This window comes from Bradyrhizobium sp. 6(2017) (genome assembly GCF_011058295.2).
Taxonomy (GTDB): Bacteria; Pseudomonadota; Alphaproteobacteria; order Rhizobiales; family Xanthobacteraceae; genus Bradyrhizobium; species Bradyrhizobium septentrionale.
In genome coordinates, this window is the sequence record NZ_CP049289.2 from 1,193,074 (window position 1) to 1,248,863 (window position 55,790).

Annotated in this window: 53 protein-coding genes, 1 tRNA gene, 1 pseudogene and 1 riboswitch (2 of these 56 only partly in view); of the genes and pseudogenes, 33 read left to right on the plus strand and 22 right to left on the minus strand. The window is 65.1% G+C overall.

All coding sequences use genetic code 11. The features are described from left to right. The 3 genes from G6P99_RS05600 to G6P99_RS05610 form a co-directional block, all read left to right on the plus strand. Window positions 1–67, plus strand: the end of a protein-coding gene (locus G6P99_RS05600; protein WP_029079850.1) for a UBP-type zinc finger domain-containing protein. The gene continues 242 nt to the left of window position 1, outside the view; 67 of the gene's 309 nt are visible here — the last part of the coding sequence; its start codon lies off the left edge, out of view; its stop codon occupies window positions 65–67. Between the two features lie 176 nt (window positions 68–243). Continuing rightward, on the plus strand, window positions 244–744 hold the full coding sequence (locus tag G6P99_RS05605) for a hypothetical protein (protein ID WP_035976524.1): 501 nt from the start codon (window positions 244–246) through the stop codon (window positions 742–744). 143 nt (window positions 745–887) lie between these two features. After that, window positions 888–1,712, plus strand: coding sequence for an alpha/beta fold hydrolase (locus G6P99_RS05610; RefSeq protein WP_029079848.1), 825 nt, complete (start codon window positions 888–890; stop codon window positions 1,710–1,712). 378 nt (window positions 1,713–2,090) lie between these two features. Here G6P99_RS05610 and G6P99_RS05615 read toward each other — a convergent pair whose 3' ends face one another. After that, a complete protein-coding gene (locus G6P99_RS05615) occupies window positions 2,091–2,741 on the minus strand; it encodes a TetR family transcriptional regulator (RefSeq protein WP_029079847.1) in 651 nt (216 codons plus the stop codon). A 114-nt stretch (window positions 2,742–2,855) separates the two neighbouring features. Between G6P99_RS05615 and G6P99_RS05620 the strand changes: the two genes are divergently transcribed. The 9 genes from G6P99_RS05620 (at window position 2,856) to G6P99_RS05660 (ending at window position 9,230) form a co-directional block, all read left to right on the plus strand. After that, window positions 2,856–3,794 carry an SDR family oxidoreductase gene (locus tag G6P99_RS05620; protein WP_029079846.1) on the plus strand — a complete coding sequence of 313 codons (939 nt, stop codon included), beginning with the start codon at window positions 2,856–2,858 and terminating at the stop codon, window positions 3,792–3,794. 40 nt (window positions 3,795–3,834) lie between these two features. Beyond that, on the plus strand, window positions 3,835–4,494 hold the full coding sequence (locus tag G6P99_RS05625) for an epimerase (RefSeq protein ID WP_029079845.1): 660 nt from the start codon (window positions 3,835–3,837) through the stop codon (window positions 4,492–4,494). 86 nt (window positions 4,495–4,580) lie between these two features. Then, window positions 4,581–5,009 carry a DUF2948 family protein gene (locus tag G6P99_RS05630; protein ID WP_029079844.1) on the plus strand — a complete coding sequence of 143 codons (429 nt, stop codon included), beginning with the start codon at window positions 4,581–4,583 and terminating at the stop codon, window positions 5,007–5,009. Window positions 5,010–5,233: 224 nt separating this feature from the next. Then, entirely contained in the window at window positions 5,234–6,529 is a 1,296-nt protein-coding gene (gene hisD / locus G6P99_RS05635; RefSeq protein ID WP_029079843.1) for a histidinol dehydrogenase, read from the plus strand. Then, window positions 6,526–7,032 (plus strand): UPF0262 family protein, encoded by a 507-nt coding sequence (locus G6P99_RS05640; RefSeq protein WP_029079842.1) that lies wholly within the window; start codon window positions 6,526–6,528, stop codon window positions 7,030–7,032. The genes hisD and G6P99_RS05640 overlap by 4 nt, the downstream gene beginning before the upstream one ends. A 96-nt stretch (window positions 7,033–7,128) precedes the next feature. Further along, complete coding sequence (locus G6P99_RS05645; protein ID WP_029079841.1) at window positions 7,129–7,593, plus strand: low molecular weight phosphatase family protein; 465 nt, start codon at window positions 7,129–7,131, stop codon at window positions 7,591–7,593. 385 nt (window positions 7,594–7,978) lie between these two features. Then, complete coding sequence (locus G6P99_RS05650; protein ID WP_029079820.1) at window positions 7,979–8,608, plus strand: Maf-like protein; 630 nt, start codon at window positions 7,979–7,981, stop codon at window positions 8,606–8,608. Window positions 8,609–8,832: 224 nt separating this feature from the next. Continuing rightward, window positions 8,833–9,015 (plus strand): DNA gyrase inhibitor YacG, encoded by a 183-nt coding sequence (gene yacG, locus G6P99_RS05655; protein ID WP_029079819.1) that lies wholly within the window; start codon window positions 8,833–8,835, stop codon window positions 9,013–9,015. A 139-nt stretch (window positions 9,016–9,154) separates the two neighbouring features. Beyond that, a tRNA-Phe gene (locus G6P99_RS05660) sits at window positions 9,155–9,230 on the plus strand. A 22-nt stretch (window positions 9,231–9,252) separates the two neighbouring features. Here the strand turns inward: G6P99_RS05660 and G6P99_RS05665 are convergent. The 3 genes from G6P99_RS05665 to G6P99_RS05675 form a co-directional block, all read right to left on the minus strand. Beyond that, the gene (locus G6P99_RS05665) at window positions 9,253–9,663 is read right to left on the minus strand and encodes a hypothetical protein (protein WP_029079818.1); all 411 of its coding nucleotides are present in this window, start codon (window positions 9,661–9,663) and stop codon (window positions 9,253–9,255) included. Window positions 9,664–9,792: 129 nt separating this feature from the next. Next, complete coding sequence (locus G6P99_RS05670) at window positions 9,793–10,950, minus strand: caspase family protein (protein WP_165127514.1); 1,158 nt, start codon at window positions 10,948–10,950, stop codon at window positions 9,793–9,795. A 74-nt stretch (window positions 10,951–11,024) separates the two neighbouring features. Then, window positions 11,025–12,257, minus strand: a complete 1,233-nt coding sequence (locus G6P99_RS05675; protein WP_029079817.1) for a hypothetical protein — start codon at window positions 12,255–12,257, stop codon at window positions 11,025–11,027. A 198-nt stretch (window positions 12,258–12,455) separates the two neighbouring features. On the opposite strand from G6P99_RS05675, the gene glf reads away from it, so the two are divergent. The 4 genes from glf to G6P99_RS05695 all read left to right on the plus strand — a co-directional run bounded on the left by glf (window position 12,456) and on the right by G6P99_RS05695 (window position 16,830). Beyond that, window positions 12,456–13,664 carry a UDP-galactopyranose mutase gene (glf, locus tag G6P99_RS05680; protein WP_029079816.1) on the plus strand — a complete coding sequence of 403 codons (1,209 nt, stop codon included), beginning with the start codon at window positions 12,456–12,458 and terminating at the stop codon, window positions 13,662–13,664. Between the two features lie 66 nt (window positions 13,665–13,730). Next, entirely contained in the window at window positions 13,731–14,999 is a 1,269-nt protein-coding gene (locus tag G6P99_RS05685) for a serine hydrolase domain-containing protein (protein ID WP_165127516.1), read from the plus strand. 562 nt (window positions 15,000–15,561) lie between these two features. Next, window positions 15,562–15,945: a hypothetical protein gene (locus tag G6P99_RS05690; protein WP_029079814.1), complete on the plus strand. Its 384-nt coding sequence runs from the start codon at window positions 15,562–15,564 to the stop codon at window positions 15,943–15,945. 207 nt (window positions 15,946–16,152) lie between these two features. Further along, the gene (locus tag G6P99_RS05695) at window positions 16,153–16,830 is read left to right on the plus strand and encodes a Crp/Fnr family transcriptional regulator (RefSeq protein ID WP_165127518.1); all 678 of its coding nucleotides are present in this window, start codon (window positions 16,153–16,155) and stop codon (window positions 16,828–16,830) included. A gap of 147 nt (window positions 16,831–16,977) precedes the next feature. Here the strand turns inward: G6P99_RS05695 and G6P99_RS05700 are convergent, their stop codons facing one another. Next, window positions 16,978–17,265, minus strand: a complete 288-nt coding sequence (locus G6P99_RS05700; RefSeq protein ID WP_029079812.1) for a hypothetical protein — start codon at window positions 17,263–17,265, stop codon at window positions 16,978–16,980. A gap of 459 nt (window positions 17,266–17,724) precedes the next feature. Between G6P99_RS05700 and G6P99_RS05705 the strand changes: the two genes are divergently transcribed. Next, window positions 17,725–19,026 (plus strand): PQQ-dependent sugar dehydrogenase, encoded by a 1,302-nt coding sequence (locus G6P99_RS05705; RefSeq protein ID WP_029079811.1) that lies wholly within the window; start codon window positions 17,725–17,727, stop codon window positions 19,024–19,026. An 11-nt stretch (window positions 19,027–19,037) separates the two neighbouring features. Here the strand turns inward: G6P99_RS05705 and G6P99_RS05710 are convergent, their stop codons facing one another. Both G6P99_RS05710 and G6P99_RS05715 read right to left on the minus strand, forming a co-directional pair. Continuing rightward, window positions 19,038–20,447 carry a cytochrome-c peroxidase gene (locus G6P99_RS05710; RefSeq protein ID WP_205751476.1) on the minus strand — a complete coding sequence of 470 codons (1,410 nt, stop codon included), beginning with the start codon at window positions 20,445–20,447 and terminating at the stop codon, window positions 19,038–19,040. Window positions 20,448–20,702: 255 nt separating this feature from the next. Then, window positions 20,703–21,152, minus strand: coding sequence for a tautomerase family protein (locus G6P99_RS05715; RefSeq protein WP_029079810.1), 450 nt, complete (start codon window positions 21,150–21,152; stop codon window positions 20,703–20,705). A gap of 312 nt (window positions 21,153–21,464) precedes the next feature. On the opposite strand from G6P99_RS05715, the gene G6P99_RS05720 reads away from it, so the two are divergent. Continuing rightward, the gene (locus tag G6P99_RS05720; protein WP_165125720.1) at window positions 21,465–22,628 is read left to right on the plus strand and encodes an IS4 family transposase; all 1,164 of its coding nucleotides are present in this window, start codon (window positions 21,465–21,467) and stop codon (window positions 22,626–22,628) included. A gap of 66 nt (window positions 22,629–22,694) precedes the next feature. On the opposite strand, the gene G6P99_RS05725 is transcribed toward G6P99_RS05720, so the two are convergent. From G6P99_RS05725 to G6P99_RS05740, 4 genes are read right to left on the minus strand one after another with little or no spacing between them, the layout of a single operon-like run. Further along, window positions 22,695–23,465: an SDR family oxidoreductase gene (locus tag G6P99_RS05725; protein ID WP_029079809.1), complete on the minus strand. Its 771-nt coding sequence runs from the start codon at window positions 23,463–23,465 to the stop codon at window positions 22,695–22,697. Between the two features lie 31 nt (window positions 23,466–23,496). Next, window positions 23,497–24,351: an alpha/beta fold hydrolase gene (locus G6P99_RS05730; protein ID WP_029079808.1), complete on the minus strand. Its 855-nt coding sequence runs from the start codon at window positions 24,349–24,351 to the stop codon at window positions 23,497–23,499. A gap of 36 nt (window positions 24,352–24,387) precedes the next feature. Next, window positions 24,388–24,987, minus strand: coding sequence for a TMEM175 family protein (locus G6P99_RS05735; protein WP_029079807.1), 600 nt, complete (start codon window positions 24,985–24,987; stop codon window positions 24,388–24,390). A gap of 31 nt (window positions 24,988–25,018) precedes the next feature. After that, a complete protein-coding gene (locus G6P99_RS05740; protein WP_029079806.1) occupies window positions 25,019–25,714 on the minus strand; it encodes an alpha/beta fold hydrolase in 696 nt (231 codons plus the stop codon). Window positions 25,715–25,877: 163 nt separating this feature from the next. On the opposite strand from G6P99_RS05740, the gene G6P99_RS05745 reads away from it, so the two are divergent. The 3 genes from G6P99_RS05745 to G6P99_RS05755 all read left to right on the plus strand — a co-directional run bounded on the left by G6P99_RS05745 (window position 25,878) and on the right by G6P99_RS05755 (window position 27,742). Continuing rightward, complete coding sequence (locus G6P99_RS05745) at window positions 25,878–26,492, plus strand: CGNR zinc finger domain-containing protein (protein ID WP_035976523.1); 615 nt, start codon at window positions 25,878–25,880, stop codon at window positions 26,490–26,492. Window positions 26,493–26,521: 29 nt separating this feature from the next. Next, window positions 26,522–27,205, plus strand: a complete 684-nt coding sequence (locus G6P99_RS05750; RefSeq protein ID WP_035976522.1) for a haloacid dehalogenase type II — start codon at window positions 26,522–26,524, stop codon at window positions 27,203–27,205. Between the two features lie 177 nt (window positions 27,206–27,382). Continuing rightward, window positions 27,383–27,742, plus strand: a complete 360-nt coding sequence (locus G6P99_RS05755) for a hypothetical protein (protein WP_029079803.1) — start codon at window positions 27,383–27,385, stop codon at window positions 27,740–27,742. A gap of 851 nt (window positions 27,743–28,593) precedes the next feature. Here the strand turns inward: G6P99_RS05755 and G6P99_RS05760 are convergent. After that, on the minus strand, window positions 28,594–30,087 hold the full coding sequence (locus G6P99_RS05760) for a GGDEF domain-containing protein (protein WP_029079802.1): 1,494 nt from the start codon (window positions 30,085–30,087) through the stop codon (window positions 28,594–28,596). 122 nt (window positions 30,088–30,209) lie between these two features. Between G6P99_RS05760 and G6P99_RS05765 the strand changes: the two genes are divergently transcribed. Beyond that, window positions 30,210–30,488: a DUF7662 domain-containing protein gene (locus G6P99_RS05765; RefSeq protein WP_165129260.1), complete on the plus strand. Its 279-nt coding sequence runs from the start codon at window positions 30,210–30,212 to the stop codon at window positions 30,486–30,488. A gap of 113 nt (window positions 30,489–30,601) precedes the next feature. Here the strand turns inward: G6P99_RS05765 and G6P99_RS05770 are convergent, their stop codons facing one another. The 3 genes from G6P99_RS05770 to metG form a co-directional block, all read right to left on the minus strand. Continuing rightward, window positions 30,602–33,478 (minus strand): EAL domain-containing protein, encoded by a 2,877-nt coding sequence (locus G6P99_RS05770; protein WP_029079800.1) that lies wholly within the window; start codon window positions 33,476–33,478, stop codon window positions 30,602–30,604. Window positions 33,479–33,598: 120 nt separating this feature from the next. Further along, window positions 33,599–34,597, minus strand: coding sequence for an NAD(P)H-quinone oxidoreductase (locus G6P99_RS05775; RefSeq protein WP_029079799.1), 999 nt, complete (start codon window positions 34,595–34,597; stop codon window positions 33,599–33,601). Between the two features lie 69 nt (window positions 34,598–34,666). Beyond that, the gene (metG, locus tag G6P99_RS05780; protein ID WP_165127520.1) at window positions 34,667–36,346 is read right to left on the minus strand and encodes a methionine--tRNA ligase; all 1,680 of its coding nucleotides are present in this window, start codon (window positions 36,344–36,346) and stop codon (window positions 34,667–34,669) included. 271 nt (window positions 36,347–36,617) lie between these two features. On the opposite strand from metG, the gene G6P99_RS05785 reads away from it, so the two are divergent. Beyond that, window positions 36,618–36,809: a DUF1192 domain-containing protein gene (locus G6P99_RS05785; protein ID WP_029079797.1), complete on the plus strand. Its 192-nt coding sequence runs from the start codon at window positions 36,618–36,620 to the stop codon at window positions 36,807–36,809. Window positions 36,810–37,328: 519 nt separating this feature from the next. After that, window positions 37,329–37,841, plus strand: coding sequence for a DUF1465 family protein (locus tag G6P99_RS05790; protein ID WP_165127522.1), 513 nt, complete (start codon window positions 37,329–37,331; stop codon window positions 37,839–37,841). Window positions 37,842–37,898: 57 nt separating this feature from the next. On the opposite strand, the gene plsY is transcribed toward G6P99_RS05790, so the two are convergent. Beyond that, window positions 37,899–38,558 carry a glycerol-3-phosphate 1-O-acyltransferase PlsY gene (gene plsY, locus G6P99_RS05795; protein WP_029079795.1) on the minus strand — a complete coding sequence of 220 codons (660 nt, stop codon included), beginning with the start codon at window positions 38,556–38,558 and terminating at the stop codon, window positions 37,899–37,901. A 19-nt stretch (window positions 38,559–38,577) separates the two neighbouring features. After that, window positions 38,578–40,084 (minus strand): annotated as a pseudogene (locus G6P99_RS47440) (PLP-dependent aminotransferase family protein). Between the two features lie 86 nt (window positions 40,085–40,170). On the opposite strand from G6P99_RS47440, the gene G6P99_RS05810 reads away from it, so the two are divergent. Then, window positions 40,171–40,797 carry an FMN-binding negative transcriptional regulator gene (locus tag G6P99_RS05810; RefSeq protein ID WP_029079794.1) on the plus strand — a complete coding sequence of 209 codons (627 nt, stop codon included), beginning with the start codon at window positions 40,171–40,173 and terminating at the stop codon, window positions 40,795–40,797. Between the two features lie 13 nt (window positions 40,798–40,810). Continuing rightward, window positions 40,811–41,428: a LysE family translocator gene (locus tag G6P99_RS05815; RefSeq protein WP_029079793.1), complete on the plus strand. Its 618-nt coding sequence runs from the start codon at window positions 40,811–40,813 to the stop codon at window positions 41,426–41,428. Window positions 41,429–41,436: 8 nt separating this feature from the next. On the opposite strand, the gene G6P99_RS05820 is transcribed toward G6P99_RS05815, so the two are convergent. Together G6P99_RS05820 and G6P99_RS05825 are read right to left on the minus strand one after the other, a co-directional pair. Continuing rightward, a complete protein-coding gene (locus tag G6P99_RS05820; protein WP_029079792.1) occupies window positions 41,437–41,757 on the minus strand; it encodes a DoxX family protein in 321 nt (106 codons plus the stop codon). 1 nt (window position 41,758) lies between these two features. Continuing rightward, on the minus strand, window positions 41,759–42,139 hold the full coding sequence (locus G6P99_RS05825) for a DUF4267 domain-containing protein (RefSeq protein WP_029079791.1): 381 nt from the start codon (window positions 42,137–42,139) through the stop codon (window positions 41,759–41,761). Between the two features lie 127 nt (window positions 42,140–42,266). Between G6P99_RS05825 and G6P99_RS05830 the strand changes: the two genes are divergently transcribed. After that, the gene (locus tag G6P99_RS05830) at window positions 42,267–42,887 is read left to right on the plus strand and encodes a TetR/AcrR family transcriptional regulator (RefSeq protein WP_029079790.1); all 621 of its coding nucleotides are present in this window, start codon (window positions 42,267–42,269) and stop codon (window positions 42,885–42,887) included. Between the two features lie 327 nt (window positions 42,888–43,214). Here G6P99_RS05830 and rpmE read toward each other — a convergent pair whose 3' ends face one another. Then, on the minus strand, window positions 43,215–43,442 hold the full coding sequence (gene rpmE, locus G6P99_RS05835) for a 50S ribosomal protein L31 (protein ID WP_016845230.1): 228 nt from the start codon (window positions 43,440–43,442) through the stop codon (window positions 43,215–43,217). Window positions 43,443–43,639: 197 nt separating this feature from the next. On the opposite strand from rpmE, the gene G6P99_RS05840 reads away from it, so the two are divergent. From G6P99_RS05840 to G6P99_RS05865, 6 genes are all read left to right on the plus strand, one after another. Then, a complete protein-coding gene (locus tag G6P99_RS05840) occupies window positions 43,640–45,496 on the plus strand; it encodes an ABC transporter transmembrane domain-containing protein (protein WP_029079789.1) in 1,857 nt (618 codons plus the stop codon). A gap of 137 nt (window positions 45,497–45,633) precedes the next feature. Beyond that, entirely contained in the window at window positions 45,634–46,029 is a 396-nt protein-coding gene (locus tag G6P99_RS05845; protein ID WP_245284595.1) for a hypothetical protein, read from the plus strand. 209 nt (window positions 46,030–46,238) lie between these two features. Next, window positions 46,239–47,729, plus strand: coding sequence for an amidohydrolase family protein (locus G6P99_RS05850; protein WP_165127524.1), 1,491 nt, complete (start codon window positions 46,239–46,241; stop codon window positions 47,727–47,729). A 1-nt stretch (window position 47,730) separates the two neighbouring features. After that, window positions 47,731–48,660, plus strand: a complete 930-nt coding sequence (locus tag G6P99_RS05855) for a CobW family GTP-binding protein (RefSeq protein WP_029079786.1) — start codon at window positions 47,731–47,733, stop codon at window positions 48,658–48,660. A gap of 243 nt (window positions 48,661–48,903) precedes the next feature. Beyond that, window positions 48,904–49,099: riboswitch (cobalamin riboswitch) on the plus strand. A 106-nt stretch (window positions 49,100–49,205) separates the two neighbouring features. Continuing rightward, window positions 49,206–51,485, plus strand: a complete 2,280-nt coding sequence (locus tag G6P99_RS05860; RefSeq protein ID WP_165127526.1) for a TonB-dependent receptor — start codon at window positions 49,206–49,208, stop codon at window positions 51,483–51,485. 2 nt (window positions 51,486–51,487) lie between these two features. Further along, a complete protein-coding gene (locus tag G6P99_RS05865) occupies window positions 51,488–52,981 on the plus strand; it encodes a peptidase (RefSeq protein WP_029079784.1) in 1,494 nt (497 codons plus the stop codon). A gap of 9 nt (window positions 52,982–52,990) precedes the next feature. Here G6P99_RS05865 and G6P99_RS05870 read toward each other — a convergent pair whose 3' ends face one another. Together G6P99_RS05870 and gspD are read right to left on the minus strand one after the other, a co-directional pair. Continuing rightward, complete coding sequence (locus G6P99_RS05870) at window positions 52,991–53,464, minus strand: tetratricopeptide repeat protein (protein ID WP_029079783.1); 474 nt, start codon at window positions 53,462–53,464, stop codon at window positions 52,991–52,993. Between the two features lie 76 nt (window positions 53,465–53,540). Continuing rightward, window positions 53,541–55,790, minus strand: partial view of a type II secretion system secretin GspD gene (gene gspD, locus G6P99_RS05875; protein WP_165127528.1) — the 3' portion only. It continues 135 nt past the right edge of the window; the window shows 2,250 of its 2,385 coding nt (coding positions 136–2,385); the start codon falls outside the window, past its right edge; it ends in the stop codon at window positions 53,541–53,543.

A 55,790-nucleotide genomic window follows, 5' to 3' on the forward strand; every position in this document is an offset into this window, starting at 1 on the left:
CGAGGTGCTGTTCGATCTGTCGAAGCGCAAGACGCCGCATAACGGGCCGATCCCGCGCTATGATTGATTCAATGTCTCACCAGGCGCACGTGCCGCGTGGTGCGACATCGGTTGCGAACATTTTCGGCAACAGGCGGCGTCGGCGAATTGTCATGAGATGCCGGTCATCCTGCCATCGAACCGTGTAGCAATTTTCGAGGATGCATCGTAACGTGGCGCGGGTCTCAACGGGGAGTGCGCCATATGACGACGTTGGTGCTTGTGCACGTCATTATCAGCCTGATTGCAATCGTCGCCGGTGTGATCGTGATGTTCGGCCTGCTCGGCTCGCGGGCGATGCCCGGGCTGACCGCGATCTTCCTCGTGCTCACGATCCTGACCAATGCCACCGGGTTTTTGATCCCGCCGCTGGTGACCGAGAAGCTGCTGCCGTCCCACATCATCGGCGGGCTTTCGCTGGTGCTGCTCGCGATCGCCTGCATCGCGCTGTATGCGATGCAGCTCAGAGGCGCCTGGCGGCCGATCTATGTCGTGACCGCGATGGTCTCGCTCTATCTCAACGTCTTCGTGCTGGTGATCCAGAGCTTCCTCAAGGTGCCGGCGCTGCAGGCGCTGGCGCCGGCCGTGCCGCCGAACCCGCCGTCCGGGCCGGTATTTGCGGTGGTGCAGGGCATCGTGCTGGTGTTCTTCGCCGTGGTGATCATCGGCGCCTGGCGCCGGTTCAGGCCGGTCACGTTCGCCTGATCCGGGGCGGATGACATCGTCGCAAAGTGACGTACAGCATAGAAGATGATGTGCGATGGCGCGTCCGCGACGTGCCGTCGTCCGAGGTCCGTTCACCCCTGGCGCGTCCGGACCAAAGGATCAGCAACAAGAGGAGCAATCAAATGCCCACCATCACCACCAAAGACGGCGTCGACATCTTCTACAAGGATTGGGGTTCAGGCCAGCCGATCGTGTTCAGCCATGGCTGGCCCCTGTCGTCGGACGATTGGGACGCGCAGATGCTGTTCTTCGTGGGTCACGGCTTTCGCGTCGTTGCCCATGACCGCCGCGGCCACGGCCGCTCCGCCCAGGTCGGCGACGGCCATGACATGGACCACTATGCCGACGACCTCGCTTCCGTCACCGCGCATCTCGATTTGAAGAACGCCGTCCATGTCGGCCATTCCACCGGCGGCGGCGAGGTCGTGCACTACATCGCGCGCCACGGCGAGAGCCGGGTGGCGAAGGCGGCGATCCTGAGCGCGGTGCCGCCCTTGATGCTGCAGACGGCAGCTAATCCCGGCGGCCTGCCCAAGTCGGTGTTCGACGGCCTGCAGGCGCAACTTGCGGCCAACCGCTCGCAGTTCTACCGCGATCTGCCGGCCGGGCCGTTCTATGGCTACAACCGGCCCGGCGCGAAGCCGTCGGAGGCCGTGATCCAGAACTGGTGGCGGCAGGGCATGATGGGCGGCGCCAAGGCGCATTACGACGGCATCGTCGCGTTCTCGCAGACCGACTTCACCGAGGACTTGAAGAAGATCAACGTACCGGTGCTGGTGATGCATGGCGACGACGACCAGATCGTGCCCTACGCCGATTCCGGCCCGCTCTCGGCCAAGCTTCTGAAGAACGGCACGTTGAAGACCTACAAGGGCTTTCCGCACGGCATGCCGACCACGGAAGCCGAGACCATCAACAAGGATCTGCTGGCGTTCATTAGGGGGTGAGGCTGAGGGCCGCGCGTGCTGGCGAGCGTCGCAATTGGACGTTCTCAACGGCACTGACGTGAGGAAGCCACCAGCGGCAGGGTTCCCTCCCCCCTTGCGGGGGAGGGTTAGGGAGAGGGGTCCACACGACGCGCTCTCTCAATTGCCGTTCGACTAGTCGCAAGCAAGATTGGGATGGCGGTCGCTTCGTCGATCATCTCGCCCGGGGCCGCCCCGCTCCCCAACCCTCCCCCGTCGCAAGTCGGGCCTGCCCGACTTGCGCAAATAAATGATGCGCAACCGGGGTAAACCCCGGTTGCGTGGGGGAGGGAGCCTGATCAGTGTGCTCACCTTACGTTTTCGCGAGCTCCACAAAGAACGTGAGAGCGGCGAGAAACATCACTCGAAAATCGCGCGGATCGCGGCGAAGATGCGCTTGGCGAGCAGTTCCGGCTTCTCGCGGGCGCCGTCGGCGGCCCAGAGATCGCCGCCGACGCGCATCGCGCCGGTGGTGATCATTGCGACCAGCCGGGCCTTCATCCGGTCGGCCTTGTTGCCGGCGCGCTTGAGCAAGGCGTCGGCGAGCTCGCGCTCGAGCTTCTCGTACTTCACCTGATCGCGGGCCTGCAGCGCCGGATTGTCGCGCTTGAGCCGTGCCAGTGCGACCGCCTCGCGCGGATCGAGCTGCCGCACCATCTCGGCGATCGCGTTCTCCGCGGCCTGCAGCATCGACTCTGCGGCCGGGCGCGCCGCGACCGCTGCGATCAGCGCCGTGCTGCCGTCCTCCTGCCAGGCGAACACGACGTCTTCCTTCGATGCGAAATAGTGAAAGAAGGTGCGGCGCGAGATATCAGCTGCGGCGACGATGTCGTCGAGCGTGGTCGCCTCGAAGCCGCGCTCAAGAAACAGCGCCATCGCCGCCCGGGTCAGCCGTTCCCTTGTTTCCCGCCGCTTGCGCGCGCGCAGGCCGGACGTCACCGTGGGCGGCGCCGAATTCCCGTTGGACTGCCGCGGCTTGGCGGATTTGCGCGCGGGCGCAGAGCGTTTCAAATTTTTCACCTCTTGCAAAAATGCACTTAGTGCACATTTCATCGGAGTGCGGCTGGAACCCGCAAGACCGACAACAACCGTCAGCACCGATTCGTGTCGCAAGGAGATATAAGCATGACCGGCTGGAGCACTGCAGACATTCCGCGGCAGCGCGGCAGGACGGCCGTGATAACAGGCGCAACCGGCGGGCTCGGCTACGAGACCGCGCTCGCGCTGGCGCGTGCCGGCGCCAATGTCGTGCTGACCGGCCGCAACGGCGCCAAGGGGCAGGACGCGCTGGCGCGGATCCGCGCGCAGCTCCCCGATGCCGCGGTCACCTATGAAACGCTCGACCTCGCGAGCCTCGCATCGGTCGCCGATTTCGCCGCGCGCTTTGCCGCCAGCCACGATGCGCTCGATCTGTTGATCAACAATGCCGCCGTGATGGCTCTGCCGAAACGGCAGGTCACGTCAGACGGCTTCGGGATGCAGTTCGGCACCAACTATCTCGGCCACTACGCGCTGACCGCGCATCTGTTGCCGCAGCTTCGCCGCGGCCAAAACACCCGCGTCGTCAATCTGTCGAGTCTCGCCCATCGCAGCGGCGCGATCAGTTTCGCCGATCTGCAGTCGCAGCGCGCCTATGTGCCGTGGCGTGCCTACTGCCAGTCGAAGCTGGCGATGCTGATGTTTGCGCTCGAGCTGCAGCGTCGCAGCGCGCGCAATGGCTGGGGGATCATGAGCAATGCCGCGCATCCCGGCTATGCGCGCACCGAACTGATCCCGAACGGACCCGGCACCGACAGCCTGTCGTGGCGGCTCGGCAGATATCTGCAGCCCTTGATGAGCCATTCGGCGGCCGCGGGCGCGCTGCCGACGCTGTTCGCGGCGACCTCGCCGGCGGCCGAGCCCGGCGGCTATTACGGGCCCGACTGGTTCTATGAATTGAAGGGACCGCCGGTGCCAGCGCGGATCATGCCGCACGCCAGGGACACCGTGGTGGCGGAGCAGCTCTGGGATGTCTCAGCAATGCTGACCGGTGTATCGTTCGATCAGGTCGCCACCGCCGCCTGAGCGTGATCGGGCGGCAACGCGGCATCGAGGGGCAATCGAGATGAAAATCATCCTGTTCGGCGCGACCGGCATGGTCGGGCAGGGCGTGCTGCGCGAGTGCCTGCTTGATGGCGGCGTCGAGCGGGTGCTCGCGGTCGGGCGCAGCCCGACCGGGCAGCGCGATGCCAAGCTCGTCGAGTTGACCTGCGACAATTTCACCGATTACAGCGCGATCGAGCCGCAGCTTGCGGGCTATGACGCCTGCTTCTTCTGCCTCGGCGTCTCCTCGATCGGCATGGACGAGGCGCGCTACCGCCACCTCACCTACGACATCACGCTGGCTGCGGCGACGACGCTGGCGCGGCTCAATTCCGGCATGGTGTTCACCTATGTCACCGGACGCGGCACCGATTCCACCGAGCAGGGCTCGCTGATGTGGGCGCGGGTCAAAGGCAAGACCGAGAACGACCTGCTGAAACTACCGTTCAAGGCCGCCTACATGTTCCGCCCCGCCGGCATCCAGCCGCTGCACGGCGTGCGCTCCAAGACGCCCTGGGTGCAGGCGATCTATCTCGCGACCTCGCCGCTGCTGTCGGCTCTGGTCCGGCTCGCCCCCGCCTACATGACGACGTCGGAACAGCTCGGCCGCGCCATGCTCAAGGTCGCCCGCGACGGCTACCCCTGGCCGGTGCTTGAGAGTGAGGACATCAACAGCCTCTGAGGCGTGCCGAAGGCCCGGGTTCCCTTGAGCGGGATTCCTTGGGCCACGTGGGTACCCTCGGGGTCTCAAGGCGTTATAACTACCGCATGTCCCCACCTGCTCCCCTGAAACTGATCGCCCTCGATGCCGATGACCTCGCGGTGATCTCCGCCCATGTGCAGGACGCCCGCGTCCTGCCCGCCGACATCGTCTGGCGCCAGGACGAGAAACGCCTGGTGGTCGGCCTGAACCGGCTCGACTGGGAGCAGACCCTGTCCGGCGGCGCCTGCTCGCGCCGGCTGATCGCCGCGCTCAGGTTCGACCGGGTGCTGGCATGCAAGTCGCGCAATATCGACCTGGAGGCCCCGGAGGCTAGCCTGGAACTGCTCGGGATCGAATTCCATGCCTCCGACCCGCCGGGCGGCAGCGCGCTCCTGATGTTCGGGCAAGGCGCGGCGCTGCGGCTCGATGTCGAGTGCCTGGAGTGCGAATTGACCGATCTCGGCACGGATGATCTCGGGGTGGCGGCGGGGTAAATATGCCGTCGTCCCGGCGAAGGCCGGGACCCATAACCACAAATGCCATTTGTTATGGGACGCTGGGGGTCCCACCCTGCTCCAGCAGCAGGCTTCTGGGGTAATGGGTCCCGGCCTTCGCCGGGACGACGGACGACGGTGGGATTGCGTGTCTGCCAAGGGTTGACGGCCATTATCCGCCGCGCCATTGAGCAGGGACCCAGAGTCCTCTTCAGAAAGCCGCCATGCCCGTTCGCCTGGACCGACAGAGCGCCGATTTCGACCAGCGTTTCCGCGACTTCCTGGCGGCGAAGCGCGAGGTGTCGGCTGACGTCGAGCGCGCCACCCGCGCCATCGTCGACGACGTGGCGGCCCGCGGCGATACGGCGCTGCTCGAGGCGACCAAAAAATTCGACCGGCTCGACATCGACGCTGCCGGCCTGCGCATCACCGCCGCTGAAATCGACGCCGCGGTCGCCGCGTGCGACCCCACGACGGTCGAGGCGCTGAAATTCGCGCGCGACCGGATCGAGACCTTCCATCGCCGTCAGCTGCCGAAGGACGAGCGCTTTACCGATGCCGCGGGCGTCGAGCTCGGCTGGCGCTGGAGCGCGGTTGATGCGGTCGGGCTCTACGTGCCTGGCGGCACCGCCGCCTATCCGTCCTCGGTGCTGATGAACGCGGTGCCGGCCAAGGTCGCCGGCGTGCCGCGGGTGGTGATGGTGGTGCCGGCGCCGGACGGCAAGCTCAACCCGCTGGTGCTGGCGGCAGCAGGTCTCGGCGGCGTCTCGGAGATCTACCGCGTCGGCGGCGCCCAGGCGGTGGCCGCGCTCGCCTATGGCACCGCGACGATCGCGCCGGTCGCCAAGATCGTCGGCCCCGGCAACGCCTATGTCGCCGCCGCCAAGCGGCTGGTGTTCGGCAAGGTCGGCATCGACATGATCGCCGGGCCCTCCGAGGTGCTTGTGATCGCCGACGCGACCTCCAACGCCGACTGGATCGCGGCCGATCTGCTGGCGCAGGCCGAGCATGATGTCAGCGCGCAGTCGATCCTGATCACCGACAGTGCCCGGCTCGCCGCCGATGTCGAGCGCGCGGTCGAGGCACAGTTGGCGACGCTGCCGCGTGCGGCGATCGCGCGCGCCTCGTGGGACGATTTCGGTGCGATCATCATGGTCGCAGAGCTCGACGACGCGGTGGAACTCGCCAACGCGATCGCGGCCGAGCATCTGGAGATCATGACCGCGGATGCCGAGGGCCTGTCGAAGCAGGTTCGCAACGCCGGGGCGATCTTCCTCGGGGCCCATACGCCGGAGGCGATCGGCGATTATGTCGGCGGCTCCAACCACGTGCTGCCGACCGCGCGCTCGGCGCGGTTCTCCTCCGGCCTCGGGGTGCTTGACTTCATGAAGCGAACCTCGATCCTGCGGTGCGGGCCGGATCAGCTTCGTGCGCTCGGGCCCGCCGCGATGACGCTCGGCCAGGCCGAGGGTCTTGATGCCCATTCACGTTCCGTCGGATTGCGCCTCAACCTCTCATGAACAAGCCACCAGACGACGAGGATTCCAACAATCGCATCGTCGCGGTGACGCTCGACGAGGAATCGATCGGCCGTTCCGGGCCCGACATCGAGCATGAGCGCGCGATCGCGATCTACGACCTGGTCGAGCAGAATCTGTTTGCACCGGAAGGCGGCGCCGGGCCGGGGCCCTACACCCTGCACATCGCGATCACCGGCAACCGGCTGATGTTCGACATCCGCAAGGAGGACGGCGCGCCGGTGGTCGCGCATCTCTTGTCGCTGACGCCGTTCCGCCGCGTCGTGAAGGACTACTTCATGATCTGCGACAGCTATTATCAGGCAATCCGGACCGCTACGCCGGACAAGATCGAGGCGATCGACATGGGCCGCCGCGGCATCCATGACGAAGGCTCGCGCACGCTGCAGGAGCGGCTCAAGGGCAAGGTGCGCGTCGATTTCGAGACCGCGCGGCGGCTGTTCACACTGATCACTGTGCTGCACTGGAAGGGTGAAGGCGCATGATCCCGAAAAGTGGGTACCGGTTTTCGGATCAGATCATGCGCAAAAACATGAGGCGCATGATGTCGGTGTCGGCCCCTCGACCGAAAGCCTGATCGCATGGCAGCGCCGCGCGCGCGCAACCCGCAGGCCGTGCTGTTCGCATGCGGCCTCAACAGCGTGCGCTCGCCGATGGCCGAAAGCCTGCTGCAGCAGATGTTTCCGCAAGGCCTCTATGTCCGCTCGGCCGGCGTGCGCAAGGGCGAGCTCGATCCGTTCGCGATCGCCGTGATGGCGGAGCTCGGCCAGGACATCTCCACCCACAAGCCGCAAACCTTCGAGGAGCTCGAGGACTGGGAAGGCCTGAACTTCGACCTGATCATCACGCTGGCGCCGGAGGCCCACCACAGGGCGCTCGACCTCACCCGCACGCTCGCCGCCGATGTCGAGTACTGGCCGACGGTGGACCCGACCGGCACCGAGGGGACGCGCGAGCAGAAGCTCGCCGCCTATCGCGAGGTCTGCGATGGCCTGTTGCTGCGCATCCGCCGCCGTTTTGCCAAGGCCGGCGCCGCGAACGAATGATTGCCCGATAGTCGCGAGCCGCCCCGCACACCCGGTTCGCCTCTCCCCTTGTGGGAGAGGCCGGATTGCATCGACAGATGCAATCCGGGTGAGGGGTTTCGGTCTCTCGTGGGACTTCCGCTCGCCGACAGACCTGAACCCCTCACCCGGAATTCAAGCTGTCGCTTGAATTCCGACCTCTCCCACAAGGGGAGAGGTGAAGAGTCCTGCGTGGTTCCGATTCGCAGAATGCCCCTTGTCGCCAGACTGACAAACAGCTGTGCTTATGGGGCCTTGTCGCCCACGGGGAAGCGCGATTCGCAGGCCGGTTCCAAGGTTGTGCATCCATGCCCCATCCGATAGGTTCCGCCCGCGTCCGTCCCCCCGATTCAGCCCCAAAACCCGCATGCTAGGCCGTCCCAAATTCGTTCTTGCTTCCGGTTCGCCGCGGCGGCTGGCCCTGCTCAACCAGGCCGGTATCGAGCCCGATGCGTTGCGTCCGGCCGATGTCGACGAGACCCCGCGGCGGGGCGAGCTGCCGCGCGCCTGCGCCAATCGGCTGGCGCGTGCGAAAGCGGACGCGGCGCTGAAATCGGTGCAGCTCGACGACGATCTGCGCGGCTCCTTCATCATTGCCGCCGATACCGTGGTCGCGGTTGGCCGCCGCATCTTGCCGAAGGCCAATCTGGTCGACGAGGCCGCGCAGTGCCTGCGGCTGTTGTCGGGCCGCAACCACCGCGTCTACACCGCGATCTGCGTGGTGACGCCGCGCGAGGCGTTCCGCCAGCGCCTGGTCGAGACGCGCGTGCGCTTCAAGCGGCTCAGCGACGACGATATCCAGGCCTATATCGGCTCCGGCGAATGGCGCGGCAAGGCCGGCGGCTATGCCGTGCAGGGCATCGCCGGCTCCTTCGTGGTCAAGCTGGTCGGCTCCTACAGCAATGTGGTCGGCCTGCCGCTCTACGAGACCGTGACCCTGCTCGGCGGCGAGGGCTTTCCGATCCGCCACGGCTGGCTCAACGCCGTCGCGGTGTGAGATCTGACGAGTCTCTCTTCCGGCGCCGCATTAGCACTGCACCTCTCCCCCTGTGGGAGAGGTCAAATCGCATCGCGAGATGCGATTTGGGTGAGGGGTCTGTCTCCGCGGATCGAAACCCCTCATCCGGCGCTGCGCGCCACCTTCTCCCACAAGGGGAAAGGAAGAGGAACCCGGCGCTCGCGGCGGCTTTGCAACTCCAGTTGATGTAGTCTGTCCCAGCCATGACCGATCAAGCCCGAACACCCCCGGCCACCGCGCGCGCCTGCCCGATCTGCAGCAAGCCCGCCCAGCAGGCTTTTCTCCCGTTCTGTTCCCCGCGCTGCCGCGACGTCGACCTCAACCGCTGGCTGACCGGCCGCTATGTCGTCCCCGGCCGCGAGGACGACGTAGAGGACCCGGAATAGCCAAGATTTCCCAACAAGTTGGGGAAACAACGCCGGGCGGGCCTGCCACGCCGAAGCCTTTGGCAAAGGCGGGTGGACACGGCGCCCCGACCTCTCTATAAACCGCCCGCTCGCTGCGGCCTTTCGGCCCCGCGAGTATGCCCAGGTAGCTCAGTTGGTAGAGCATGCGACTGAAAATCGCAGTGTCGGTGGTTCGATCCCGCCCCTGGGCACCATTCCCTTCAGCGCCACATTTGATCAGCTGATGCGCGCGGTTTGCCGCGACCGCAGGTAACCGCCGAGGGCGCCGAGTGCGGGGCTTAGAGGCAGGTAGAGCAAATGCAGCCAAAGGTGGCCGGTGCCGTTGACCAGCGCATAGATGCCGAAGCCGACGCAGAGGATCGACGAGAGCGCTTCATCGTGCTTTGCAATACGCGCGGAAACGTAGCCGCCAAGGATCGAACAAAGTCCACCAAGTATGCTCGACGCTGCAAGAAAGCCATTGCTTGTCTTGAGGGCCTCTACGGCAGACGCGGCGCCTTGATCGGTCGGTGACCCCGTCTTTGCAGAGGCCAGTAGGTAGATCACGACAGGTAGCATCACAACATTCGAGGCGACGATGTCGACGACGTTGCCGATTGCAACGCCCTTGAAAGATATCCGCGTCATGTATGTTCTTCGAACAACCTCTGCTTGGATGATCGGATGTTGTGTCTAAATCCGTGTGCGTTGCCATTCCCTTAATCTGTTGGTCGCCGGTGTGGGGTAGTCGCCCTACCCCCTCACAGTAGCGCCGCCTCACCCCCCACTCCGCTTCCAGTAGCCCGTGCCGAGCTTGCCGGTGATCACGGCGGTGGTGTCGTGGATCTCGTAGGAGCCGCCGTCGCTGTAATTCTTCAGCCCCCGCAGCGCGTGCAGCGTCCAGCGGCCGTTGGCGAAGCTGACGGTGCCTTCATGCGGGCGCGCGGAGCGGGCGGGCTCGGCGTGGAATTTGTAAGCACCGTCGGCCATGATCTGCCAGATCCAGCGCGACTGGCCGCGGCCGCTTGCCACCATGATCTCCCAGGTGCCGACCAGCGCCGGATCGATCGCGCCGGCTGCCGTCGCGGGCGCCGTTGATAATGCCGCGGCGGCCGGCGCCGCGTTCGCCTGTTTCGCTGCCGCGCTCTCGGCCGGTGGCGCGCCCGCCAGATAGATCGCCTTGCGCGACAGCGAGCCGTAGACGAAGGGCTGCTGCTCGTTGCGCGTCGCCTCCATCACGTCGTCGCGGACGTTGCGGAACATGAAGGTGACCTCGACGCCCGGCGCCTCGATGTTGCGCAGCAGCGCCGCAGCGAACGGGCTGTTGCGTCCGTCGCCGTCGAGCGCGGTGGTGCCGTCGCGCGCGGCATAGGCGACCAGCACGTTGCCGACCGGCTCGATGCGGCCGAGCCCGCTGCCCGCTGTGGCGCGCGTCGCGAGCGAGCGGCTCATCTTCGCCGCGAACGGATTGTTGCGGCAGGCGTCGAGGATGACGAGGCCGAGGCTTGTGGTGTTTGCGACCTGCAGCATCACGCTCTGCAGGCTGATCGCTTCATTGGCGGCGTCGGTATCGCGCTTCAGCTCGGCATCGACAGGGATCAGCCAGTTGTCGCCGTTGATCTCCATGCCGTGGCCGGCGAAGTACACCGCCGCCATGTCGGCGCCGGCAGCCGCGCGACCGAGCGCGATCAGGCCGCGCCGCATCTCGTCGAAGCGGCCATTGGTGATCAGGGTGACAGCGAAGCCGAGGCGCTTCAACGCCGCCGCGACATCGCCGGCGTCACTTGGCGGATTGGACAGCGCCGGCACGCTTGTATAGGCGCCGTTGCCGATCACCAGCGCCACCCGCTTGCCGTCGGCCCGAGCCGGCGCTGACGCGAGGCCCGCCAGCACGGCGGTGACGGCCAGTCCCGAAACAAACGCGCGGCGGTTCATGCTGGACCCGATCGGAGGTGACGGGTCCATGGTAACGCAGGGCGTGCGAGCCAGCCACGGAAATGGCTGTGCGATCAGGCCGCCTGCTTCGGCGTCCAGACGCCGGCCGGCACCGGCTCGGCGGGTAGCAGATTGGCGCCGGCGGCGCCCGCGATCGACCGCGTGATCTCGTGGATCTCCTGCACCGACCGCTGCATCGAGAAGCGCGGATAGAGCTCGCGCATGGTGGTGGCGGTCGCCGCCTGCGCCGCGGCAGGATCTGCCAGCACCGCCTCGACGGCGGCGGCGACGCTTGCCGTGTCCTGGCCGAAGGTGAAGCCGGCGAGATGCGGCATCTCCGCGGCCGAGAAGCGGTTGGCATCGAACACCGGGACGGTGCCGGCACCGAGCGCGAAGAACACCCGGTCATGCACCGACAGGTCGATATTGGGATTGAGCGAGACCGCGGCGAGATAGCTGCCGAGGCCTTCGCGCATCGCATCGAAGGTCATCGCGCCGAGCACGCGGGCCGGACGTCCGGCGACGTCGAGATCGCTCCAGCCGCCGCCGATGAAATCGACCGGATAGTCGGCAAGCACGGCGCCCACCTCGCGGGTGCGCACCCCTCTCGTGTAATTGTCGAGCCGGGTCAGGATCACGTTGAACAGGTCGCCGCCCGGCTTCAGATAGACGAGGTGCTGCTCGGCCACGTCGACGATGATTTTCGGAAACGCGCCGCAGGTCTTGCCGCGCGCCGCGGCGATCGCATCGAACAGCAGGCCGAACAGTTTTGGCGGCATCGTCTTGCGCCAGCCGCGTTCGAGCGCCAGCGGATTCCAGCCCGACTTGGCGAAGATCAGCCGGCCGTTGCGCTGCTCGGGCGGCAGGCCGCCGAAGAAGCCGGGATCGGGGATGCCCATATGGGTCGCGAACACAGCGCCATTGGCGCCCAGATGATCGCGGTTGAAGGCGGCGTGGTCCGGAAATACGTAGCCGTGCGCGGTATAACGGCTCTCGAGCCCGTGCCGCTTGGCAAAATAGCAGGGGTGGTCGCAGAACCAGGTGAAGACCGGGATCTGCGCGACGTCCCAGAACAGCTTGCCGTCCTTGGTGTGGATGTCGAGCCCGATGCCGGAGAAGCCGAGCGCCATCGTCTCCGTCCGCCGCGGCAGCAGGGCGTTGAGCCGGGCCGAGAAATCCGGCGCCAGCAGGTCGAGCATCATGACCTCGTGCCCGAGCCGGTCGAGCTCGGCCGCGGCCATCGCGAGGATGCCGCGCAGTGAATCATAGGTCGTGTTGCTGGAATAGAGAACGCAGATCACGGACATGAGGCCCCCGCGTATGATGTTGTTGCTGCGCCCGGACCTGTCGATCGCCTCGCCTGCTCCTCGTTGAACGGCCGAGCCGTCCGTTCCGGGCTCGGAATTATCCTGGCGCCGCGATTTATTTCGCCGGAATGGCCGTGCCGCAGCGTTGAAGCTCCGTCGGGGCGCCTTTGCGGTTCGACGGGCAGGGCCGGGGATCACATGCAGCTTGATGGCTTCGATGTCGTCGTGGTGGGCGCGGGCTTCTTCGGCGCCGTGATCGCCGAGCAGGTGGCGAACAGGCTCGGCCGCTCCGTCTGCGTGCTCGACCGCCGTCCGCATATCGGCGGCAATGCCTATTCGGAGCTCGATCCGGACAGCGGCATCGAGGTGCACCGCTACGGCACCCATATCTTCCACACCAATTCGGAGGCCGTTTGGCGCTATCTGCAGCGCTTCACCGAGTTCACCGACTATCGCCACCGCGTCTTCACGGTGGCGAACGGCCGCGTCTATTCGATGCCGATCAACCTTGCGACCGTTTGCGCCGCGTTCGGCCGGATCATGACGCCCGGCGAGGCGCGCGCCGCGATCACGGCGGAGGCTGCAGCGCACGGCGCCTCCGGGATCGGTAATCTCGAGGACAAGGCGATCGCCTCGGTCGGCCGCACGCTCTACGACCTCCTGATCCGCGGCTATACGCAGAAGCAGTGGCAGACCGATCCGCGCGAGCTCTCGGCCGACATCATCGGCCGGCTACCGGTCCGCTTCACCTTCGATGACCGCTACTTTGCCGACCGTTATGAGGGCATGCCGGTGGACGGCTACACCGCAATCTTCCGCAGGATGCTCGATCATCCCAAGGTCGCGGTCCGGCTCGGTGTCGACTATTTCGACGTCGCCGACCGCATCAACCCACGGCAGCTCGTGATCTATACCGGCCCGATCGACCGCTTCTTCGGCTATGCCTGCGGCCATCTCGGCTGGCGCACCGTCGACTTCGCGCACGAGGTCCACGACGTCGCCGATTTCCAGGGCGCTGCCGTCATCAACTATGCCGACGCCGAGGTGCCGTTCACCCGCATCCACGAGTTCAGGCATCTGCATCCGGAGCGCGCGCATGCGCAAGCCAGGACGACGATCTACCGCGAATATTCCCGCTTCGCCGGCCGCGACGACGAGCCTTATTACCCGATCAACACCGCGGCCGATCGAGCGATGCTCGCCTCCTACCACGCCATGACGGCGTCGCATCCGAATGTCATCTTCGGCGGCCGGCTCGGCTCCTACAAATATCTCGACATGCACCAGGCGATCGGCGCCGCGCTGAAGACGTTCGAGCACGAGGTCGAGCCGCGCCTCGGCAGCGAAGGCATGCAACTCGGCGACGCGGCCGCGCGTCGCCACGCCTTGTCGCCCTTGCCGGCGTAATCTAAGCCCTCTGGGTGCGGGCAGCGAACGTCATAACAATCGCCCGCAGTCCCCGGTGAGGAAACAATGAGAAAAACCGCTATCGCCGCGGCTGTCGCCGCCACTGGTCTTGCTTTCAACATCGCTCACGCCGCGCCGCTGCCCGAGATAAAGCCCGACCAGGCCGGGTTCTCGAAAGCGGGGCTGGCACGGCTCGACGATTTCTTCGCGCGCGAGATCGCGGCCAAGCGGGTGCCCGGCGCCGTGGTGGCGATCGCGCGCGACGGCAAGCTCGTGCACTACAAGGCCTATGGTCAGCTTGATCCGGTCAAGGGCACGCCGATGCCGATCGATGCGGTGTTCGCGCTGGCATCGATGACCAAGCCGATGGCGGCGGTCGCCGGCCTGACGCTGATGGAGCAGGGCCGGCTGCCGCTGCAGGCGAAGGTCGCCGAGTACTATCCGGCATTTGCCGACATGAAGGTCGGTGTGCCCCAGGAGGACGGCTCGCTGAAGATGGAGCCGCAGGCCCGGCCGATCCTCATCCATGATCTCTATCGCCATACCTCGGGCCTGATGTATGGCGGCCGCCCCGACAGTTCGAGCGCGCTGGCGCGGCTCTATCCCGAAGGTACGGCGCCGGCGGTCGAGGGCGGCACGGCGGCCTTTATCGATCGCATCACTAAGCTGCCTCTGGTGCATCAGCCCGGCACCGAGTTCGAATACGGCTTCTCGATCGACGTGCTCGGCGCCGTGGTCGAGAAGGTCTCGGGCGAGCGGCTCGGCGATTATCTCAAGGCCAATGTGTGGACACCGCTCGGCATGAAGGATGTGACGTTCCACCTGACCGACGCCCAGCGTGCGCGGCTGGCGCGGCCGTTTGCCAACGACCCGCTGACCGGCAAGCCGCAATCGATCAGGGTGCTCGACGCGCCGATCAAGTTCGACTGCGGCGGCGCCTGCTCGTTCGCCACCGTCGGCGACTATCTCCGCTTCGGACAGATGCTGCTCAACGGCGGCGAGCTCGACGGCCAGCGCATCCTCAGCCCCAGGACGGTGCATCACATGACGTCGAACCATCTCGGGCCCGAGATCAAGAACAACGTCGCCGCTGTGGAGCCGCATCGCGGCGGCTTCGGCTTCGGGCTGTCGGTCGCGGTGCGGACCAGCGAGGGCCTGTCGTCGGTGCCGGGCAATCCCGGCGAGTTTACCTGGAACGGCGCCAACGGCACGCAGTTCTTCTGCGATCCGAAGGAGCACCTCGTCGTGGTGGTGGGAACCGCAGCGCCCGGTGAGCTGCGCAAATATTATCGCGAGAACGTGCAGGACATCGTCTACGGCGCGATGGTGAAGTAAGAACCGTCACCGCAGTGTGAGATCTCTTTCAGCAGGCATCAAGGCCCATCGCTCTGACTGAGCGATGGGCCTTGATTGGCAGTTCTGATTGAATCCCAGGCGGTTTTTTGGTTTGACGTGTTTTCTTCACGCGAACCGCGCACCTCTGCGCTCGAAACCGCCGTAGGAAGGCTCTCTCGCTTTGCCGGGACGCCGGTGTCATTCCGTCGTTTGATCGGAACGGGCGACCTCAAGCGAAAAGCCCAGCCGCGAGGGCCGGGCTGATCGGTAACATATTTCAAGTCGTGCAATGTGTGGAATAGATCGGCGATGGCTCTCCCTGTCTGTCCAAAAAGGAACATGGAACCGACTATTTGGGTACACCGCTCGTACCCAACTGCGCGGGAGAGGAATCGCGACAGCGACCGCGCAGTTCAGGAGCATCGCGGCACAAACAACCGGTACACCAGGTCATCCCCGAAGGTCCGCCCGCGCCCGAATGAGCAATTTGGTACAGACACCGATCAATCGACGTGTCTTGGTCTCACGAACTGTCCCAAACCTCTAGGTCAGGATGAAGATCATGGAAATCTCCAAGGAAACAAAAGCTGCCATGCGGCCCGCGCTATGGGGCGCTGCAGGCGGAGCAATTGCTCTGGCGATCGTGGGGTTCAGCTGGGGTGGCTGGGTGACGGGCGGGTCGGCGGAGACCCTCGCGAGCAACCGTGCTGCGACGGCCGTGGTCGCAGCTCTCACACCCATCTGCGTTGACAGGTTCCGACAAGCTGCCGATGCCTCGGCGAACCTGGCCGAAATGAAGAAGGCGACTTATTCATTCGACCAGAGCAGGTTTGTCGAAAAAGGCGGTTGGGCCACGATGCCGGGAAGCACTGAGCCAAATTCGGCAGTCGCAAGGGCCTGTGCCGAATCGCTCGGCAGCGGCAAGGCCGCGGAGCGCCGCGGCTAATCAGGCAACCCGCGACAGGGTGAAATCCGCGCAAAGACGCGCAACTTCTCGACATGCCCGCATCTCGCGCAGTGGCTCTTGCAACGGTGGTCAAGCGCGTCGTTTTGACGCCAATTTCCCGCTGCGCGCGCCTTTCAACGGATGAACATCCCGCAGAATCTTGGTAGCATGACAGCATGCTAACGCCCGGCGAACGAGAGTGCCGTTTTGGTTAAGCCCGCGAAGGACTTGTTTGATCCCAAAACCTTCCTGGCCAAGGTTGGGGCCGGAAAATCGATTTCTAGCTTTGGCAAAGGCCAGAACGTGTTCGCGCAGGGAGATGTCGCGGATGCGGTATTCTACATTCAAGAAGGAAAGGTCAAACTCACAGTCGTTTCTGACCAAGGTAAGGAAGCCGTGGTCGGGATCCTGGAGCCGGGACAATTCTTTGGTGAGGGCTGCCTCAACGGTCATCCATTGCGGATTGCCACGACCACGGCAATGGAGGACTGCGTCATCACGCGAATATCGAAGACGGCGATGATTTCAACGCTCGAAGCCAAGCCGATGTTCTCTCAGTTGTTCATGACCTATCTGCTCGCGCGCAATAGCCGAATGGAAGAAGACCTGATCGACCAACTTTTCAATTCCAGCGAGAAGCGCTTGGCGCGCCTGCTGCTCCTGCTGGCAAATTTCGGCAAGGAAACCAGCGCGCAGCCCATTGACGTCGAAATCCGCCAGGAAACGCTGGCCGAAATGATCGGTGCGACCCGTTCAAGGGTTAGCTTCTTCATGAACAAGTTCCGCAAGCTCGGCTTCATCAGCTACAACGGAAAGATCGAAGTTCACAGCTCGCTTCTGAACGCTGTTCTGCGCGACAAGCCTGAGATAGACCGGAAAGACTGACCGCCGCGCGGCCTTGAGCCGCGCCTGCAGCACGCAGTTCTTCCGCGCTGGAGGCGGAGACGCCCGTGCATGTCCAGGCGGCCGAGTGAGGAACAGCAAAAAGGCCCATCGCTCAGGTCGAGCGATGGGCCTTCAATTTTGCGTGGACTACCACTGCCGGTAGACGCCGGTCAGCGTGCCGTTGTTGTTCCCTTCAGGACCAACGTCGCCCTGAGTCGAACTCGGCGCCGGATGGTTGCTGCCGTTCATCGCGCCGTACCGGCCCGGTTGCGCCGGTTGGTACATCACATGCGGTTGAACGGTCTCGTAGCGCGGACCGCCGTAGTATCTCGCATCGGGGTTCCCATACGGATAATGGCCCTGCGCGAACGCACCTGCTGTCGTTGCAATCAGGGACGCCACGGCCAGGGTCAGTATCTTGGTCTTCCGTTGCATTCATACACTCCATGCTGGTGTCCCGACCAACGACCGGCATGGAGCAGCGTTCCTGATCTGCCATGCACCCCATGAAGGTGAAGCTGCACGAGGGTGGGATCAGGTTTTGGTGAGGGGGCTTGGACCCTGAAGGACCGGTACGCACGTCTCTGCTTAGCAGTATGCATCCCGCGCTGGTCCGCTATGCCCTTCCGGCTATAACGGTCCGCAGACGAGCCGCGGACGCGCGGCTCCGAAAGAATCGGGCGTTTTCGTAAAAGGAAGCCCGCCGACCGGGCGGGCAAGGTCTCAGGGAGGAAAACGCTCTGACAAGGGAGCGTGCAGCGAGATTGCTCGATTCGAGGGCGGCTGCGAAGATCGTACAACTACTGTCATCAGGGCAGGCATTATGCCAATGCTCTTGCCGGTCGCGGCCGGCCGGTAGGGCACACTAACAAGGCGCAAGTACAGGGGAAGTTCATGAGCACGTCTGGAGTTTTTGCCCGCGTCGTCGCGGCGATCGGTGCGGGCGCCGTGGCGTGGCGGCGGATGCAGGGCGCCGAGCCCGCGCCCGCCTGGGGCAGCGCGCCGCAGATTCCGACGGCAAAGTCGCAGGGCGCGATCCCGACGCTGAAGATGCCGACGGCACGTGGCTGGGACAAGGGCCAGCTCCCGACCGCTGCGCCCGGGCTCAAGGTTAACGCCTTTGCAGCCGGGCTCGATCATCCGCGCTGGATCAACGTGCTGCCCAATGGCGATGTGCTGATCGCCGAGGCGACGCAGATCGCCGGCACGCCGCGCAGCGTGTTCCACTATGCGATGCAGGCGACGATGCGCCGCGCCGCCGCGCTCGGCGTCAGCGCCAACCGCATCACGGTGCTGCGCGACCGTGACGGCGATGGTGTCGCCGAAAGCAGCAGTGCCTTCATGGAGGGATTGCGCCAGCCGTTCGGCATGGCGCTGGTCGGCGACACCTTCTATGTCGGCAACACCGACGGCGTGGTTGCCTTTCCCTACACCGCGGGCGCGGACCGCATCACGGCAGAGGGACGCAAGCTCGTCACCTTCAAGCCCGACGGACACTGGACGCGCAGCCTGCTGCCGAGCGCCGACGGCAAGAGACTCTATGCCGGCGTCGGCTCGCTCAGCAACATCGCCGAGAACGGCATGGAGGTCGAGCAAGGCCGTGCCGCGATCTACGAGCTCGATCTCGTCGCCGGCACCAGCCGGATATTCGCCGGCGGCCTGCGCAATCCGGTCGGGATCGCGTGGGAGCCGACGACGAATGTGCTGTGGACCGTCGTCAACGAACGCGACGGCATCGGCGACGAGACGCCGCCGGACTATCTGACCTCGGTGCGCGACGGCGGCTTCTACGGCTGGCCCTATTGCTACTGGGGACAGACGGTGGACGATCGCGTGCCGCAGGATCCGGCGCTGGTCGCCAAGGCGATCCAGCCGGACTATGCGCTCGGCGGCCACACCGCCTCGCTCGGCCTGTGCTGGATGCCCGCGGGCACGCTGCCCGGCTTCCCCGACGGCATGGTGATCGGCCAGCACGGCTCGTGGAATCGCTCGACGCTGTCAGGCTACAAGGTGGTGTTCGTGCCGTTCACCAACGGCCGTCCCTCGGGGCCCGCGCGCGACATCCTGTCGGGTTTCCTCGCGCCCGACGAGAAGGTGTCGTACGGCCGCCCGGTCGGCGTCGCGCTCGGTCCCGACGGCTCGCTGCTGGTGGCCGACGATGTCGGCAACGTGATCTGGCGCGTCACCGGGGCGTAAGCGCGCGCGTGTTAGTGCTTCGGCGGTATGTATCCGTCCGTCAGCGTTTGCATGAACGCGACTAGGGCATCTTCCTCCTGGTCGGTCAGGCCGAGATTGCCGGTCTTGCTCGTGTTCATGTTCTCGGTGGTTTCCGGCGCGGGCCAGCAGCCGGTGCCTTCACGCGGGTCGTCCGCTGCGCAGCGCGGCAGCACGTCGCGCGTGTTGTAGAAGTGGACGATCTGTTTCAGGCTCTTGAAGTAGCCATTATGAGCGTACGCCTTGACGAAGTCCGGCGACGGCCGCTTGTCGACATTGCGCAGCGTGGGCACCCGAAACCGGCCGCGGGTCTGCGGCGCCAGCGGCTTCCAGCGCGCATCGACCGCCGAAGGCTGGCTCAGCGGATGGCCGCCGGCGAGGAAAGCGCCGACCCCGCCGTCGACGAAGGCGGAGCCGTTCTTGTTGGCGACATAGCCGCGATCATCGGGCGTGTTTTCCGCGTAATAGGGCAGCAGCGGGTTCGCCGGCGTCCCGATATTGCTTGCGGTGAAGTCCGTGAACAGCGGATCTTCTCCGGGGCCGCCGTCGCGATGGCATTCGTTGCAGCGTCCCTTGCCGCGGAAGACGTCGTATCCCTGCTGCTCCAGCGCCGTGAACGTGACCTTTCCAGCCTGCACGGCGTCATATTTCGAGGAGAACGCCGTGACCTCGTGCGAGGCTTCATAGCCCGCGATCGATTGCGCCATCTGGTCGAAGGTGGTGGCGGCGCGGCCGCGATCCACTTTGCTGAGATGCACGGGTAACGGATCGTTGGCGGGCGGCGGGCCCGGGGTATTGCAGACGCTTTCCACGTCGGCGGGCCAGCCGATTGCAAATGCCTGTGCGCCCCACACGGTTTCGAACAAGCCGCGATAGGGTCGTTGCGAGGCGCGATACACCACGCAGGCGATGTCGGGCAGGCCCATCTCGACCGGATTGGTCGGCGGGCCTTCGGCCTGCTCGGCGGCAGGATTGCCGAGGCGCCGTCCGGTTGCGCGCATGTCCCAGAAATTGCCGCCGACCAGGTCGCCCTGGCCTTCGTTGTAGTGCAGGACCGGCGCCAGCGGCGCGTAGGTGTGGGTCTGCGGCTTGCGTTCGCTGAAGCGGGTCCGCACCGAGCCGGGATAGGAGCCGGTGGTGCGGTTGATTTCCGAGATCGGTCCGGTGAACCCGGTGTCCGGCATGTGGCAGAAGGCGCAGGCTTCGTTGCGGTTCACCGACAGTTGCTTGTCGAACAGCATCAGCTTGCCGAGCAGTTCGATCTGCTGAACCTGATTGTCGGGAGCGGCCGCGAGGCGCGTCAACGTATCGCCTTCGATCCGGTCGATCTCGGCTTCCAGGCGCGCGATCTCGGCCAGCGTGGCCGGTGACATCGGGCCTGAGCCGTCTCGCGCAAGCAGCATCGGAATCGCCGTGCACGTCGCTGCGACTGCAACGGCGATCCCGGCCAGAATCCGACAGCTCATCTCGTACCCCCAGAAGTTCCCGATGCGGCCTTCGCGCGTTGTCGGAGCAGGGCCGGCAGCGTGCAAGTCACGTCTCCGGCACTCGATTGGCTATTCGTAGCGCGACCGGGTCAGGACGTATCTGCCGTGCACCTTCGCGAAGGTCTGCCGGAGTTGCCTGGCGGCCTTGGTGAAGCCGGTGCGAAGGTGCCCTCAGCGTCGCTTGGCGATCGACTGCATGAAATTGCGGTCGGCGTCCGGCAGCGCGTCGGTCCAGGCCGGCTCGTCGCCGGGTTCGGGCAGCACATGGCCGAACTCGATCATCTGCCGCGGCTGCAATTCGTTGAGATAGATCCAGACCGCGCGCTTGCTGTCGACATCGGCGGCCTGCGCGATGGCATCGGCCATCAGCCTGATCATCCGCGTCTTGTCGACCGCGGCGCGGCCGGAGCGGATGCGGCCGTAGACGAAGACGTGATCATGGGCGACCGGGACGCCGCCCATGAACCAGTTGCCCGCGGCGACCTCGCTGAAGATCACCTGCGCAAAATAGCTCGGCGCGCCCGTCACCTCGGCATGGATCCGGGTGATCTCGCCCGCGATCCTGCTCTTTTGCTCCGCGCTGAGGCGGCCCTGCGCGCTGGTGCAGTAATAGGTTGGCATCTGCGTGACCTCGCTGGGATGTCGATCTGTCCAGATTCCGCGCGGGCAGCCGCGCCGTCAAGCAGACCTTCATTCGGGCCATGCGTACTCCAAACCTCCCCTTGAAAAGGGGAGGTCGCTTTGCTCGCCAGAGCAAAGCGGGTGGGGATCTGCTCTCTCCGCATACAGCGGCGTCTGCGGCTGACCCCCATCCCGGCCTCCCCCCTTTCAGGGCAGGGCTGTCCGGGGAATGATTCACTATGTCGCGGTGCATGCTCGGCAAGACCGAGGCAAATCGGCCTTTTCTGGTTGTCGAGACACAGAAGGCCGAGCATGCGATTCCGCGATAGCATTTTTGGAAGGCTGCTTGAACCGATCAATCGACGGCAGTTTCAGACGGCTGTGGATCGTCTGGACGGGGATGCCTACGACAAATCGTTCAGGAGTTGGGATCACCTGGTGGCGCTGATCTATGCGCAGCTGAGCAGTCACGACAGCCTGCGCGCCGTGGTGGCCGGCTTCAACGCCAATCCTCAGCACCACTATCATCTGGGCACCGGCAGGTTGTCCCGCTCGACGCTATCGGATGCCAATGCCCGCCGCCCGTCCGGCGTTTTTGCGCAAACCTTTGCCAGACTATCAGCGATGGCAAGCCGGCAGTTGCGGAGCGAAGGCCAGGAGATGGTGCGCCTGATCGACGCCAGTCCGATCCCGCTGGGCAAGCTCTGCACCTGGGCGGCGTGGAACGGCCGCATCCGTGGCATGAAGCTGCATATGGTCTACGATCCCAAGGGCGATGTCCCGGACTGCGTCGAGGTGACGGATGCGAACGTCAATGACATCGAGATCGGTCGCCATGTCCCTATCCAGGTGGGCACAACCTACGTGTTCGATAAGGGATATTGCCGCTTCGACTGGTGGCAGAAGATCAATGACAGCAAGGCTTTTTTCGTCACCCGGGCGAAGACAAGCATGCGTCTCCGCAAGATCAAGCGACGCACTAATCGCAAGCGCAAGGGCGATGGCTTCAAGGTCATCGCCGATGACGAGGTGAAGCTCACCAGCAAAGGCGACTCGCGACTGCCGATACCACTGCGGCGCATCAAGGTCAGGCGGGAGAACGGCGGCGTGATCACGCTTCTCACCAACGATATGACGCGAACGGCCGTCGAGATCGCCGCCCTCTACAAGAGCCGGTGGCAGATCGAACTGCTATTCCGCTGGATCAAGCAGCATCTCGATATCCGCAAGTTTCTCGGCACCAACGACAATGCGATCCGCCTGCAAGTGCTTGCAGCGATGATTGCCTACCTGCTGCTACGCATCGCTGCGCGGGCCAACTGCATCAAAATGCTTCCCCTCAGGCTGGCCGAACTTGTCGGCCAGTTCCTGTTCACCCGCCGATCCCTTGCCACTATCGACAAGCCTCCGCCCAGCAACCCCAGCCCCAGCAAACCCACAGCCTCCGCCAACCAGATGGAGTTCTGCTATGGCTGAGCTTTCCCGGACAGCCCTGCTTTCAGGGGGAAGGGGAAGACAGTGGATCACGCAGATGGCGCGGCCTCACACGGTCCTGATCTCGCCGCCATCCATGCGCAGCACCGTGCCGGTCATCCAGCGCGCCGGCGGTGACACGGCGAACGCGATGAGGTCGGCGATCTCCTCTGCCGTGCCGAACCGCTTGATGCCGGCCTGCCTGAGGAAGCCTGCCTTCGCGGTCTCGACGTCGACCTGCCTGGCCGCCGCGGCGTTCTCCAGCATCGCAAGGCGGCGTCCGGTCATGATGGCGCCCGGCGATACGCAATTCACCTGCACGCCGTCATCGATGCCGCGTTCGGCGAACGCTTTTGCCAATGCCTCGATCGCCGCGTTGATCGTGCCCACTGCGGCCACACCGGCGCGCGGCAGCACGGCGGCGTTGCCTGACGTGAAGACCACGGCGCCTTGCGACGTTCTCAGTGCGTCCCAGGCGTGGATCGTCAGCCGCCTGGCGCCGTGGAATTTGAGCGCGAGGCCTGCGTCCCACTGTTGATCGTTCATTTCGAACAGATCGATCCCTGGCACCGCGCCCGCGACATTGACCAGCGCATCGATGCGGCCGAAGCGGTCCAGCGTGGCCTTCACGACGGCGTCGGCGGCATCAGGCGCGGCAAGATCGAGATCGAGCGCCAGCGGCGTAGCGCCGCCGGCTTCAATCTCGTGACCTACCTCGCGCAGCTTCTCGCCGCTGCGCGCGACGAGCACGATGGCGGAAAAATCCCGAGCGAGCCGCAGCGCGGTGGCGCGTCCGATGCCGGAGCTTGCGCCGGTCACGATGGCGACGGATTCGGTCATGTGCATATTCCCTGGTGCGGCGCCCGTGATGTCAGCGGCTCAGGAATTCGCGGATGGCTTGCGCGATTTCGGCGGCATGAGTCTCCAGCGCGAAATGGCCGGTGTCGAAGAAGCGCACCACCGCGCGCGGATTGTCGCGCTTGAAGGCTTCGGCGCCCGGCGGCAGGAAGAACGGATCGTTCTTGCCCCACACCGCGAGGAACGGCGGCTGATGGGTGCGGAAGTAATTCTGGAAGGCCGGGTAGAGCGCGACGTTGCTCTTGTAGTCGCCGAACAAATCGAGCTGCACGTCATGGGCGCCGGGCCGCGCCATGTAGTAATTGTCGAGGTTCTGTCCGTCAGGCGACACCGCCTCCGGGTCCGGTGTGCCGTGGGTGTACTGCCAGCGCGTGGTGTCCGGCGTCAGGAACGCGAGGAGCGCATCACGGTTCGCCGGCGAGGGATCCTGCCAATAGGCCTTGATCGGCGTCCAGCCGTCGCTCAGACCCTCCTCATAGGCATTGCCGTTCTGCGAGATGATCGCGGTGATCCGCTCGGGATGCTTGAGCGCGAGGCGGAAGCCGGTCGGCGCGCCATAGTCGAACACATAGACCGCGTAGCGGTCGAAGCCGATCACCTCGGTGAAGCGGTCGATCACGGCGGCGATGTTGTCGAAGGTGAAGGCGAACTTGTCGCGCGCCGGCATGTCCGACTGGCCGAAGCCGGGCAGATCAGGCGCCACGATGTGGAATTTGTCCGCGAGAAGCGGGATCAGATCGCGGAACATGTGGCCCGCGCTCGGGAAGCCGTGCAGCAGCAGCAGCTTTGGCGCGCCGGGCGACCCGGCCTCGCGATAGAACACCTTGAAGCCGTCGACATCGGCCGTGCGATATTTGATCTCGGACATATCTGTCACTCCTTGTGGTGGTGATGTGGGGTGGGGTCAGGATTTGATCTGCGTCACAAGCCCGCCGATCGCCTCGGGCCTGAGGTAAAGCAGCAGCGCGCAGCACACGGTGGCGAAGCCGAGCAGCGGCATGAAGGGCGCGATGGCGGCGCCGGCCGCGAACACCAGTAGCGCCAGCAGCGTGCGGCGCTGCGTCCATGCCCGCACCCGCTCGGAAATCATGGTCTGGTCCGCCTGCGTCAGCACCGCGCGCTCGAAGGCGAGATAGGCGAGGTCGATCACGAGGAAGATCATCGCATAGACCACCACTGGCGCCGCGGCCATTTTCGACTGCGCGACCCATGCGGTGGCGAAGGGCAGCAGCGAGACCGCGAACAGATGGACGAAATTCAGCCAGATCAGCCGCGGCGTCGGCTGCCGCACCAGATGCAGCAGATGGTGATGATTGACCCAGATCACGGCGATGAACAGGTAGCTCGCCGCGTAGCTGATTGCGGTCGGCCACAGCGGCAACAGGTCGGCGAACCGCGAGCCCTCCGGCGCCTTCAGTTCCAGCACCATCACCGTGATGATGACGGCGATCACCGCATCGGAAAACGCGCCGAGCCGATCGGCTGATAGAGGTTTGTCCTGCATGGCAGTGCTCCTGTCCAATCGTGAAAAGAGGTCAGTGCTCTGTAACGCTGCGGATGGCTTCCTGGATGATGTCGGCGACCAGTTTTGGCGCGGTGACGATCGGCGTGTGATCGACGGGATGTGAACGCACCACAGCCTTCATCCGCGCCGCCATGCTGCGCTGTGTCTCCGGCGCGATCATCCGGTCGTCCTCGGCGACCAGGAACCAGCTCGGGATGTCCTTCCACCGCGGACGGCCGACCGGAACGGTGATGCAGGCCGGCGAGATTGGCCGCTGCACCGCCGCCAGTACCGCGAGCTCCTCGGCACGCGCGCCTTGCGCGAAGGCCGACGCGAAGGCGGGCTCCGGCAGCCAGATCAGGCCGTTGGCGTCGGGTGCAAGTTTTGGCGCGAACGGATGCGGCGGTGCGCGATAAAACACATCGGCGACGGTCTCGCCCTCGTCCGGCGCCAGCGCCGCGACATAGACCAGCGCCTTGACGCGCGGCGAGCGGGTCTCGGCAATGACAGCGCCGGCATAGGCGTGGCCGGCCAGTACGATCGGTCCTTCGACGCGGTCCAGCGTGCGGTTCAGCGCGGCGACATCGTCCGCGAGCGAAGTCAGGGGCAGCGGCGCCGCCACCGCGGTGATGCCCTCGGCATCCAGCGCCGTGATCACCCGCGCCCAGCTCGAACCATCGGCCCACGCGCCATGGGCGAGCACCACGCTGACATCCTTGTTCGACATCTTCAGCTCCCTCGTTTCGCTTGTAACCATTCAAAAGCCATTTGACAGGTTACGATGCTTATGCTCCAATGTTCGTAACTTGTCAATAGGCTTTAATCAGGTTATTTGCGGCGAGGTCGAAAAGCCGCCAGGAGGCAGCACCGTGCAATCCCATCCGCCCGCGATGTTCATCGCCGATAGCCTGGGGCTCGATTTCATCAATTCGATCGCGACCCCCGTCGATACGCCGGTGGACTGGATCGCCGACGGCGACGGCCTGTTGCGCTGGCTCGTGCAGGCGAAGCTGGTGCCGTCAGATGTGCTCGATGAGCTCGGCGCACGCGCGACCGCGGGCGAGCTCGACGACGTTGCCGGTCAGGCGCGAGACTTGCGCGAATGGTTCCGCGGCTTCCTGCGCAAGCATATGGGCCGGCCGCTGGCGCCGCGGGCGCTGAAGGAATTGGAGCCGCTGAACCGGCTGCTCGAAAGCGATCAGGCGTTCATCCGCATCGTGCCGCATCGCCATAAGCACGGCGATGACGAGCACGACGGTTTCGCGCTGGAGCGGACGCGGCGCTGGCGCTCGGCCGCGTCACTGCTCCTGCCGATCGGCGAGGCGATGGCCAGGGTCGTCTGCGAGGAGAGCTTTTCCGACATCAAGGCCTGCGAGGGTCCGGCCTGCACGCTGATGTTCGCCGATCACACGCGGGCCCGTGCGCGCCGCTGGTGCAGCATGGCGATCTGCGGCAATCGCGCCAAGCAGGCCGCGCACCGCAGCCGGATCAAGGATAGGGGCTGAAACCAAACCCAACCAACGGAGACCAAAAAATGGCACTTCCCCTGATCGTGTTCGACGTCAACGAAACCCTGCTCGACCTCGAGACCATGGAGCCGGTGTTCGCGCGCATCTTCAACGACAAGAGCGCGATGCGGCTGTGGTTCGCGAACTTCATCATGTATTCGGCCTCGCTCACGGTGGCGGGCTGCTACGTGCCCTTCACCGACATCGGCGCCGCGGTCATGAAAATGCTGGCGGATACGCGCGGCATCAGGATCGACGAGTCCGACAAGAAGGAACTGACGGAGAAATTCTCCACCATGCCGCCGCATGCCGAAGTGCCGGCGGCGCTGCGCAAGCTGCGCGCCGCAGGCTTCCGCCTGTTCACGCTGACCGACAATCTCTTGGAGGTGCAGACCCGTCAGCTGACGCACGGCGGCATCGTCGATCTGTTCGAGCGGCGCTTTTCGGCCGATGGCGTCAAGCATCACAAGCCGTCGCGGCAGGCCTATGGTTATGTCGAGAGCGAGCTTGGAGCAAAACCTTCGGAGTTCTGCCTGATCGCATGCCACACCTGGGACACGCTCGGCGCGGTGGCCGCCGGTTGGGAGGCCGCGCTGATCAAGCGCCCCGGCAATGATGTGCTCGGCGTCGGCCCGCAGCCGCAGGTCGTGGGTGACGATCTCAACGATGTCGCCGACCAGCTGATCCGCCGTTACGGCGCGAAAGGGTAACGGCCCCTGACGGATCGAGCGCTGGAGGGACGGTCAAAAACCCTCCAGGCCGATCGCTCGGAAGCGCATAAAACCGGAATGAAATCCATAGCGCTTTTCAACCATGCCCCTTGAGCCTTCCTCAACTTCCGCGGCCGATGCTTGCCGCGCCAAAGGGATCGACAAGGAGCTCAGAACATGCCGGCCAAGGCACGAACAACCGGACGAGCGACCGCGACCAACGCCACCGCGCAATCGCGCGAGGATATCCTTAACGCGCGGGCTATCAGCACGCTGGGCGCCGGCGTCGTCAACGCGATGAGCGCGGTCGGCGCCGCCGTCATCAAGAAGCACAGGCCGGCGCTCGGCAAGAGCCCGGATTGGTTCTGGCACATGTTCGCGAAATGCGAGGCCAAGGCCGCCCGCATCGCCGAGCAGGCCGCGCGCGATCCGGAGGCCTGCGGCGATGCCACCTTCATCGAGCTCTACGCCGCGCAATTGCCGAAGTTGATGGCCGCGGCGCTCGAGAGCCACGAGAAGGCGCTCAAGGGGAAGTAACGGAGCGTCGAAAAGAGGCTGACAACGGCGATCGTCCCGTTGTCGTTCCCACCTGCGTTGCCGCGCAGGGCAGCTATGCACCGTGAAACCATATCTCGCCGCCGTTCGTATCCGAACGGTGGCGGAGGTCCGCGGCCGCGGGCTTCCGGATTTTTTCAATCCGGGGCGTTGGATGGTGAAGCACCTTGTTTCCGATGAAGAGAAGTGTGACGCGTGTAACGGGACGGGCTTTCCGGACGTGAAACAGCCGCGCGAGCCGGCACGGAAGATCTATCCGGAGCCGTGCAAGAAGTGCGGCGGCAAGGGGCGGATCAGGAAGGCCGCGTGGGGCAAGTAGCCGGCGCCGAAGGCAATCAGTCTTGCAAGGCGGGTTAGGCGAAGCCGTAACCTGCCATCGCTCTCGTCGGGCTCGTCCGGCCAGACCCTTTTGATCCGCGTCGACTACGACGCTGTGCTCGGACAAATGATGTCGCGAGAATGCGGATGTATGACTCACAGCCGTGCAACAAACTCGATGTCGTCCCGGGCAAGCGCAGCGCGACCCGGGACCCATAACCACGAATGGCAGTTACTCGCGCTATGCTGGGGCCACAGCTCGCTTCGACGGCTCAATCCTGTGGTTATGGGTCCCTGCTTTCGCAGGGACGACGATGCGGTGAGGGATCATGAGCATGTCCATCACCGTCATGCTGAGAGGCGAGCCTTGCGGCGCGCTTGCGCCGCTGGGCGAGCCTCGAAGGATCGACGGCCACCAGCCGGGCCGTGCATCCTTCGAGGCTCGCTCCGCTCGCACCTCAGGATGACGGCTCTGATAGTCTTCGCAGGGACGACGATACGGCGAGAGTTGTGCCCTACGCCACCAGCGCGATCTTCGGCGCTGTCGCCAGCACCGACTGGTTGCGGCCGTTGGCTTTGGCGGCGTAGAGCGCCTTGTCGGCGGCTTCGATCAGGTCGGACCATTGCTGGCCTGCATTCGGGCGCATGCTGGCGACGCCGATGCTCACCGTCGTGATGACCTCGCCCTCGCACCATTGCTGGACCTTGGCGCGGATGGTTTCGGCCAGATTGAAGGCCTCGAGCGGGGTGGTGCTGGGCAGCAGCACGGCAAATTCCTCGCCGCCGAAGCGCGCCGGGCAATCGCCGGCGCGGCGCACCGCATCCGAGATGCAGATCGCAATCCCGACCAGCACCTGGTCGCCGGCCTGGTGTCCATAAGTGTCGTTATAGGCCTTGAAATGATCGGCATCGATCATCAACAACGCGACCGGCTGGCCGTGCCGGCTCGCCCGGCGCCACTCGCGCTCGATCTCGGTGTCGAACTTGCGCCGGTTCTTCAGGCCGGTGAGGGCGTCGGTCGTCGCCAGCTCCTCGAGCTTGTCCTCGGCGTCGGCGCGACGGACGATCTCGCGGGCGAGGACCAACGTCGCGCTGAGCACGAACAGGACCAGAAACGCCATGATCGCGCCGATCCGGATCGCCTCGGTACGCCAGAGGTTGAAGACGGCTTCGAGCGGCTTGCCGACCACGACGTAGAGCGGGCCCGAGCTGCTGCGCCTGACATAGAGCCGCGGCGTGTCGTCGACCGGACCCTTGCCGGAGTAGGCGCCGCCCGCCTTCAGATTCTCGGCCTTCCAGTCCAGTTGCTCCGCAAGGTTCTTGCCGATCACGTCGAGATCGAACGGCGTCCGCATGATGATGGTGCGGTCGTTGCGCAGCACGGTGATGGTATCGCCGGGCGCGAGGTTGAGCCGGCCGAACATATCGTGGAAATAGCTGAAGCGGATCGAGCCGACCACGACGCCGAGAAAGCGGCCGTCCTCGCCGACGATGCGCCGGCTCAGCACGATGGCGTAGGCGCCGCGATGCAGCATCGGCCGGCTGATATACAGCCCGGCATCGGGATGGTCGCGCTGGACCGTGAAATATTCCTCGTCGCTGCGGTTCTCGGGTCGCGGATCGAGGCTCGCCGCGTCGATGGTCAGGTCGCCCTTGCTGTCGAACACCTGGATCGCGCCGAAATGTTTGGCGGTCGCGGCGTGATCGAACAGGATCAGCTGGCGCAGTTCCTTGCTGACATTGCGGATCTCCGGCATCTCGAGATTGCTGGCGACCGCGCGCAGCGACAGGTCGTAGAGCTCGATGTTGCGGCTGATGTCGGCCTCGATGCCTGACGCAAAATTTTCCAGGGTCTGGCGGGCCAGTTGCTCCTCGCCGCGGCGCATGTCGAACATCACGCCGGCGCAGACCGCGGAGAAGCCGAGGACGGTCGCAACCGACGCGGCGATCAGCAGCTTTGCCGATAGCCGCCAGCGCCGCCTTGCGTCGTTTCCCCGTCGAAATGGCATTTCCCGCTCCAAAGCTTGGTCATGCAACGGGAAATCTTGTTGTCGCCTTAAATGGCGACAGCGGCCGCCGAATGGGTTAACGGGTGGTTGCCGAAACCTGTTTTTTTGTCATCGAGGACGTTGTGAACGACTACGACGCGCTGCGGGATTATCTGAAGAAGCAGCATCTGCCCGAATTCGTGCTGACCTTCGAGGAGATCGAGGCGATCATCGATGCGGCGCTGCCGCGCGCCGCCCACCGGGCGTCGTGGTGGGAAACCCTGCGCAGCCCGCAGGAGAAGATGCCGCAGCGCGAAGCCTGTCTCGACGCCGGCTACATCGCCACGCGCCAGGCCGACGGCAAGAGCGTCAGGTTCAAGAAAATGTCCAACCGTCGTCCCGGCGAACGCCGGGACCCATAACCACAGGGCGTTGTTGTCACGAAGGCAACTGGCCCCAGCGCGTCATGGACGGGCCGCGGCGTATAGGTCCCGGCTCCCGTGTGCAGTTGCGCACGAGGCCGGGACGACAAGATCTAGCTCGCGGCTTCCAGCCGTTCCTCGGTGAGCAGCCGCGTAGCGGCGTCAGCGTCCATCGGCTCGCCGAAGGCAAAGCCCTGGGCGTATTCGCAGCCGAGCTGGTAGAGCTCGACGGCATCGGAATCCGTCTCGGCGCCTTCCGCGACCACCTCCATGCCGAGATCGTGCGCCAGCGCGATGATCGACTTCAGGATCACCGGGCGGGTGCCGCGGCTCGTGGTGCGGACGAAGGACTGGTCGATCTTGATGGTGTCGAACGGGAAGCGCTGCAAATAGGACAGCGAGGAGTGGCCGGTGCCGAAATCGTCGAGCGACAGCCCGGTGCCGAGCTCGCGGATCCGCGCCAGCATCTGGGCGGCGTGCTCCGGGTTCTCCATCACAAGCGATTCCGTCAGCTCCAGCTTCAGCGTGCCGCGCGCCACGGAGGAGCGCGACAGCACGGTGCGGATATCGTGGATCAGGTCGTGGCGCAGCAATTGCCGCGACGACACGTTGACCGACGCGAAGATCGGCTCGCGCGCCCGCATCGCGCGCTGCCACACCGCGAGCTGGCGTGCGGTCTGGTCCATCACGAACATGCCAAGGTCGACGATCAGGCCGGTCTCCTCGGCGACATTGATGAATTCCGACGGCGACATCCGGCCGAGCTTGGGATGGTCCCAGCGCACCAGCGCCTCGAAGCCCGCGATCGCGCGATCCTCGAGCCGCACGATCGGCTGGTACAGGATCGTGAGCTCCTGGCGCTCGATGGCACGGCGCAGATCGCTCTCGAGCGTCAGGCGGTCGGTCTTCCGCGCCCGCATCGCCGGCTTGTAGACGTCGATGCGGTCGCCGCCGATCCGCTTGGAGTGATACATCGCAAGCTCGGCGTCCTTGATGATCTCGTCCGAGAGCGGCGCGGCCGGATCGGACAGCGCCAGTCCGATCGAGGCGGTCAGGAAGATCTCGCGGTCGTTGAACGCGATCGGCGCGCGGATGGTCTTGCGGATGGTCTCGGCAAAATTGGTGATCCGCGCCGGGTCCTGCTCGGACAGCAGGATCAGGCCGAACTGGTCTCCGGCCATCCGCGCCAGCGTGTCCTGCGGCTTGAGGATGCGGGTCAGCCGCCGCGCCAGCGTCAGCAGGATGGAGTCGCCGACCGCAATCCCGACGGAATCGTTGACCTGCTTGAAGCGGTCGAGGTCGATCACCATCAAGGTCGGCCGCAGGTTCGGCATGGTCTTGGCGAGGTTCGCCACCGCGCCGAGCCGGTCCATGAACAGCCGGCGGTTCGGCAGGCCGGTCAGATTGTCATGCACGGAGTCATGCAGCATCCGCTCTTCGGAGTTCTTGAACTCGGTGACGTCGGTCAGCGTGCCGACCACGCGCGAGACCTCGCCGTCGGAGCCGACCACCGGCCGCGCCTTCAGTGCGAACCACATGAAGTGGCCGTCGGGCGTGCGCAGCCGGAAATCCTGCACCAGGCGGCCGCGGCGCTGGTCGAGCACGCTGTCGAGCGCGGCGCGGAAGCGGTCCTGGTCGAGCGGGTGCAGTACTTCGAGCCATTTCGCGGCCGGGCCTTCCAGCGTGCCGCGCTTCAGGCCGAGCAGTGCCTCGGTCTCGGGGCTGGTGAACACCTTGTCGGCGGAGACGTCCCAGTCCCAGATCAGATCGCCGGAGCCGGTCAGCGCCAAGGCGCGGCGCTCGACATCGGAGACCACGCCGGTGGTGGCGCCGCCGCCGGCGAAGGCGTGCTGCATTACGGTGAAGCCGATCAGCATCACGATCAGCACCAGGCCGCCGAGCAGCGCCGGGCCGACGATGTCGTTGGTGACGGAGCCCGCGACCGTCATGCCGGCCGCGACCACCCAGACCACCAGCAGGAACCAGGTCGGGATCAAGAGCACCGCGCGGTCGAAGCCGTGGGTCGAGAGATAGACGATCAGCGCGAAGCCGGCGAAGGCGATCATCACCAGCGACATGCGCGCGATGCCGGAGGCGACCGCGGGATCGAACAGCGCCAGCGCCACCAGCGAGCCGAGGAAGAGCAGCCAGCCGATCGTGATGTGCGAGTAGCGCACATGCCAGCGACTCAAATTCAGATAGGCGAACAGGAACACCAGCAGTGTCGCCGCGAGAATCGCCTCGCCCGCCGCGCGCCAGACGCGCTCGGCGTTGTTCGACATGTCGAGCACCTTGCCCCAGAAGCCGAAATCGACGCCGATATAAACCAGCACCGCCCAGGCCAGCGCCGCGGCGGCCGGGAACATGATGCTGCCCTTGACCACAAACAAGATCGTGAGCACGAGCGCGAGCAGGCCCGAGATGCCGATCACGATGCCCTGGTACAGCGTGAACGAGTTGACCTTGTCCTTGTAGGCGTCGGGTTCCCACAGATAGAGCTGCGGCAGCTTGTCGGTGCGCAGTTCCGCGACATAGGTGACGACGGCGCCGGGATCGAGCGTGATGCGGAACACGTCGGCGGTCGGGCTCTCTTGCCGCTCGGGGCGATCGCCGACCGACGGCGTAATGGTGGCGATGCGCGACAGGCCGAGGTCGGGCCACAACAATCCGGACGACACGATGCGATAGTGCGGCGCGACAATCAGACGGTCGAGCTGGTCGTCGGTGTTGTTGGCGAGCGCGAACACCACCCAGTTCTGTCCGCCTTCGCGGGCGCGAACTTCGATGCGGCGCACGATGCCGTCGGTTCCAGGTGCAGTGGAGACCTGAATGCGGTCGGTTTCGCTGCGTTGATGGTCGAGAACAGCGGTGAGGTCGATCGCCGGCGCGTCGCTGCGCACGCTGACCGCGTCGATCGCGTACGCGTCAGGCGCAGCAGCAAACATCATGAGGCCCAGCGCGAGCAGCGCAAGGCACCTGATCAGACGCAATGTCAGTACTCCGCGATCGACAAACTGACCGGGCCCGGCGACCGGCCCGGCGGTGGCGCGATAAATGACACGAAAGCGAAGGGAATCAAAGGGTTTCCGCCCCTGCTTCCGTCGCGAGAGTTAAACCACCAACACAATTTTGCCAATATGTTCGCTGGTCTCCATGCGCCGGTGCGCGTCGGCGGCCTTTTCCAGCGGGAATGTGCTGTCCATCAGCGGCTTGACGCGGCCTTCGCGCAGCAAGGGCAGCACCTTTGCCTCGATCGCCGCGACCATCGCCGCCTTGTCCGCATTACTACGGGGGCGCAGGGTCGAGCCGGTGTGGTGCAGCCGCTTGACCATCAGCTTGGCAAAATTGGCTGACGCCTTCGGTGCTCCCGACAGGAACGCGATCTGGACGATGCGGCCCTCAACCGCGGCGGCGTCGTAGTTGCGGTCGATATAGTCGCCGCCCACCATGTCGAGGATGACGTTGGCGCCGGCGCCGCCGGTGGCCGTCTTCACGGCTTCGACGAAATCGTCAGTCTTGTAGTTGACGGCGTGATCGGCGCCGAGCTTGAGGCAGGCATCGGCCTTGTCCTGCGAACCGACGGTGACGATCACCTTGGCGCCGAACGCCTTGGCGAGCTGGATCGCCATCGTGCCGATGCCCGACGAGCCGCCATGGATCAGCAGCGTCTCGCCGGCCTTCAGCGCGCCGCGCTCGAACACATTGTGCCAGACCGTCATCAGCGTTTCCGGAATGGCGCCGGCTTCCTGCATCGTGAGCTGCGGCGGCACGGTCATCGCCTGCGCGTCCTGCGCGATGCAGTATTGCGCGTAGCCGCCACCGGCGACCAGCGACATCACCTTGTCGCCGATCTTGTGCGTCGCGCCTTCACCGAGTGCCACCACTTCGCCTGCGATCTCGAGGCCGGGCAGGTCGCTTGCGCCGGGCGGCGGCGGATAGGAGCCGGAGCGCTGCGCGACGTCGGGGCGATTGACGCCGGCGGCCGCGACCTTGACCAGGATTTCGCCGGCCTTCGGCACCGGCAGCGCGCGGGTTTCCGGCACCAGCACTTCGGGGCCACCGGGCTTGCTGATGGCAACGACGGTCATTTGCGCGGGCAGGTTTGGCATGGTTCGTTCCTGGTCAGTGAGGAGGATTGGCTTGTGGCATACCGCCTTTTGCTACGAAGCGAAACGCCCTTAAGCCCCGAACCGCGCCGTCAGATGGCCTGCTTTCTCGGGGGTGATCTTCTCGACCAGCGGGCCGAGTTTTTCGACCGGCGTGCCGGCACCTTGATCCAGCAGCGGGATGAGTGGGCCATTGGGCCAGCGCGGCACGGCGTCGTCGTGGCCGAAGGCGCGGAGCACGCGTTCCGACAGAGTTGGCACGATGCTCCACGCCAGCGTGGCGCAGAGCGCGACTAGATTGAGTCCCGTGCGGGTGATGACCGCCGCGCGAACGGAATCGGACTTGATGGCGGTCCATGGTGCTGCGTGCTGCAGGTACGCGTTCGCGGTGTCCCAGATCGCGCGGGTCGTTGCGGCCGCGGCACGAAACTCCAGTGCGGTGTGATGGCGGTGCAACGCTGTGATGCGCCGCTCCAGATCATGCGCAAGCTCTCGCTCGGCCTCACCGGGCGTGCCACCTTCAGGAATGCGGCCGTCGAAGCTTCGATGCGCAAAGCTGATGATGCGGTTGGCGAGATTACCGAAGATGTCGGCGAGGTCCTTGTTCACATCGCCAACGGATCTCGCGACGCTAAAATCGGTGTCGGCGCTTTCGGGCGCGTTGGCGATCAGCCACCAGCGCCAGAGATCGGCCGGCAATTCTTCCAGCGCCGCATCGGTGAAGATGCCGCGCTGGCGGCTGGTCGAGAACTTGCCGCCCTCGTAATTGAGCCAGTGGAATCCCTTGATGATGTCTGCGGTCTTCCATGGCTCGCCGGAGCCGATCAATGTCGCCGGAAAACTCACGGTGTGGAACGGGATGTTATCCTTGCCGAGAAACTGGATGTAGCTGACGTCGTCGGCCTGCCACCACCATTGCCGCCAGTCGCGATCAGGTGCGGCGGCCGCCCATTCCTGCGTCGCGGCGATATAGCCGATCGGCGCGTCGAACCAGACATAGAACACCTTGCCGTCGAAGCCGTCGCGCGGGACCGCAATGCCCCAGGCGAGATCGCGCGTGATGCAGCGGTCGCGCAGATCGGCATTGAGCCAGCCCTTCGCGGTCGAGACCACGAAGGGCGGCCATCCGGTGCGGCTGTCGATCCATGCGCCGATTGTCTCGACCAGCTGCGACTGGCGCAGGAACAGATGATTGCTGTCGCGGATCTCGAGCGCGCGGTCGCCTGATAGCGCCGAGCGCGGATCGATGAGTTCTGGCGGGTCAAGCAGCGTGCCGCAATGATCGCATTGATCGCCGCGCGCCGATTGATCGCCGCAATGCGGGCAGGTGCCGAGCACGTAACGGTCGGGCAGGAAGCGCCGATCGGCCGGCGACCACACCTGTTGCGACGTGCGCGCCTCGATCAGCCCGGCTGCGTCGAGCCGGCGATAGAAGTGCTGCGTCAGCGCATGGTTTTGCGGCGCGCTGGTGCGGCCGAAATGATCGAAGGACAGACCAAAGCGCCGGTAGATGTCGGCCTGGACGGCGTGCTGCGCATCGCAGAACTCCCGGACATCCTGTCCGGCCTCGATGGCGCCAAGCTCGGCGGGCGTGCCGTGCTCGTCGGTGGCGCAGATGAACAGCACGTCGCAGCCGGTTTGCCGCCGGAAGCGGGCATGGACGTCGGCGGGCAGCAGCGAGCCGATCAGATTGCCGAGATGCTTGACGCCGTTCACGTAAGGAAGCGCGCTGGTGATGAGAATTTTGGTCATGGGTTAAGGTCTTTCGCGTTTGCTGATGCCGACCCTCGAAAGATCAAATCGGAAAATCAAAAAGCCCTCCCGCATGATCGGAAGGGCTTGGGGTCGGCTCATGCCTGGCGCGCAGGCGCGCACTATCCCGTCCGGTCAGACTCCTCGCGGTCGGGCCGGGGCATTCGCGTCAGATGTTGCGCGCACACGAAAGTCACTGCAAAATTCTCCTCACCCAAGATCTATCATCTCTGGACGCGAGGCGCCAGATCATCATTGCCGGGAGGGCAACATGCCGATTGAGGATGACGACCGGCCGAAGAAAAAAATTAGCCACGAGATCGGCCAGGATCTCTACCTGCTGTCGGTCGAGGATTTGACCGAGCGGATCGCGCTGCTCACTGCTGAAGTCGATCGCTTGAAAGAGGCGATGGCGAAGAAGCGCGCGTCAAAGGACGCCGCGGACGCGTTCTTCAAGTCGTAGCTCTTTTCGACATCACATCACGTCGTCCCGGACAAGCGAGCAAAGCGAGCGCGATCCGGGACCCATAACCACGGCTGTTCCTTGTCGCGTACGGTTGGGCCACAGCTGCGTGCAACGCGGGCTTTGGCGGTTATGGGTCCCGGCCCCCGTGCGCAATTGCGCACTAGGCCGGGACGACTCTCGGGGATCAACTTGGCCCTGTCCCAAACTAGGTCAATGGCCGACATGGCAAACAAAGCCTGAAGAAATCCGCTCATTTACGGTCGGTTAAGCTTTCTCGATTATGACTGCATTGTCCTGGTTTGGACACCGAGTGGCTCCTGTCCACTCTGTTTGACGCCTCCCTGTTATCAACTTCAAAGCCGCCGGAAACGGCGGCTCTTTTTTGTGCGTCCTATCCGCCGGAAACCATAAATCGGGTTGCGGCTGGACTCTTCGGCGCGCCCGCGCAATGATTTGTTCATCATAAGCTGGCGCGTCAGATGCCAGCGGGCGTTACGTGGTGTGAGGGCGTTAACCATGGCCGATCGTTCCCAGAGCGAAGCCGGGCTTGTGCTGTTCAGTGAACGGCTGACCAATTCTGCGGCATTTGGCGTGCTGTTCCGGGAAGGCATGGACCTGGTCGAGCAGACCGCCGCCTATCTCGACGGCGACGGGCGCACCGAGGCCAAGGCGCTGGAACGTTCCGTCAGCCTGACCTATGCCACCGAAAGCATGCGCCTCACCACGCGGCTGATGCAGCTCGCGTCCTGGCTGCTGTTGCATCGCGCGGTCAAGGAAGGCGAGATGACGCTGACCCAGGCCAATCGCGAGAAGACCAAGGTGAAGCTGTCGGCGGCCGATCCCGGCCCGGCCGACATGGTGACGAAACTGCCGGAGCAATTGCAGCAGCTGATCGCCCGCTCGATGGATCTGCAGGCGCGGGTGCGCCGGCTCGACACCACGATCCACGCGCCGGCGCCGGATCGTTCGACCATCGGCAATCCGCTGGTGCCGCAGCTCAACCGCCTCAAGGCCGCGTTCGAGCAGTAAGATCGGCGCGAAGCGTCGTCACGGCGCGCGGCGCGGTTCGGCCCGCGTCCTCATCAATCAGCTCGGGCGCGCACCTTGTCCCAGCCGTGGCTCGGTCCCGGCGAGCAGCCGCTGAATGTTGGCACGGTGGCGCGCGATCACGTAGATGCTGCCTGCGATCACCAGCAACCGATAGGGCAGTGGCTGCTCCAGCGCGCAGACGAGGGCGATTGCAGTCAACGCTGCCAGCATTGAACTCAAGGAAACGATCCGGGAGATAGCCAGCACGGCGAGAAACACCGTCGCGGCTCCCAGACCGACCGGCCAGGACAGCGCCAGCAACACGCCGAGCCCGGTCGCTGCGGATTTGCCGCCCGTAAAATTCAGCCAGATCGAACGGCCGTGTCCGAGCAATACGGCAAGTCCCGCGAGACAAACAGCCCAAGGTGTCCAGCTCTCAAGATCAAGCGCCGCCGGTGGCGTGACGGTCGCGAGCCAGGGATAGAACCAGCGGGCAAACACGATCGCTGCCGCACCCTTCAGCACATCGACCAGCAGAACCACCAGCGCAGGCCATGGCCCCAGGGTGCGCAACACGTTCGTTGCCCCAGTGGATTTCGAGCCATGCTCCCGAATGTCGATGCCCCTAAGCAGTTTCCCCGCCAGATAGCCTGATGGCGTCGCTCCGAAGAGATAAGCGATCGCCAGTCCAGCCACGCTCGCACTCCAGAACATCATGGCAGTCACCTCGACGCTTTCATTTCAAGCGAACCTGATCTGGTTGTCTACGTCTTCCGCGATCCATGATTCCGCGCAAACGGATCGCGGCCGCCTCCAGTTCCTCCGGCGCAAATCCGCCGAAGCCGAGCATCAGGCCGGGCCGTGCTTTCAGCGCGTACATCGGCGAGATCGGCCGCACGACGATCCCGTCGGCGAGTGCGGCCTTCGCCAATTGCACATCGTCGATACCGCGCGGTAGCCACACCAGCAGATGCATACCCTGATCGCTCGGCTGCAGGGTGACGTCATCAGGCATGTGGCGTTCGAGCGCTGCGATCAGTGTCGCGCGCCGTGCGGCGTAGACGCCGCGAATGCGCCTGATATGCGCTTCGAACAGGCCTTCCCGCATATAGGCTGCCAGCACATGCTGGTCGGCGGTCGGCGAATGCCGGTCGAGCAGCGCCCGCGCGCCGGCGAAGGCGTCGATCAGCGGCAGGGGCGCCACGACGTAGCCGAACCGCAGCGAAGGAAACAGCACCTTGCTCAGCGTGCCCAGATAAATCACCCGCGACGGGGCGAGACCCTGCATCGACGGGAAGGGATGGCCTGCATAGCGTAGCTCGCTGTCATAATCGTCCTCGACGATCCAGGCCGCGCGGCGCGCCGCCCACGCCACCAGCGCGTTGCGGCGGGCCATGCTCATCGGCATGCCGAGCGGATATTGGTGCGACGGCGTCACGAAGGCCGCGCGCGTTCGGACAAACGGCGATGGCGGCATCGACGTCGATGCCTTGCGTATCGACCGCAATGCGCGTGGTGACGAGATCGAGATCGTCGAGCACCGCCGTCATGCCGGGATAGGCGGGATCCTCCGCCCACACGCGATCACCCGACGACAGCAGCACGCGGCCGGCGAGATAGAGGCCCTGTTGCGTGCCGGCCGTGATCACAACCTGCTCGGGCTCGCAATGCACCGCGCGGGATTTGCGCACATAGTCGGCGATCGCCTGCCGCAACTCCATCAGCCCGCGCGGATCGCCGTAGCTTGCCGGCGCGGCCGCGCGCGATGCACGGACGCGGTTGCCGAGGCGCCGCCAATTTTGGTCCGGGGCGACGGCGCCGCCCGGGACTGCGATCGCAAACGGCGCCTCCGGCATCGGCGTGAAGGCCGCCGCGATTTTGGCAAGCCGCATCGCGCGCGGCGGCAAGTGGATCGGCGCGGTCTTGTTCGAACTGCGGTTGACGGGCGGGCGGACGGGCCGCGCTTGTTCGGCAAGCGTCGGCGCGACGCTTGTGCCGGCACCGACATGCGAGACCAGATAGCCCTCGGCCTGCAATTGCTCGAAGGCTTCCATGACCGTGCCGCGGGCAACGCCGAGCGAGGCCGACAGCGCGCGGGTCGACGGCAGGAATTCGCCGGCCTTCAATTCGCCGTTGGCGATGATGGCGCGCAGAGCCTGCGCGATCTGCCGCCCAACCTGTCCGGCGGTGCGGTCGATCGCGCGGAGCGGAGGGATGCTGATCGTGGTACGCAGACGGGGCATAGTGGATCAGTCAGTATGATCGAAAGTGGCTCTTATCATAGGCCACTTCGGCGCTATTGTGCGAGCAACAATTGATGAGGCCTCCGATGTACCTGCCGCCGCATTTCAAGATGGATGAGCTCGGCCCGATCCACGCCGCGATGCGGGCCTCAAAGCTGGCAACGCTGGTCACCGCGACCGCCGACGGGCTGATCGGAACGCCGCTGCCGCTGATCCTCGCTGCAGACGAGGGCGACTACGGCACGCTGTACGGCCATGTCGCGCGGCCCAATCCGCAGTGGAAGCTGCCTGCGGTCGGCGAGGCGATGGCGATCTTCACCGGGCCCGACGCCTATGTGACGCCGTCCTGGTATGTGACCAAGGCCGAGCACGGCAAGGTGGTGCCAACCTGGAATTACGTCGCCGTGCACGCTTACGGCGCGGCCGAGTTCTTCGAGGATGCCGATCGCCTGCTCGATGTCGTCACGCGGCTGACCCGATTGCACGAGAGCACGCGCAAGGAGGCCTGGCAGGTCAGCGATGCGCCTGATGATTTCATCAAGGCGCAGCTGCGCGGCATCGTCGGCTTCCGGATGCCGATCACGCGGATCGACGCCAAGAAGAAGATGAGTCAGAACCGCAAGCTCGAGGATCGCGCCGGCGTCATCGCGGGTCTCGGCGCCAGCGACAATCCTGCCGACCGCGAGGTCGCGGCGATGATTCCGGCGAACTGAAACGAAAGCCCCGATGGAATTGTACCTCGCGTTTGCGATCACCACCGCGACCTTCGCGCTGATCCCCGGTCCCGCCATGCTCTATGCTGCGGCTCGCACCTTGGCGGGCGGCCGGCGCGCCGGGCTGCTGGCTTCGCTCGGCCTGCATCTCGGCGGCTATCTCCATGTCATCGCCGCGGCCGCCGGCCTCGCTCTGCTGTTTCACGCGGTGCCGCCGCTATTCACAGCGATGAGGCTGGCCGGAGCGGCCTATCTGGTCTGGCTCGGCCTGTCGCTGTTCCGCGATCGCGACAATACCAAGCGTCCCGCGCTTGCGCCGCTCTCCGCGGAGCGCGCCTTCGCGCAAAGCATCGTCGTCGAGGTCTTGAATCCGAAGACCGCGATCTTCTTCCTGGCGTTCCTGCCGCAATTCGTCGATGCATCGGCGAGCCTGCCGGTTTGGGCCCAGCTGTTTCTGCTCGGCACCATCGTCAACCTGACGTTCTCGGCGGTCGACATCGTCTGCGTGTTTTTCGCCAGCGCCGTGATGTCGAAGCTGCAGCGCTCGCAGAGGTCGCAGCGGATCATGCAGCGGATCGGCGGCAGCATCCTGGTCGGGCTCGGCGCACGGCTCGCGTTCCAGGACCGCTAGGTCAGCCCTCAAGACAAGGTCGCTGCAAGAGCAATCAATGCGCCAAAGACACCAAGTGGCGCAAGGTGCGAAAGATCGCGGTGGCGCAGAACGGTCATAACCGCAGCCGCAACGATTACCGCCCCAAGCGCCAGGCCAATACTGCGACTGGCGGGAAGCGCAATCAGAACGGCGCTCATGATCTCCAGTCCACCAGTAAAAAGGCTCCACCAGCGCGGGTAGCCCCACCGCGCGAAATCACTTTGCGTCCCGGGCGTGCCGATCGCGTTGAAGAGGCCTGCGCCAAAGAATCCGGCGACGAGGAGCCAGGTTGGAAGAGCGTGGACCATCTCAGGCCGCACCAATCATCATGGGGATGGCTGCCAAGACCATGAACACCGCCGTGAGGCCGTGCATGCCGAAGGCGCTCTTGGTGGAGCCTTTCGCTGCGAGGATGAGCAGCATGTCGCCCACGGGGATGATTGCTTCAACAAGCAGGATGATGCCGACCCCGCGCGGATCGCCCCACGCCATGAACGCCAGTACGGCCAATCCCGATGCAATGTCGCGCACCCCCTTGAGGCGCAGCCACCAAACGGTGTTGGCGCCGTTTTCAGGCAGCGGCAGGCCGAAACTGCGCGTCGCGGTCGTTGGGCTCACGACATATAGGGTGCCGATCGCGATAATCGCGACAGCCACGAGCAATGCCATTCCGAGCGCAAGCCAATGCATCACATTGTCCTATTCTAGCAAAAGAAGAAAGTCTAGCGTTGCTAGCTAGATAATCTAGCATTGCTAGATTATCAAGCCTCGGTATGATCACGAATGTGTGGGCCTTCCGGACCTGGGAGATCGAGGATTGGGTATCGTCGAGCGGAAAGGGAGGGGCCGGGCTGAGCGCGAGCATCGCATTGTCGCGGCGGCGCGCGTGATCGCGGAGCGCGAAGGATGGGATGCTGTTACAGTCCGCCGCCTGGCCGAAGAGATCGAATATAGTCAGCCGGTCCTCTATTCGCATTTCGAGAACATGGATGCGATTGTTGCGGCAGTTGCAGTCGAGGGTTTTAAGGAGCTCACAGTGGCGCTTCGGGAAGCGGCAGGCGGATCGACCAGACGACGAAATGCGCTCAAGGATGTCGCGACCGCCTATCTCGCCTTTGCGTTACGTCATCCTGCACTCTACGAGGCGATGTTCATCCTTCCGACGGATTTGCGGTTCGCCGAAGCTGGAACCAGACCGGAACTAAGGGCCGGTTTCGAAGCCCTTGCGGCAGTCGTGACGCCGTTTTGCGTCGATGTAGCTGTCGTCACCGAGACGTTTTGGGCAGCCCTTCATGGGCTCGCTGCACTCGAACGTTCAGGCCGAATAAGACCCAGCGCGCGCGGCGAACGCATCGCACTTGTTGTTCGGGCGATCGTAGTTTCCGGAAATAGCTCGCCTGGCAGGTTTGGCGTATCGACCTCCAACGCCCGGAGCTGAGTTTCACTTTTCTCCTATCGAATATTTCGACCGGCGCTCCTCTCGCATGCGTTGCACTCGCCGGAACTCGGACAGATCATGTCGCGGGAATGCGAAGCTAACGTCCCCGCCTACACTGTCATCGCCCGGCTCGACCGGGCGATCCAGTACGCCGCGGCCTCTCGGCTCAAGCACTGGCGCCTCTGGAATACTGGATCACCCGCATGCGCGGGTGATGACACTGAACATGCTGTTTGACATTCGAATCCGAACCGATCCCCAAAACAAAAACGCCCCCGAGATGGAGGCGTTTTGCATTGGGTCGCGAAGGCAATCCCGAAGCGGGCTTTAGTCTTTCTTGAGGAAACCCGAAAACTTCTTCTGGAAGCGCGACACACGGCCGCCGCGGTCCATCAGCTGCTGGGTGCCGCCGGTCCAGGCCGGGTGCGACTTGGGGTCGATGTCGAGGTTCAGCGTGTCGCCTTCCTTGCCCCAGGTCGAGCGGGTCAGGTACTCGGTGCCGTCGGTCATGACGACCTTAATCGTATGATAATTCGGATGAATATCGGCTTTCATGGCAGTTCCTTCGGCGCGCCGGCGCCCATCTCAAGATGTCTGGGGTACGGGATTTGGGCGGCTCTATAACGCATGGAGACCCACGAAACAAGCCAAGAAAGGGGCTTAAGCCCATCACCGGATTGGGACTTTACCGGATTTGCCAGCCGGGGGTCAGCGGGCCTATGTGGAGGCGATAGAACCGGTCTAGAAACATAATGAGCATAGCCGAACAGCTTGAGACCCCTCCCGGCAGGCCGCAGCCTCCGCGCGATGCGTTGCTCGACGAGGAAGCCTTCATCGAGAGCCAGATCACGGAGCCGGCGAAGAGCCGTGCCCGCTTGCGGCCGCTGCTTGCGCTCGCGCCCTATGTGGCGCGCTACAAGGGGCGGGCGATCCTCGCGCTGATCTCGCTGACCATCGCGGCGATCACCACGCTGGTCGTGCCGGTCGCGGTGCGGCGGATGATCGACATGGGCTTCACGCCCGAAGGCATCGCGATGATCAACAGCTATTTCAGCGTGATGATCGCAGTCGTTGCCGTACTCGCCTGTGCCAGCGCCTCACGCTACTACCTCGTGATGACGATCGGCGAGCGCATCGTCGCCGATCTCCGGCGCGATGTGTTCGCGCATCTGATTTCGCTGTCGCCGTCATTCTTCGATTCCGCGCGAAGCGGCGAGCTGGTGTCGCGACTGACCGCCGACACCACGCAGATCAAGTCCGCGGTCGGCGCCTCGGTGTCGATCGCGCTGCGCAATCTGATGCTGTTCTTCGGCGCCGCGGCGATGATGGTGATCACGAGCCCGCGGCTCTCCGGCTTCGTGCTGGCCGCGATCCCGCTGATCGTGATTCCGCTGGTCGCGTTCGGCCGCTGGGTACGGCGGCTGTCGCGCAATGCCCAAGACACGTTGGCCGATGCCAGCGCCTATGCCTCCGAGCTGGTCAACGCGATCCGCACCGTGCAGGCCTATACCGGCGAGCGGCTGGCCAGGACGCGCTTCAGCCGCGAGGTCGAGCAGGCCTATGACGCCGCGCGCAGCTCGACCAAGGCGCGCGCGATGCTGACGCTGATCGTCATCTTCATCGTGTTCGCCAGCGTCGTCGTGATCCTCTGGGTCGGCTCGCACGACGTGCTGGTCGGAACCATCAGCCCCGGCCGGCTCGGCCAGTTCATTCTCTATACGGCGTTCGCTGCGAGTGGCCTCGGCCAGCTCAGCGAGGTCTGGGGCGAAGTCTCGGCCGCGTCGGGCGCCGCGGAGCGGCTGTTCGAGATTCTGCGCATCAGGCCGGAGATCGCCGCTCCCGCCGCGCCGCGCGCGCTGCCGCAGCCGGCGCGCGGCGATGTCGGCTTCGACAATGTCAGCTTCGCCTATCCGACCCGGCCCAACGCGCTTGCGGTCGATGGCGTGTCGCTGAAGGTCGGCTCCGGCGAGAAGGTCGCGATCGTCGGCCCCTCCGGCGCCGGCAAGAGCACGCTGTTCCACCTGCTGCTGCGCTTCTACGATCCGAAATCGGGCACCATCTCGCTCGACGGCGTGCCGATCCGGCAGGCCGATCCCGCCGAGGTCCGCGCGCGGATCGCATTGGTGCCGCAGGATTCCGTGGTGTTCGCCGCCTCGGCCCGCGAGAACATCCGGTTCGGCAGGCCCGATGCCACCCATGCCGAGGTCGAGCGTGCCGCCGATCTCGCGCATGCCACCGAATTCCTGCGCCGGCTGCCCGGCGGCTTCGATGCCCAGCTCGGCGAGCGCGGCGTGACGTTGTCCGGCGGCCAGCGCCAGCGCATCGCGATCGCGCGCGCCATCTTGCGCGATGCGCCGCTGCTGCTGCTCGATGAGGCGACCTCTGCGCTCGACGCCGAGAGCGAAACGCTGGTGCAGACCGCGCTCGAGGAATTGATGCGCCACCGCACCACGCTGGTGATCGCGCATCGTCTAGCGACCGTGCTGTCCTGCGACCGCATCCTGGTCATGGACCAGGGCAGGATCGTCGAGCAGGGCACCCACGCCGAGCTGGTCGCCGCCAACGGCCTCTATGCACGGCTGGCGCGGCTGCAGTTCGAGGGGATCTGAGCCCGCGATCTTGCTAGGCGTTGCCGGGCCGCTTATGCGGCGCTTATGAGATCGCTCGCGCGATCCCCTCGAAAACCTATTGCCGCGCAAGGATAGTCACGCCGCGCCCCGGATCGGGCGCGCGGGGTGTTCGATCGATGCGCAGTGAGGGAGCAAGCGAATCGCAGGGCAAGCTGCTCTGCGCCTGGCAACTCGCCGTGCTGCGCTTCACGGTGACGCTCGACGACGCCGACCGGATGCACGTGCTCGCCGTGGCCGGCGAGCTCGATCGATTGGATGGTGCGGCCGCTGGCTCGTTCCATTTCTTCCGCAGGACGACAGCGGAGCTGTGCCGCGCGATTACCGGTCACGATGCCGATGCGGAGACCGTTGTCCGGCGCTTCCAGATGCAGATCGACAATCCGCGATTGCGGCGGGCCTTCGAGGCGGCGATCGCCAAGGATCGGACGCCGCCGAAGCTCGTCGCGAGCCGGACCAGACCGAACGACGATCTCTGGAGAGGCCTCGCCCCGCGACGGGCGACTGGAACGTAACGGACCTCGCCGCCACTCGCATCGTTGACGCGGCCTTCTCGCCTCGCGCGAAGGACGATTGCGTTACACCATATCGCAAGAATCCCGATCGGAGCGTTGCGATAGATGCGATGCATTTTTGTCTCTTGGCCCCGCTTGGGTCCGGTCGTAAGCCTTAATGAAGGCGGCCGGCCGGGACCGCGGTTTCGGACAATGCGGGGAGTGGCGAGATGGGTGGTTTGGTGATCAGCGGCGGCCGGGTGGTGGATCCGGCGAGCGGCATGGATGCGATCGGCGACGTCGCTGTGGTCGACGGCCGGATCGCTGCTGTCGGCACCGGCCTCGGCGGCGCCGAGCGGCAGATCGACGCCACCGGCCGCGTGGTCGCGCCCGGCTTCATCGATCTGCACGCGCACGGCCAGACCATTCCGGCCGATCGGATGCAGGCGTTCGACGGCGTGACGACGTCGCTCGACCTCGAGGCCGGCGTGCTGCCGGTTGCGTCCTGGTACAAGCGCCAGGCCGAGAAGGGCCGGGTGCTGAACTACGGCGCCGCCGCCAATTGGGCCTTCGCGCGGATCGGCGCGATGACCGGCTCGAATTCGGAAAGCTCGCTGGAATCGTTCGGCGCCGCGATGCGGGATCGCCGCTGGATCGAGAACGTGGCGACCGATGGCGAGGTCGCCGGCATCCTGGAGCGTCTTGCCAACGGGCTGAACGAAGGCGGCATCGGCATCGGCATTCTCAACGCCTATGCGCCGGGCGCCGGCGTGCAGGAACTGACCGCGGTGTGCCAACTGGCGGCCGCGCGTGCGGTGCCGACCTTCACCCACGTCGCCTACATGTCCCGCATCGATCCCGAGAGCGCGGCCGAGGCCTATATCCGCCTGATCGGCTATGCCGGCGCCACCGGCGCGCATATGCACATCTGCCACTTCAACTCGTCGAGCAAGACGGATATCGAACGCTGTGTTGCGCTGATCGCGAAGGCGCAAGCGCAGGGCTTGCCGATCACGGTGGAGGCCTATCCCTACGGCACCGGGTCGACCGTGCTGGCGGCGACCTTCTTCAGCGATCCCAAATTCGAGGAGCGCAACGGCCTCGGCTACGATTCGGTGCAGCGCGTGACCGACGGTCACCGCTTCGGCAGCCGCGAGGAGCTGCTGGCGGCGCAGGCCGAAGAACCCTCCACGCTGGTGCTGTGGCATGTGCTCGATATCGAGAACAACCAGCATCATCGCGACCTGCTCGACATGGCGGTGCTGTATCCGGGCGGTGCGATCGCGTCCGACGCGATGCCGTGGACGCTGTCGGACGGCCGCCCCTACACCGGCGACGCCTGGCCGCTGCCCGATGATGCCACCTCGCATCCGCGTTCGGCCGGTTGCTTCACCCGCTTCATCCGCGAATGGGTGCGCGAGCGCAAGAAAGTGTCGCTGCTCGAGGGCATCCGCAAATGCGCGCTGATTCCGGCGGAAATCCTTTCCGCAAGCACGCCGGCGATGCGCGCCAAGGGCAGGTTGCAGGTCGGAGCCGACGCCGATGTCGTGGTGTTCGACTTTGAGACCTTGAGCGATCGCGCGACCTTCTCCGCGATGAACCGACCGGCGGAGGGTGTGCGGTATCTCGTGGTCAGCGGCCAGCCGCTGATCAACGACGGCGTCCTCGATGTCGCGGCGCGGCCGGGCCGGCCGGTGCGCCGGCCGGTCGCCGGAGGCTGACGTGCCGGTCCCGATCCTGCTGGTCGCGGGTTTTCTCGGGGCGGGCAAGACCACCGTCGTGAACCATCTGCTGGCGCATGCACAAGGGCGGCGCATCGCGGCGGTGGTCAACGATTTCGGCGCCATCAACATCGACGCGGAGCTGATCGCGGGCGCCAGCGACGGCGTGGTGAGCCTGAGCAATGGCTGCATCTGTTGCACGCTGGAGGGCGATCTGCTGCGCACGCTCGCAAATTTGCTGCGGCGTGATCCGCGTCCCGAGTTCATCGTGATCGAGACCAGCGGGATCGCCGATCCCGCCGACATCGTGCGCAACCTGATGGATCCCGTGATCTGGAAGGAAGCGCCGCTGGAGACCGTGCTGTGCGTGGTCGACGCCACGCAGCCTGCGACGATGCTGGACGATGCGCTGCTGCGGTCGCAACTGCGGGCGGCCGATGTGGTGGCGCTGAGCAAGGTCGACCTGGCTGATGCCACCGCGCGTACCGCGATCCGCGACGCGGTACGCGCGGTGCGGCCGGCGGCGGTCGTGGTCGATGCGCTGCATGGCGAGGTGCCGACGGAACTATTGCTTCCGGCGGATATCGATCATTTGCCGGCGCCGCGCGAGACCGCGCCACGACGGCCGGTGTCCGACCGGTTCGAGACGCTGAGCTGGACGTCGGAGCGGCCGGTGCGGTTGCCGCGCTTGCAGCAGGCGATCGGCAGGCTGGCGCCGAAACTCGCGCGGGCGAAGGGATTGTTCGAGACGGTGGAGCAGCCTGGGCGACTGACAGTGTTTCAACTCGCCGGCGGACGCGCGACATTGGCTGCGGGCGGCGTGCCGGCACCCGGCGTGCCGCGCACGCGAATCGTGTTCATCGCCGAGATAGGTGTGCTCTCGCGCGCCGAGATCGATGCGATCATGGCAGGCTGCGTCGAAGCTACCTGAGTTTTCCGTCACCCCCGCGCAAAGGCTTTGCCTTTGTCGCTGGAGGAGCGCGTAGCGCGTCTCGAAGGGTGCACGGCCACCAGCCGGGCCGTCGATCCTTCGAGACGCCGCTACGCGGCTCCTCAGGAGACGGGTTAAGGAGGTCTCCGCGTCAGCGATACAAGCCGTGTGTCATCGCCGCAGCACCGTCCCGCAAAGCACGTGCGCGACAATCGCGCCGAATTGACAGCCCATCCCGCACCACCTATCGTTTCCGCCGACGGTTCCCTTCGGGGATCAAAAGGGAATGCGGTGCGAGGGTAACCCCAATGCCGCAGCTGTCCCCGCAACTGTAAACGGCGAGCCTTTCGTCAATTTGCCACTGGACCATTCGGTCCGGGAAGGCGTCGACAGGCGACGACCCGTGAGCCAGGAGACCTGCCGTCAGTCGTGGTCACACGCGAGCACATCGGGCGGGGGCGTCCTGGTGGGATCGGAGCACTGCCTTTTGGGCAATGCGCCAGTCCGCGTTCGCGGTGACGTGCCACGTTACCGCGGGTCCTTTCATGTCTCCGTCTTCTCCCGTTGCGCGCCGCTGGCGCCTCGGCCTCGTTTGCTCCCTGTCATCGCTGCTGCTGCCGGCTGAAGGTGGAGCACAAACACCGCCACCAACCAGGCTCGATCCGATCGAGGTCTCGCCCTCGGCATCCGAAAAGCCCAAGCCCGCGGCGCGAAGCAGCAACTCGGCGTCGTCGTCGCGGCCACGCTCCAGACCTGTACCGGCCGCGGCAACCGGCAACACACCGCGCGCCGCAGCGTCGGGCGCTTCGGGATCGGCGTCGCCGACGCTCAACGCCACCACGCCGGGGAGCACCGGCAGCCGTCTGAATCTAACGCCGCTGCAAACGCCGGCGAGCGTCGAGATCATCACGTCGCAGACCATCGCCGAACGCGGCCAGCATAATGTCACAGATGCCGTCACCCAGGACGCGGCCGGGTTCATCGCAACGCCGGCTCCCGGCAATGGCGGCCTGTCGTTCAGCACCCGCGGCTTTGCCGGCAGCAATTCGGTGATGACGCTGTATGACGGTACGCGCTTTTATATCGGCTCGGGAACCCTGACGTTCCCGTACGATACCTGGTCGACGCAGCGCATCGAGGTGCTGCGCGGCCCGGCTTCGGTGCTATACGGCGAAGGCGCAATCGGCGGCGTCATCAACGTAATTCCGAAAAAGCCGCTGGGCACGCCCTACAACGAAGCCGAGGTCTCGCTCGACAGCAACATGACGCGGCGGCTTTCGGTCGACAGCACCGGTCCGATCAATCCCAATGTGTCCTACCGGATCAATGCCACCGGCAACATGTCGGACGGCTGGGTCGATCGCGACAAGACCTCGAATGCGGTGGTCTCGGCCGCGGTGCGGGTGCAGGCGTCGGAAAATCTCGCCTTCACGCTCTCCGAGGATTATGGCGACCGCAGCCCGTCGCGCTATTTCGGCACGCCGCTGATCAACGGCGCGATCCAGGACGCGCTGCGCTTCAAGAACTACAACGCGCTGGACAGCACGATCCGCTATCAGGACAGCTGGACCCAGTTCAAGACCGAGTGGGACGTCGCCGACGGCATCAAGATCAACAACACGCTCTATTATCTGACCAGCGAGCGGCACTGGCGCGACATCGAGAGCTACACCTGGAATCCGAAGACCAATCTGATCGATCGCGGCAACTATATCGAGATCTTCCACGACCAGAAGCAGGCCGGCAACCGGATGGACGCGACCTTCAGCGGCCACATCTTCGGCCTCGAGAACCGCTTCGTTGCGGGATTCGACGTTAACCACATCGACTTCACCCACACCAATAACTCGCCGTTTGGCGGCGCGTCGTCGGTCAACCCCTACGTCTTCGATCCCGGATCGTTCTTCGCGACGACCACTGCGACATCGCCCGGCTTCAATGCGATCGTCAATCAATACGCGCTGTTTGCGGAGGATCGTCTGTTGCTGACCGATCAATTGTCGCTCGTCACCGGCGTCAGGTACGATCGCCCCGAGGTCGACCGCACCGACTATCGGACGCCGTCGAACAGTTTTGACGTCGCGCTCTCGGGCGCCAGCTGGCGCACCGGGGTGGTCTATGAACCGATCAAGAACCTCGCGTTCTATGGTCAGTATGCGGTCGGCGTCGATCCGGTCGGCAATCTGATCTCGCTGTCGGCCACGCAAAAGACCTTCCAGCTCGCCACCGGCAAGCAGACCGAGTTCGGGGTCAAGCAGTCGTTCCTGGGCGGGCGCGGCGAGTGGACGCTGGCGGGCTATCAGATCGTCAAGAACAATTTGCTCGTTGCCGATCCGAACAATCCCGTCGGCCTCGCATTGCAGGTCGGCCAGCAATCATCGCGCGGCGTCGAGGCATCGGTCGGACTGGCGTTGGATTATGGCTGGCGTGTCGACGCCAATGTCGCGCTGCTGCAGGCGAAGTACGACAACAACAGCCAGCTGGTGAGCGGAAAGCTCGTCAGCTATGCCGGCAACGTTCCGATCAACGTACCGCAGCAGGTGTCGAACGTCTGGTTGACCTGGGACTTCGCATCCAACTGGTCGGTCTATGGCGGCGTCCAGATCGTCGGCCAGATGTACTCCGACCTTGCCAACACCCAGTTGCGGCCGGGCTACAATGTGGTCAATGGCGGTGTCAGGTGGAAGCCGGATGACCGCACCACGGTTGCGTTCCGCGTCTACAATCTGTTCGACAAGGTCTACGCGGTGACGTCGCCCTATGCCGGGCAGTGGCTGCTGGGCATGGCGCGCACCGCGGAACTCTCCGTCAACGTGAAGTTCTGATCATGCGCAACACTCTGGTCCGGCGAGGGCGGCGATGGCTGTATGTCGTCCATCGCTGGATCGGCATCGCGACCTGCCTCTTGTTTGCGATGTGGTTCATCTCCGGCCTCGTCATGATGTACGTGGCCTTTCCGCGCCTCACCGACGGCGAGCGCCTGGCCGCGCTCCCTGTCATTTCGTGGGGCAAGGTGCAGATCGCGCCTGACCGCGCGATGGCGATCGCGGGCATGGAGCATTATCCGCGCGATCTGCGGCTGTCGATGATGGACGACGTTCCGGTCTATCGCATCGCCGGCTGGAAGGGAGGCACCGTCACCATTTCGGCGGCCGACGGCAGTATCATCGACTGGATCACGCCGGACCAGGCGCTGGCCATTGCCGGCCACGATCCGCGTGCGGTGCGTCCGCAATTGCTCGACACGGTGACGCGCGATCAATGGTCGGTTACGGCGCGTTTCGACCTGTTGCGGCCGCTCTATCTGGTCGGCCTCGGCGACGCCAGTGGGACCGAGCTCTACGTCTCCGCGCGCAGCGGCGAGATCGCGCTCGACACCACGCGGCAGGAGCGGGTCTGGAACTGGCTCGGCTCGATCCCGCACTGGATCTATCCGACCGTGCTGCGCAAGGACGGTCCGCTGTGGCGGGATGTGGTGCTGTGGATCTCGGGCGTGTGCCTCGTGGTCGCGGTCACTGGCTTCTGGATCGGCATTCTCCGGTTGCGATTGATGCGTCGCTACGCAAACGGCGCCATGTCGCCATACCGCGGCTGGATGGCCTGGCATCATATTGCCGGGCTGATCGGCGGCATCTGCGTTTTCACCTGGATGTTCAGCGGCTGGCTGTCGCTCAATCCCGGCGGCGCGTTCTCCGGCCGCGGCGTCACCAGGGAGATCGCGGTCGGCTACAGCGGCCATGACGCGCCCGACATCGCCACCGGCTTCCAGTCGTCGCCGTCCGTGCCGGCCGTGGAGGCGCGCTTCGTCTGGATCGGCGGACACAAGCTGATGATGCTCGATGACAGCAATGGCCGTCGCAGCCTCGCCGATCCCGCCACCGGCGCGCCCGCGTCTCTCTCGCGTGACGAGATCATCGCAGCCGCCCGGCGCGCGGTGCCCGGAGCTGCCATGAACTCGGTCCAACAGCTCGATGAACCCGACGCCTATTGGTACACGCTGCACAACGCGCGCGAACTCCCCGTGCTGCGGACCGGCTTTGATGATCCCGCGCAAACCTGGCTGCACATCTCTCCGGTCACTGGCGAAATTCTCGACCGCAGCGACGACAGTCGCCGCTCCTATCGCTGGTTGTTCAACGCGCTGCACAGCCTGGATTTCCCGCTGCTGCTGCGCATCTCTCCCGCACGCGACGTCGTGGTGTGGCTGCTGTCAGCGGTTGGCACGATCGTCTCGATCAGCGGCATCGTGATCGGCTGGCGCCGGCTGCGGCGGCCGGTGCGAAGGAGACGCGTGTCCGCGATCCCTGTGCGGACGCCGTGATAGCGGCAGCTACTTGATGGTCAGGTGCACGTTCGGCGCCGGCGGGCCGGGGACCCATCCCAATGCAAACCGCTGGCCGGCGATGATCTCATTGCGCGAGAGTTTTGATGCGACCGCATCACGGAAGCGGAGATAGGCGTCGCGCTGCCGTCCGTTCGTGCGGGCGGCCGCCAGATTGAGCCATTTGTAGGCCAGCACGTAATCGTTCGGAACGCCGTGGCCCTTGTCGTACATCAGGCCAAGCATGGCCTGCGCGAACGGGTCGCCTTGCACGGCGCCACGATAGTAGAGATCGGCGGCGGCGTCATAGGCCTGCGGCACGCCAAAACCGTGCTCATACATGAAGCCGAGCAGGCCGAGCGCGCGCGCATTGCCGCGCTCGGCGGCCGGCGCGAGCTCCCGAGACGCCCTGACATAGTCGCCGCGATTAAAGGCGGCGGTTCCGCGCGCAAGGCTGTCGGCGCTCGCGACGGATGCGGTCATCGCCCAAAGCGCGACCGCAAGTGTAGCGCAGAGGCGGGTTCGCAGCGCGGGCATGCGGAGCATCCGGTTGCCCGGCTCAGTGGAAGCTGGTGGTGATCGGCGCATTGGTCGATGTCGTGGCGATGCTGCCGCGCAGTTTCGATCGAAGCTCCTCGGCGACGACCTGGGCGTCGGTACCGTTGCGGATGATCTGCGGGCGGATGAAGATGATCAGCTCGGTGCGCTGGGTGCCGTTGCTCTGATGCCCGAAGGCGTCGCCAAGGCCAGGAATCTGGTCGAGCACGGGAAGCGCATTGCGGTTGCCGCTCTGCTGCTCGCTGATCAGGCCGGCCAGCAGCACGGTCTGGCCATTGGCGACCGCGATTTGGCTCTTGACCCGCCGTTCCGACACCGTCGGCGTCAGGTTTACCGAGCTGCTTTGGGGAACGTTGCTGATCTCCTGCTCGACATCGAGCCGCACCGTGCCGTTGACGCTGACGCGTGGCGAGACCTTCAGGATGATGCCGGTGTTGCGATAGTCGATGGTGTTGACCACCGTGTTGCTCGTGGTCAGCACTGTCGCGCTGCCGGTCGAGACCGGGACGACGTCGCCGACCTGCAGCGTCGCGACCTGGTTGTTGATCACGACCAGCGAGGGATTGGACAGCACCTTGACGCTGGTGACGGCATGCAGCGCATCCAGGATCAGGCTCGGCTGCGTCGCGGAGCCAACCAGGAAGTTGAAGCCCGGGAAGGTCTGGTTGATGAAAGCATTGGTGAGCGAGCCCGCGACCGAGACGGCGCCGGTGGTCGCGTCCGTGGTGGTGGCGGGCGCCGATGTGGCCTGGGTGCCAAGGATCGAGCCGGTGTTCGGCTTCAGGCCGAGGTTTTGGCTGGTGAGATAGGTCTGCACGCCGTAGGACAGGGTGTTGTTGAGCGTGACCTCGGCGATCGTAGCATCAATGGCGACCTGGAGCTGTGGCTCGTCGATCTGCAGCAGCGTCGACTCGATGATGCGGTAGTTGGCCTGGTCGGCATAGATCAGGAGATTGTTGTTCACGACATCGGGCGTGATGCGGACGTCCTGCAGCACGGGCTGGCCGTTGCCGCCGCCGACGCCGGCGCCGCGTCCGGCATCCAGCGCGGCATTGTTGCCCTGGCCCGCATTGGGATTGTTGGCTTGACCACCGGCGCCAAATCCCTGGCCCAGGCCTTGGCCCGTCGCACCTGTCCCCGACGTGCCGCGGGATGCGAAGCCGCCCATGCTCGAATTCGAGCCGTTGTTGTTGTTGAGCGACAGACGATCGGCGACGCTTGACGTCGACGAGGTGCCGGAGCCCGGCGCGAGCTGGCTGTCGGCACTGTCGAGCAAATTGCCTGAGGAGCCGCCGAGGAACATGTCGGTCAGGACCCGCGCGATCTGGCGCGCATCGCCATACTTGACGCGGTAGACATGGACCGTGGTTCGCGCGGTGTCGTTGCGGTCGAGGCGCTTGATCCAGGTTGCGGCCGTGTGCAGCATGTCCGGCTTCTTGGTCACGACCAGCACCGCATTGAGGCGTGCGATCGGCATGAACTTGATGACGTTCTGGCTGAGGCCGTTCTCGCCGGAATCGACGATCTTCTCCAGCTCGGCGATGACAGGCGCGGGCGAGCCGCTCGAGATCGGGAAGATGCCGACCGATTGACCCCGCATCCAGTCGACGTCGAAGCTGAGCACGGTGTCGACCGCGGTGCGGCGCTCGGCCCCGGTGCCCTGGATCAGCAGAAGATTCCGCGTGGTGTCGGCGCGGATTGCGCCCGCCCTGGTGGCAAAGCTGTCGGTCAGCTTCAGCAGAGTCTGGGCCGACACATATTGCAGGGGAACCACCGAGATGCCGAAACCGGGTTCGGGATTGGCTGCCGCGGTATCGATGCGTCCGCCGCCGACGGCGTCGCCGAGCGGGGTCAGGCGATAGCCCGCGGTATCCTTGAGCAGCACCACGCCGCTCAGCCGCAGCGCGTTTTCAAGCACGAACACCATGTCGGATTTCGGCACCGGGCGGACCGAGACCAGGCTCACCGTGCCCTGTACCCGTGGGTCGATGGTGTAGCCGACATGAAGGATGTCGCCGAGCACGACCTTGGCGACGGTCGCCACCGGCGTGCTCTCGAAATTCAGATCGAAACCATTGCCATTCGCGGTCGGCTGCGGCCGCGCGTCGGCGACGGCCGTCACGTCGCTGCCTTCATACATCGATGCGCGGACGTTCCCGCCCTGGTTGCCGGGTGCCGCCGCGAGTGCGCTCACCGGTTGCGGCTGGCGCGGCAGCAGATCCAGCGAGCGCACCTTGTCGGTGACGTCGAG

What these genes read in the sequence shown, in the direction of transcription:
- G6P99_RS05745 (WP_035976523.1), top strand. Translation starts at nt 25,878, where the DNA reads ATGTTCATCGCCGATAGCCTGGGGCTCGATTTCATCAATTCGATCGCG.
- G6P99_RS05625 (WP_029079845.1), top strand. Translation starts at nt 3,835, where the DNA reads ATGAAAATCATCCTGTTCGGCGCGACCGGCATGGTCGGGCAGGGCGTG.
- G6P99_RS05725 (WP_029079809.1), bottom strand. Translation starts at nt 23,465, where the DNA reads ATGACCGAATCCGTCGCCATCGTGACCGGCGCAAGCTCCGGCATCGGA.
- G6P99_RS05840 (WP_029079789.1), top strand. Translation starts at nt 43,640, where the DNA reads ATGAGCATAGCCGAACAGCTTGAGACCCCTCCCGGCAGGCCGCAGCCT.
- G6P99_RS05870 (WP_029079783.1), bottom strand. Translation starts at nt 53,464, where the DNA reads ATGACCGCATCCGTCGCGAGCGCCGACAGCCTTGCGCGCGGAACCGCC.
- G6P99_RS05650 (WP_029079820.1), top strand. Translation starts at nt 7,979, where the DNA reads ATGCTAGGCCGTCCCAAATTCGTTCTTGCTTCCGGTTCGCCGCGGCGG.
- G6P99_RS05760 (WP_029079802.1), bottom strand. Translation starts at nt 30,087, where the DNA reads ATGCCATTTCGACGGGGAAACGACGCAAGGCGGCGCTGGCGGCTATCG.
- G6P99_RS05755 (WP_029079803.1), top strand. Translation starts at nt 27,383, where the DNA reads ATGCCGGCCAAGGCACGAACAACCGGACGAGCGACCGCGACCAACGCC.
- G6P99_RS05630 (WP_029079844.1), top strand. Translation starts at nt 4,581, where the DNA reads ATGTCCCCACCTGCTCCCCTGAAACTGATCGCCCTCGATGCCGATGAC.
- G6P99_RS05645 (WP_029079841.1), top strand. Translation starts at nt 7,129, where the DNA reads ATGGCAGCGCCGCGCGCGCGCAACCCGCAGGCCGTGCTGTTCGCATGC.
- G6P99_RS05820 (WP_029079792.1), bottom strand. Translation starts at nt 41,757, where the DNA reads ATGGTCCACGCTCTTCCAACCTGGCTCCTCGTCGCCGGATTCTTTGGC.
- G6P99_RS05640 (WP_029079842.1), top strand. Translation starts at nt 6,526, where the DNA reads ATGAACAAGCCACCAGACGACGAGGATTCCAACAATCGCATCGTCGCG.
- plsY (WP_029079795.1), bottom strand. Translation starts at nt 38,558, where the DNA reads ATGATGTTCTGGAGTGCGAGCGTGGCTGGACTGGCGATCGCTTATCTC.
- G6P99_RS05700 (WP_029079812.1), bottom strand. Translation starts at nt 17,265, where the DNA reads ATGCAACGGAAGACCAAGATACTGACCCTGGCCGTGGCGTCCCTGATT.
- G6P99_RS05825 (WP_029079791.1), bottom strand. Translation starts at nt 42,139, where the DNA reads ATGCATTGGCTTGCGCTCGGAATGGCATTGCTCGTGGCTGTCGCGATT.
- G6P99_RS05720 (WP_165125720.1), top strand. Translation starts at nt 21,465, where the DNA reads ATGCGATTCCGCGATAGCATTTTTGGAAGGCTGCTTGAACCGATCAAT.
- G6P99_RS05850 (WP_165127524.1), top strand. Translation starts at nt 46,239, where the DNA reads ATGGGTGGTTTGGTGATCAGCGGCGGCCGGGTGGTGGATCCGGCGAGC.
- G6P99_RS05715 (WP_029079810.1), bottom strand. Translation starts at nt 21,152, where the DNA reads ATGCCAACCTATTACTGCACCAGCGCGCAGGGCCGCCTCAGCGCGGAG.
- yacG (WP_029079819.1), top strand. Translation starts at nt 8,833, where the DNA reads ATGACCGATCAAGCCCGAACACCCCCGGCCACCGCGCGCGCCTGCCCG.
- G6P99_RS05620 (WP_029079846.1), top strand. Translation starts at nt 2,856, where the DNA reads ATGACCGGCTGGAGCACTGCAGACATTCCGCGGCAGCGCGGCAGGACG.
- G6P99_RS05790 (WP_165127522.1), top strand. Translation starts at nt 37,329, where the DNA reads ATGGCCGATCGTTCCCAGAGCGAAGCCGGGCTTGTGCTGTTCAGTGAA.
- G6P99_RS05685 (WP_165127516.1), top strand. Translation starts at nt 13,731, where the DNA reads ATGAGAAAAACCGCTATCGCCGCGGCTGTCGCCGCCACTGGTCTTGCT.
- G6P99_RS05670 (WP_165127514.1), bottom strand. Translation starts at nt 10,950, where the DNA reads ATGAACCGCCGCGCGTTTGTTTCGGGACTGGCCGTCACCGCCGTGCTG.
- G6P99_RS05845 (WP_245284595.1), top strand. Translation starts at nt 45,634, where the DNA reads ATGCGCAGTGAGGGAGCAAGCGAATCGCAGGGCAAGCTGCTCTGCGCC.
- G6P99_RS05740 (WP_029079806.1), bottom strand. Translation starts at nt 25,714, where the DNA reads ATGTCGAACAAGGATGTCAGCGTGGTGCTCGCCCATGGCGCGTGGGCC.
- G6P99_RS05710 (WP_205751476.1), bottom strand. Translation starts at nt 20,447, where the DNA reads ATGCTGCTTGCGCGAGACGGCTCAGGCCCGATGTCACCGGCCACGCTG.
- G6P99_RS05775 (WP_029079799.1), bottom strand. Translation starts at nt 34,597, where the DNA reads ATGCCAAACCTGCCCGCGCAAATGACCGTCGTTGCCATCAGCAAGCCC.
- hisD (WP_029079843.1), top strand. Translation starts at nt 5,234, where the DNA reads ATGCCCGTTCGCCTGGACCGACAGAGCGCCGATTTCGACCAGCGTTTC.
- G6P99_RS05665 (WP_029079818.1), bottom strand. Translation starts at nt 9,663, where the DNA reads ATGACGCGGATATCTTTCAAGGGCGTTGCAATCGGCAACGTCGTCGAC.
- G6P99_RS05810 (WP_029079794.1), top strand. Translation starts at nt 40,171, where the DNA reads ATGTACCTGCCGCCGCATTTCAAGATGGATGAGCTCGGCCCGATCCAC.
- glf (WP_029079816.1), top strand. Translation starts at nt 12,456, where the DNA reads ATGCAGCTTGATGGCTTCGATGTCGTCGTGGTGGGCGCGGGCTTCTTC.
- G6P99_RS05865 (WP_029079784.1), top strand. Translation starts at nt 51,488, where the DNA reads ATGCGCAACACTCTGGTCCGGCGAGGGCGGCGATGGCTGTATGTCGTC.
- G6P99_RS05705 (WP_029079811.1), top strand. Translation starts at nt 17,725, where the DNA reads ATGAGCACGTCTGGAGTTTTTGCCCGCGTCGTCGCGGCGATCGGTGCG.
- rpmE (WP_016845230.1), bottom strand. Translation starts at nt 43,442, where the DNA reads ATGAAAGCCGATATTCATCCGAATTATCATACGATTAAGGTCGTCATG.
- G6P99_RS05750 (WP_035976522.1), top strand. Translation starts at nt 26,522, where the DNA reads ATGGCACTTCCCCTGATCGTGTTCGACGTCAACGAAACCCTGCTCGAC.
- metG (WP_165127520.1), bottom strand. Translation starts at nt 36,346, where the DNA reads ATGACCAAAATTCTCATCACCAGCGCGCTTCCTTACGTGAACGGCGTC.
- G6P99_RS05690 (WP_029079814.1), top strand. Translation starts at nt 15,562, where the DNA reads ATGGAAATCTCCAAGGAAACAAAAGCTGCCATGCGGCCCGCGCTATGG.
- G6P99_RS05675 (WP_029079817.1), bottom strand. Translation starts at nt 12,257, where the DNA reads ATGTCCGTGATCTGCGTTCTCTATTCCAGCAACACGACCTATGATTCA.
- G6P99_RS05785 (WP_029079797.1), top strand. Translation starts at nt 36,618, where the DNA reads ATGCCGATTGAGGATGACGACCGGCCGAAGAAAAAAATTAGCCACGAG.
- G6P99_RS05610 (WP_029079848.1), top strand. Translation starts at nt 888, where the DNA reads ATGCCCACCATCACCACCAAAGACGGCGTCGACATCTTCTACAAGGAT.
- G6P99_RS05730 (WP_029079808.1), bottom strand. Translation starts at nt 24,351, where the DNA reads ATGTCCGAGATCAAATATCGCACGGCCGATGTCGACGGCTTCAAGGTG.
- G6P99_RS05735 (WP_029079807.1), bottom strand. Translation starts at nt 24,987, where the DNA reads ATGCAGGACAAACCTCTATCAGCCGATCGGCTCGGCGCGTTTTCCGAT.
- G6P99_RS05815 (WP_029079793.1), top strand. Translation starts at nt 40,811, where the DNA reads ATGGAATTGTACCTCGCGTTTGCGATCACCACCGCGACCTTCGCGCTG.
- G6P99_RS05860 (WP_165127526.1), top strand. Translation starts at nt 49,206, where the DNA reads ATGTCTCCGTCTTCTCCCGTTGCGCGCCGCTGGCGCCTCGGCCTCGTT.
- G6P99_RS05605 (WP_035976524.1), top strand. Translation starts at nt 244, where the DNA reads ATGACGACGTTGGTGCTTGTGCACGTCATTATCAGCCTGATTGCAATC.